38 protein-coding genes and 1 riboswitch are annotated in these 43,642 nt (G+C 62.2%); of the genes, 11 read left to right on the forward strand and 27 right to left on the reverse strand.

Annotation, left to right across the window (positions count from 1 at the left end):
• Positions 1 to 291 precede the first annotated feature (291 nt).
• Positions 292 to 858, reverse strand: a complete 567-nt coding sequence (mntP, locus tag IAE39_RS15020; RefSeq protein ID WP_201203678.1) for a manganese efflux pump MntP — start codon at positions 856 to 858, stop codon at positions 292 to 294.
• Position 859: 1 nt separating this feature from the next.
• A riboswitch (yybP-ykoY riboswitch) is annotated at positions 860 to 1,038 on the reverse strand.
• 110 nt (positions 1,039 to 1,148) lie between these two features.
• On the opposite strand from mntP, the gene IAE39_RS15025 reads away from it, so the two are divergent.
• Together IAE39_RS15025 and IAE39_RS15030 are read left to right on the forward strand one after the other, a co-directional pair.
• A complete protein-coding gene (locus IAE39_RS15025) occupies positions 1,149 to 2,039 on the forward strand; it encodes a universal stress protein (protein ID WP_201203680.1) in 891 nt (296 codons plus the stop codon).
• Between the two features lie 246 nt (positions 2,040 to 2,285).
• Positions 2,286 to 4,412 (forward strand): TonB-dependent siderophore receptor, encoded by a 2,127-nt coding sequence (locus IAE39_RS15030; RefSeq protein ID WP_201203682.1) that lies wholly within the window; start codon positions 2,286 to 2,288, stop codon positions 4,410 to 4,412.
• Between the two features lie 113 nt (positions 4,413 to 4,525).
• Here the strand turns inward: IAE39_RS15030 and IAE39_RS15035 are convergent, their stop codons facing one another.
• The 4 genes from IAE39_RS15035 to ptrR all read right to left on the reverse strand — a co-directional run bounded on the left by IAE39_RS15035 (position 4,526) and on the right by ptrR (position 7,480).
• The gene (locus IAE39_RS15035) at positions 4,526 to 5,047 is read right to left on the reverse strand and encodes an acyloxyacyl hydrolase (RefSeq protein ID WP_201203683.1); all 522 of its coding nucleotides are present in this window, start codon (positions 5,045 to 5,047) and stop codon (positions 4,526 to 4,528) included.
• Between the two features lie 195 nt (positions 5,048 to 5,242).
• Entirely contained in the window at positions 5,243 to 5,989 is a 747-nt protein-coding gene (locus IAE39_RS15040; RefSeq protein ID WP_201203689.1) for a phytanoyl-CoA dioxygenase family protein, read from the reverse strand.
• A gap of 54 nt (positions 5,990 to 6,043) precedes the next feature.
• A complete protein-coding gene (locus IAE39_RS15045) occupies positions 6,044 to 6,487 on the reverse strand; it encodes a carboxypeptidase regulatory-like domain-containing protein (RefSeq protein ID WP_201203690.1) in 444 nt (147 codons plus the stop codon).
• A 126-nt stretch (positions 6,488 to 6,613) separates the two neighbouring features.
• On the reverse strand, positions 6,614 to 7,480 hold the full coding sequence (ptrR, locus tag IAE39_RS15050) for a putrescine utilization regulator PtrR (RefSeq protein WP_201203691.1): 867 nt from the start codon (positions 7,478 to 7,480) through the stop codon (positions 6,614 to 6,616).
• Positions 7,481 to 7,587: 107 nt separating this feature from the next.
• On the opposite strand from ptrR, the gene IAE39_RS15055 reads away from it, so the two are divergent.
• Positions 7,588 to 8,973: an aldehyde dehydrogenase family protein gene (locus IAE39_RS15055; protein WP_201203693.1), complete on the forward strand. Its 1,386-nt coding sequence runs from the start codon at positions 7,588 to 7,590 to the stop codon at positions 8,971 to 8,973.
• Positions 8,974 to 9,111: 138 nt separating this feature from the next.
• Here IAE39_RS15055 and IAE39_RS15060 read toward each other — a convergent pair whose 3' ends face one another.
• Both IAE39_RS15060 and IAE39_RS15065 read right to left on the reverse strand, forming a co-directional pair.
• Entirely contained in the window at positions 9,112 to 11,022 is a 1,911-nt protein-coding gene (locus tag IAE39_RS15060; RefSeq protein WP_201203695.1) for an AAA family ATPase, read from the reverse strand.
• 189 nt (positions 11,023 to 11,211) lie between these two features.
• Positions 11,212 to 12,111, reverse strand: a complete 900-nt coding sequence (locus tag IAE39_RS15065; RefSeq protein ID WP_201203697.1) for a helix-turn-helix domain-containing protein — start codon at positions 12,109 to 12,111, stop codon at positions 11,212 to 11,214.
• Positions 12,112 to 12,263: 152 nt separating this feature from the next.
• Here IAE39_RS15065 and IAE39_RS15070 point away from each other — a divergent pair, with 152 nt between their 5' ends.
• The 3 genes from IAE39_RS15070 to IAE39_RS15080 all read left to right on the forward strand — a co-directional run bounded on the left by IAE39_RS15070 (position 12,264) and on the right by IAE39_RS15080 (position 16,192).
• Positions 12,264 to 13,622: a glutamine synthetase family protein gene (locus IAE39_RS15070; protein WP_201203699.1), complete on the forward strand. Its 1,359-nt coding sequence runs from the start codon at positions 12,264 to 12,266 to the stop codon at positions 13,620 to 13,622.
• A gap of 172 nt (positions 13,623 to 13,794) precedes the next feature.
• Positions 13,795 to 14,883, forward strand: a complete 1,089-nt coding sequence (locus IAE39_RS15075; protein WP_201203701.1) for a polyamine ABC transporter substrate-binding protein — start codon at positions 13,795 to 13,797, stop codon at positions 14,881 to 14,883.
• A gap of 13 nt (positions 14,884 to 14,896) precedes the next feature.
• The gene (locus tag IAE39_RS15080) at positions 14,897 to 16,192 is read left to right on the forward strand and encodes an NAD(P)/FAD-dependent oxidoreductase (RefSeq protein ID WP_201203703.1); all 1,296 of its coding nucleotides are present in this window, start codon (positions 14,897 to 14,899) and stop codon (positions 16,190 to 16,192) included.
• Positions 16,193 to 16,324: 132 nt separating this feature from the next.
• Here IAE39_RS15080 and IAE39_RS15085 read toward each other — a convergent pair whose 3' ends face one another.
• Positions 16,325 to 16,630, reverse strand: a complete 306-nt coding sequence (locus tag IAE39_RS15085) for a helix-turn-helix domain-containing protein (protein WP_201203705.1) — start codon at positions 16,628 to 16,630, stop codon at positions 16,325 to 16,327.
• On the reverse strand, positions 16,611 to 16,994 hold the full coding sequence (locus tag IAE39_RS15090) for a type II toxin-antitoxin system RelE/ParE family toxin (protein WP_201203707.1): 384 nt from the start codon (positions 16,992 to 16,994) through the stop codon (positions 16,611 to 16,613). The genes IAE39_RS15085 and IAE39_RS15090 overlap by 20 nt, the downstream gene beginning before the upstream one ends.
• Before the next feature lie 254 nt (positions 16,995 to 17,248).
• Between IAE39_RS15090 and IAE39_RS15095 the strand changes: the two genes are divergently transcribed.
• Positions 17,249 to 17,926 (forward strand): DUF3313 domain-containing protein, encoded by a 678-nt coding sequence (locus IAE39_RS15095; protein ID WP_201203709.1) that lies wholly within the window; start codon positions 17,249 to 17,251, stop codon positions 17,924 to 17,926.
• Positions 17,927 to 18,110: 184 nt separating this feature from the next.
• Here IAE39_RS15095 and IAE39_RS15100 read toward each other — a convergent pair whose 3' ends face one another.
• The gene (locus IAE39_RS15100) at positions 18,111 to 19,487 is read right to left on the reverse strand and encodes an L-serine ammonia-lyase (protein ID WP_201203711.1); all 1,377 of its coding nucleotides are present in this window, start codon (positions 19,485 to 19,487) and stop codon (positions 18,111 to 18,113) included.
• A 146-nt stretch (positions 19,488 to 19,633) separates the two neighbouring features.
• On the opposite strand from IAE39_RS15100, the gene IAE39_RS15105 reads away from it, so the two are divergent.
• On the forward strand, positions 19,634 to 20,575 hold the full coding sequence (locus IAE39_RS15105) for a LysR substrate-binding domain-containing protein (protein WP_201203713.1): 942 nt from the start codon (positions 19,634 to 19,636) through the stop codon (positions 20,573 to 20,575).
• 169 nt (positions 20,576 to 20,744) lie between these two features.
• Here the strand turns inward: IAE39_RS15105 and IAE39_RS15110 are convergent, their stop codons facing one another.
• The 11 genes from IAE39_RS15110 to IAE39_RS15160 all read right to left on the reverse strand — a co-directional run bounded on the left by IAE39_RS15110 (position 20,745) and on the right by IAE39_RS15160 (position 32,765).
• Positions 20,745 to 22,166, reverse strand: coding sequence for an undecaprenyl-phosphate glucose phosphotransferase (locus IAE39_RS15110; protein ID WP_201203718.1), 1,422 nt, complete (start codon positions 22,164 to 22,166; stop codon positions 20,745 to 20,747).
• A gap of 126 nt (positions 22,167 to 22,292) precedes the next feature.
• Positions 22,293 to 23,051, reverse strand: coding sequence for a WecB/TagA/CpsF family glycosyltransferase (locus IAE39_RS15115; RefSeq protein WP_201203720.1), 759 nt, complete (start codon positions 23,049 to 23,051; stop codon positions 22,293 to 22,295).
• Positions 23,051 to 24,238 carry a glycosyltransferase family 2 protein gene (locus IAE39_RS15120; protein ID WP_201203721.1) on the reverse strand — a complete coding sequence of 396 codons (1,188 nt, stop codon included), beginning with the start codon at positions 24,236 to 24,238 and terminating at the stop codon, positions 23,051 to 23,053. The genes IAE39_RS15115 and IAE39_RS15120 overlap by 1 nt, the downstream gene beginning before the upstream one ends.
• A complete protein-coding gene (locus IAE39_RS15125) occupies positions 24,235 to 25,437 on the reverse strand; it encodes a glycosyltransferase (protein WP_201203722.1) in 1,203 nt (400 codons plus the stop codon). The genes IAE39_RS15120 and IAE39_RS15125 overlap by 4 nt, the downstream gene beginning before the upstream one ends.
• A 49-nt stretch (positions 25,438 to 25,486) precedes the next feature.
• Positions 25,487 to 26,491 (reverse strand): VirK/YbjX family protein, encoded by a 1,005-nt coding sequence (locus IAE39_RS15130; protein WP_201203723.1) that lies wholly within the window; start codon positions 26,489 to 26,491, stop codon positions 25,487 to 25,489.
• Between the two features lie 9 nt (positions 26,492 to 26,500).
• Positions 26,501 to 27,478: a glycosyltransferase family 2 protein gene (locus IAE39_RS15135; RefSeq protein WP_201203724.1), complete on the reverse strand. Its 978-nt coding sequence runs from the start codon at positions 27,476 to 27,478 to the stop codon at positions 26,501 to 26,503.
• Between the two features lie 5 nt (positions 27,479 to 27,483).
• Positions 27,484 to 28,008 (reverse strand): serine O-acetyltransferase, encoded by a 525-nt coding sequence (locus IAE39_RS15140; RefSeq protein ID WP_201203725.1) that lies wholly within the window; start codon positions 28,006 to 28,008, stop codon positions 27,484 to 27,486.
• 8 nt (positions 28,009 to 28,016) lie between these two features.
• On the reverse strand, positions 28,017 to 28,970 hold the full coding sequence (locus IAE39_RS15145; protein WP_201203726.1) for a glycosyltransferase family 2 protein: 954 nt from the start codon (positions 28,968 to 28,970) through the stop codon (positions 28,017 to 28,019).
• On the reverse strand, positions 28,963 to 29,580 hold the full coding sequence (locus tag IAE39_RS15150) for an acyltransferase (protein ID WP_201203727.1): 618 nt from the start codon (positions 29,578 to 29,580) through the stop codon (positions 28,963 to 28,965). The genes IAE39_RS15145 and IAE39_RS15150 overlap by 8 nt, the downstream gene beginning before the upstream one ends.
• Positions 29,581 to 29,686: 106 nt before the next feature.
• Positions 29,687 to 31,153, reverse strand: a complete 1,467-nt coding sequence (locus tag IAE39_RS15155) for an FAD-dependent oxidoreductase (protein ID WP_201203729.1) — start codon at positions 31,151 to 31,153, stop codon at positions 29,687 to 29,689.
• Positions 31,154 to 31,388: 235 nt separating this feature from the next.
• The gene (locus tag IAE39_RS15160) at positions 31,389 to 32,765 is read right to left on the reverse strand and encodes an oligosaccharide flippase family protein (RefSeq protein WP_201203731.1); all 1,377 of its coding nucleotides are present in this window, start codon (positions 32,763 to 32,765) and stop codon (positions 31,389 to 31,391) included.
• 95 nt (positions 32,766 to 32,860) lie between these two features.
• Here IAE39_RS15160 and IAE39_RS15165 point away from each other — a divergent pair, with 95 nt between their 5' ends.
• From IAE39_RS15165 to galE, 3 genes are all read left to right on the forward strand, one after another.
• The gene (locus IAE39_RS15165) at positions 32,861 to 34,387 is read left to right on the forward strand and encodes an O-antigen ligase family protein (protein WP_201203733.1); all 1,527 of its coding nucleotides are present in this window, start codon (positions 32,861 to 32,863) and stop codon (positions 34,385 to 34,387) included.
• A gap of 5 nt (positions 34,388 to 34,392) precedes the next feature.
• Positions 34,393 to 36,993: a cellulase family glycosylhydrolase gene (locus IAE39_RS15170; RefSeq protein ID WP_201203735.1), complete on the forward strand. Its 2,601-nt coding sequence runs from the start codon at positions 34,393 to 34,395 to the stop codon at positions 36,991 to 36,993.
• A gap of 63 nt (positions 36,994 to 37,056) precedes the next feature.
• Positions 37,057 to 38,031, forward strand: coding sequence for a UDP-glucose 4-epimerase GalE (gene galE, locus IAE39_RS15175; protein WP_201203737.1), 975 nt, complete (start codon positions 37,057 to 37,059; stop codon positions 38,029 to 38,031).
• Positions 38,032 to 38,172: 141 nt separating this feature from the next.
• Here the strand turns inward: galE and IAE39_RS15180 are convergent, their stop codons facing one another.
• The 6 genes from IAE39_RS15180 to IAE39_RS15205 form a co-directional block, all read right to left on the reverse strand.
• Complete coding sequence (locus IAE39_RS15180) at positions 38,173 to 38,979, reverse strand: CpsD/CapB family tyrosine-protein kinase (protein ID WP_201203739.1); 807 nt, start codon at positions 38,977 to 38,979, stop codon at positions 38,173 to 38,175.
• Between the two features lie 11 nt (positions 38,980 to 38,990).
• On the reverse strand, positions 38,991 to 40,553 hold the full coding sequence (locus IAE39_RS15185; RefSeq protein ID WP_201203741.1) for a GumC family protein: 1,563 nt from the start codon (positions 40,551 to 40,553) through the stop codon (positions 38,991 to 38,993).
• Between the two features lie 19 nt (positions 40,554 to 40,572).
• A complete protein-coding gene (locus tag IAE39_RS15190) occupies positions 40,573 to 41,688 on the reverse strand; it encodes a hypothetical protein (protein ID WP_201203749.1) in 1,116 nt (371 codons plus the stop codon).
• Positions 41,689 to 41,712: 24 nt separating this feature from the next.
• The gene (locus tag IAE39_RS15195) at positions 41,713 to 42,270 is read right to left on the reverse strand and encodes a polysaccharide biosynthesis/export family protein (RefSeq protein ID WP_201203751.1); all 558 of its coding nucleotides are present in this window, start codon (positions 42,268 to 42,270) and stop codon (positions 41,713 to 41,715) included.
• Positions 42,271 to 42,523: 253 nt separating this feature from the next.
• Positions 42,524 to 42,700: an EPS-associated small membrane protein EppA gene (gene eppA / locus IAE39_RS15200; protein ID WP_162948974.1), complete on the reverse strand. Its 177-nt coding sequence runs from the start codon at positions 42,698 to 42,700 to the stop codon at positions 42,524 to 42,526.
• 261 nt (positions 42,701 to 42,961) lie between these two features.
• A complete protein-coding gene (locus IAE39_RS15205; RefSeq protein ID WP_201203753.1) occupies positions 42,962 to 43,504 on the reverse strand; it encodes a helix-turn-helix domain-containing protein in 543 nt (180 codons plus the stop codon).
• Positions 43,505 to 43,642 lie beyond the last annotated feature (138 nt).

Genomic DNA, 43,642 nt, shown 5'->3' on the forward strand with positions numbered 1-43,642 from the left:
GCCCTCAAGGCACTGTGGGAGCGGGTTTACCCGCGAAGAGGCCCTCAAGGCACTGTGGGAGCGGGTTTACCCGCGAAGAGGCCCTCAAGGCACTGTGGGAGCGGGTTTACCCGCGAAGAGGCCCTCAAGGCACTGTGGGAGCGGGTTTACCCGCGAAGAGGCCCTCAAGGCACTGTGGGAGCGGGTTTACCCGCGAAGAGGCCCTCAAGGCACTGTGGGAGCGGGTTTACCCGCGAAGAGGCCCTCAAGGCACTGTGGGAGCGGGTTTACCCGCGAAGAGGCCCTCAAGGCTTACACCGCAGTCAGGTGCTCATACAGAATGGTCGCACCCACCAGCATCAACACAATGCCGCCAATGATCTCGGCGCGCTTGCCCACCACCGAACCCAGGGCCCGGCCGAGCATGGTGCCAATGGTAACCATGGTCATGGTCGCCAGGCCGATCGCCGCGGCTGCCACCCAGATGTTCACATCGACGAACGCCAGGCCAATGCCCACCGCCAGGGCATCGATGCTGGTCGCTACTGCCGTTACCGCCAGAATCCAGAACGAGTGCTGGCTTTGCTTCTCTTCTTCCTCTTCATCAGGTTTAAGGCCGGCATGCACCATGTGTGCACCCAGCAACAACAGCAGGAAGAAAGCAATCCAGTGGTCCCACTGTTCGACATACTGGCTGGCCGCCTGGCCCAACAGCCAGCCGATGACCGGGGTGATGGCTTCGATCACGCCAAAGATCAGGCCGGTGCGCAGGGCTTCGGCCAAGCGCGGCTTGTGCAGGCTCGAGCCTTTGCCAATGGCAGCCGCGAACGCATCCGTGGACATGGCGAAGGCAAGGAAAACGATGGAAATGGGATTCAACGATCAGGCTCCGCCGGGCTATGAGTCAACGACAACTCCCTGCAGGCCCGGCTTGGCCACAGAAAGGTCGTTGGTCTCGCCAATCCGGCAGGATGCACAGGCCATGGCAAGTTGCCAAATATGTTGACCGGTGCGCCTTCGCTTGGGCGCGAAGGCAGGCTACTCCCCAAAGAGTGTGGCGATGATAACAGTACCAGGTGAAAAAAGCGTGAACGGTTTTGCCGGGCGCACATAGGGCTAGACTGAACAGAATCAGGTAACCGGGGGGCTGCCACACGTGGAGGTGTGAGATGAGCCAGTTCAAGCGCTTGTTCGTCATGCTCGGCCCGCAGATGCGCCATACGCCGGCGCTGCAACGCGCAGCCGCACTGGCGGAATCCAGTGGTGCGTTGCTGGATATCAACGTTTTCGTCGACGACGTCGACACCTTTGGCCTGATGAGCGATGGCCGCGAACGCGAACGGCTGCTCAGCGACAACCGCCAGTGGCTGGCGGACGAGGCCGAACAGCTGGGCAATGCCGGGCTGGACGTGTCCACCGAGCTGTTGCTCACGCGTGACCCGCTGGGCAGCGTGCTGGAGCGGGTGGAGCGGCTTGGCTGCGACCTGCTGGTGAAGGACGTGCAGCACGAACCGATACTCAAACGCCTGCTGGTCACGCCACTGGACTGGCAGTTGCTCAAGGACAGCCCGGTCGCCGTGCACCTGGTCAGCGACATCCGCCTGCCCCTGCCCCGGCAGATTGCCGCGGCAGTGGACCTGAACAGCCTTGGCGCAGGCGAGCACCTGGATGAGCAGGTAATTCACTGCGCCCATGCTTTGGCCCTGCAGTGCAACGCCGAGCTGCATCTGCTGCATGTGTGCGACGCCAGCAAGACCCACATTGCCGATTTCGGCGCTGGCACGGTGACCATGCCAGGTTTTGATGGCAGCGTGCGGACTGCGCAGCGGGCGGCGTTCAACCGGCTGGGCGACCACCACGAGATTCCGCTGGAGCGTCGGCATTTCATGGAAGGGGCGGCGATCAGGGCGATTGCCCAGTTCGTTGGGCATAGCCGGGCCGATGTGATCGTGATGGGTAGCCATCGGCATGATGCCATGCAGACGTTCCTGGGCGGGACCACGGCGCATGTGCTGGAGCATCCGTTGTGCAATGTGTTGGCGATCAAGGCTGCTCGTTGAGGGCTGGGTAGCTTGTGTCGCCCTATTCGCGGGTGAACCCGCTCCCACAGGTAGCTCTCAATGATTTGGCCTGTGATGTCCCTGTGGGAGCGGGTTCACCCGCGAAGAATCCAGCACAAATGGGCCGGCTTGGTATCTGGTACACCAGTACAACTTAAAAAGAATGCATTTGATAATGATTCGTAGTAGTTTCACGGCGCTTTCCCACCCTCCTCCTCAGCGCCTTACTCCAGGATCGTACCGTCGATGCGTCGAACGTTCGTTTCGCTTTGTGTGCTTCATGCTGTCTCCCCGCTGGCCTTCGCCGAGCCTGAACCGATCGGCGACCCTGCCCAGATCGAACTCCAGGCCCTGAGCATCACCGGCGCAGCCGACAGCGAACGCGCCGATGGCCCCGTCAATGGCTACAAGGCCAGCCGTTCGGCCAGCGCTACCCGCACCGACACTGCACTGCACGAAACGCCGCAGTCGATCAGCGTGGTACCCAAGGATGTGCTGCAAGACACGGGGGCCACGCGCCTGCAAGACGGCCTGGACTACGCGGGCGGCGTCGGCCGCGCCAACAACTTCGGTGGCCAGGGCCTGACCACCTTCACCGTGCGTGGCTTTACCACCGGCGAGTTCTACCGCAACGGCTTCCCGATCAACCGCGGCTACCCCAACGCCCCGGACGCCAACACGGTCGAGCGCCTGGAAGTGATCCGTGGCCCGGCCAGCAGCCTGTATGGCCGTGGTGACCCCGGTGGCACCTTCAACGTGGTCAGCAAGCAGCCGCTGCCAGAATCCAAGGTCACCCTCGGCAGCCAGTTCGATGACCAGGGCATGCACCGCGCCACCCTCGACGCTACCGGCCCGCTGAACCAGGACGGCTCGCTGGCCTACCGCCTGAATGTGCTCGGCGAAGGCGGTGACAGCTTCCGTGATGACGTGGAAAGCGAGCGTTACGACGTAGCACCCGTGGTCAGCTGGCAGGTCAACGACAGCACGAAAATCGTCTTCGAAGGCGATTTCATGCGCAACAACCACCCGCTGGACCGCGGCCTGACCCGCTTTGCCACACAGGCCGGCAGCGCCTCGCGCGACACCTATATCTGGGAAAAAGGCAGCGACAACCTGCTGCACAACGACAACAACATGGCCCAGCTGCGTTTCGAGCACCTGCTCAACGACAACTGGACGCTGGCGGGCGGGTTCCAGTTCCTGGATGGTTCGCTGAAAGGGAATGCCGTCGAAGCCGACGGCGCGCCGGCAGATGGCCGCACGCTGCAGCGCAACTTCAACTACCGCAAGCTGGAGTGGACCGACCGTGACTGGCAACTGAACCTGACCGGGCACTTCGATACCGGCAATTTCAGCCATACCTTGCTGACTGGCGTCGAGTACGAAAACTACGACTACAACTCGATCATCCAGCGCTCCTCGGCCCGCTACCCGATCGACATCTACAACCCGGTACTGGGCCAGCCGCGCCCGGCCCTGACCCGCACCACCACCTGGGACAAGGAAAACCTGCAGACCTGGGCGTTCTTCGTCCAGGACCAGGTGGCCCTGACCGAGCGTTTGAAGGCATTGGCGGGTGTGCGCTTCGAGCGTTTCGAGCATGACTATGACAACAAGCTGAACAATGCCGGTGATTTCAGCAAGGGCGAAAACGGCGTCACCCCGCGCTTTGGCCTGATCTACGACCTGACCGACACGGTTGCGGTCTACGCCAACACGGCGCGGTCGTTCAAGCCCAACACGGGTACGCCTGCCAGTGGCGGTGGCTTCGACCCGGAAAAGGGCAAGTCCTACGAACTGGGGGTCAAATGGGAAGCGCTCGACCGCCAGCTGAGCGTGGACGCGGCGATCTACCACATCGTGAAGGAGAACGTACTGACCAACGACCCGAACGACCCTACAGGCACCTTTAAGGTAGCGGCTGGCGAAGTACGCAGCCGGGGCCTGGATATCAACATCGCGGGCAATATCACGCCTGAGTGGCGGGTAATCGGTGGCTACGCCTATGTCGACGCCGAGGTCACCAAGGACAACCGCTTGCCGAGCGGTACCCGCCTGGCCAACATCCCGCGCAACAGTTTCAGCCTGCTCAACACATATGAGTTCCCGGACGGGTTTGCCAAGGGGCTGGGGCTAGGGCTTGGGGTGAAATACGTGGATGACCGCAATGGCCAGACCGAGGCTGTCACCTACAACATGGATCAGTACACCGTGGTTGACCTGCTGACGTTCTACCAGGTCAATGAGCACGTGCGCCTGAATCTGGATGTAAAGAACCTGTTCAACAAAACGTATGACGAAGGGGCGTTCAACTTCTACGCCTATCCGGGGGCACCGCGGACGGTGCAGGCCGGGGTTTCCTATACCTTCTGAATTGCCGGGGCCGCTGCGCGGCCCATCGCGACGCAAGGCCGCTCCTACAGGGGTATGCGATTCCCTGTAGGAGCGGCCTTGCGTCGCGATGGGCTGCACAGCAGCCCCGGGCTTCAGAAACCTTTGCTATAGAACAGCGAGTAAGACTCGATCCCGTCGTTAGGCTGCTTGATCCCGGCATTGGAGTAATGCATCGCACGGATCCCCACCTTCTGTTCCCCCGGCAACTTCAGGCCGAAACCGATACGGTCTTCAAAGTTGACCGACGAGCCCAGCCGCTGGTCGCCCACTTCAGTCTTGGAAAACGCCGCCAGGCCAATACCCGCTTCGATGTATGGGGTGTAGGTAAAGCCGCTGAACTCATAGGTAAACACCGGGCTGAACGACAGCGAGTGCGCACCACTGGCGTCGCCACCTTCCCAGTAGGTGTAACCCGCCTCCCAGTAACCGGTCACAAAACCGGTGTTGCTTTCCAGCCACTTCTTGTCCCAGTCGAACGACATGCCAAGACGGTAGGTCATGTCACCTTGACTCGTGGCGCCAACGGCAGCCGACACCTGCGCGGCCTGGGCCAGGTTCGCTCCGGCAAAGGCCAGCACTGCAGCGGCCAGCGTTGCTGCTAGACGGGTTTTCATCAACGACTCTCCTGATGGTCTACACGGCAAGCGGGGGCTTTGGCCCCTCGATGTTATAAGGTGAGCGGTGCATCCCCACCGGTCACACGAAGTAATAGTTTTTTGATTATTGTCCAGATAATCAGAAAGTTGAAAGTGAATTGCCACTATTGGCGAATTCATTGGGTAAAGATGTGCCTTGCCGTGCTCAGCGTGTCAGTCGTATTCCGCTTCTTCGTGTTCGCCCAGCAAGCGCCGTTGCCTGGGGGTGGCCTGCTCCAGTACCTGCGGGTTGAAATGCCAGTTCAAGTAAGGCGAGAACTTCTGCGCAACCATGCGCCGGCCATAATGCACTTGCAGCATGTCGCGCTCGCGGGCCTGGCTGCAGTTGGCCCCACCGCTGTGCCAGACATCACTGCGAAACACCAGCGCATCACCCGCCTTGCACAACACCGGCTGGGCTTCCCGGCCTTGCCAATGCTGTTCACCCGGCTTCGGCGGCCGTGCGGCACGGTGGCTACCGGGCACGATCCAGGTCGGCCCGATGCTGTGGTCAATGTCACTCAGGTACAGCTGCGCAGTGAGGATCTGAGCAGGTTGGGTAAAGTCACCCTGCGCACTGAGCCAGTCTGGCAGTTGCATGGGCAGGTGATCGAGGTGCAAGGCCATGCCCGGGTAACCGGGGTGGCTGCGCCACGCGGTTTGCCCGATCACATGGCAGTCGGCGCCCAGCGCCGCTTCAGCCAGTGCTATCAGCTGCGGCAGGTCGAGAAAAGGCAACCACAACGGGCTGCGGTTGAACACGCATTTGTAGTGCTCCAGCAGCCCTTGGTAGTCCCAGTGAATCGGTTGCAAGTCGTCGATGGCGCAACGCAACAAGGCGATACGCAGGGGTTCGAGCACACCGGGGAGCAATACATAACCCCGCTCGTCCAACATCTGCAGCTGGTGGTCCAGGTTCATGGTGGTGTGCTCCTGTCCGGCAGGAGCACATCCGTACTCCTGCCCCTTTACCCATCAACGCCAGTTCAGGTTCACCGTGGCGGGAGATTTGCCGTTCACGGTCACCATTTGCTGCACGGTCTGACCCTGGGCGTTGCCCGTGACCTTGTACTTGCCGGGAGGCAACTGCACATACAGCAGCGGCCCGGCATCCGTGACACTCAGCACGGGCTGGCCCTGGCCACCGTGGATGTCGACCGTGGCCCCGCTCTGGAACTTGCCTTCCGGGCCGGTCGAAAGTTCGACGTGCAGGTCATAACCCGTGGTCTTGCGCAATGCATTGGCTTCGTCCTGGCCTATACCGCCCTGCAGGTAGCGCACCCCGTTCTGCTCCTGCGGTTGCAACTGCACGGCCTGCATGTCGACGGGGGCATTGAGATCGGCGGCAGCTGCCAGGGTCCATGGCAGTGCCAAGGTGATCAACAAGGCAGCGCCAAGGGCATAGTGATGGTTACGCATGGTACGACCCTCCTTTAGAGGATGGCTTACCTATTATCTGATCCTCACGGCGAAGGGGTGTTCGTGCTGACGCGTGGTCATGTCGATGAAATTCGTTTCAGCCTTACACATTAGTGTTCTGAAACATCAGCTTGCGCGCCCTTCCTCAAGTAGTTTCACGAACATGCTCAAACTGCGCGATACCGTACCGCGGCGCCACACCAGCCAGGTTTTCAGATAACGGAAGTCCTCCGACATCGGCCAGGCATTGACCGTGCTGCACCCCGGCATGTTGTCGAGCATGCTGCGCGGCATCATTGCCAACCCGGCACCGGCACTGACGCAGGCCAGCATGCCGTGGTACGACTCCATTTCGTGAATCTTGCCCGGCACCGCCTGGTCCTGCACGAACCAGTTTTCAAAGTGATGGCGGTAGGAACAATTGGCGCGGAAGGCATAGATGCTTTCGCCGTTGACGTCCTGGGCGCGGGTTACCGGCGCGTGGTTGAGCGGCGCGATGACCATCATTTCTTCCTCGAACACCGGCATGCCTTCCAGCGTCGGATGCAGCACCGGGCCGTCGACGAACGCGGCCACCAGGCGGCCAGACAGCACCCCTTCGAGCATGGTCCCGGAAGGCCCGGTGGACAGGTCCAGGTCAACCTTGGGATAGCGCTGGTTATACGCGGCCAGCAAGGCCGGGATGCGCACCGCCGCCGTGCTTTCCAGCGAACCGAGGGCGAAGGTGCCCTGCGGGTCTTCGCCGGCCACGGTCAGCCGCGCCTCGTGCACCAGGTCGAGGATGCGCCGGGTGTATTCAAGAAAGTTCCAGCCCGCCGGCGACAGGCGCAGGCGGCTCTTCTCGCGAATGAACAGCTCCACACCCAGGTCTTCTTCCAGTTGCTTGATGCGCGTGGTCAGGTTCGACGGCACCCGATGGATGTGCTGTGCAGCGGCGCTGATGCTGCCCTGCTCTGCCACGGCCTTGAAGATCTCCAGTTGCACCAGGTCCACAGCCTTTCTCCAAACGTGAATGTTTCGCTCATTATTATTCAGTTTTCATTAAAGCCATAGCCCACTAGTCTGGCGTCACTGATTAACAACAACGAGAGTGCCCCGCCATGAGTGCGATCAGCAGCCTGACCCACGCCATCTCCCTCGACCCGTTCAGCGGCGAGCAGATTGGCGCCTACCCGTTCGACACCGACGCCGCACTGGAAGCGGCGCTGCAACGTGCCAAGGTTGGCTACCGCCAGTGGCGCCAAGTGTCGCTGGGTCAGCGCAGCGAGTACCTGCTCGCCTTGGCCAGCACCCTCGAAGCCAAGGCCGAAGCCTTTGCGCAAATGATCAGCCGCGAAATCGGCAAGCCGATCGCCCAGGCCCGTGGTGAAGTGGCCAAGTGCGTGGGCCTGTGCCGCTGGTACGCCGAACACGGCCCGGCGATGCTCGCTGCCGAGCCGACCCAGGTCGAAAAAGCCCGCATCGAATACCGCCCGCTGGGCCCGATCCTGGCGGTAATGCCGTGGAACTTCCCGGTCTGGCAGGTGCTGCGCGGCGCCGTGCCAGCGATTCTGGCGGGTAACACCTACGTGCTCAAGCACGCGCCCAACGTAATGGGCAGTGCTTACCTGATGGGCGAGCTGTTCAAGGACGCTGGCCTGCCTGAAGGTGTGTTCGAAGTGTTGAACGTGACCCCGGACGGCGTCACCCGTGCCATCAACGACCCGCGCATCGCCGCCGTGACCCTGACCGGCAGCGTGCGTGCCGGCATGGCGATTGGTGCCCAGGCCGGTGCCGCGCTGAAGAAATGCGTGCTGGAGCTGGGTGGTTCCGACCCGTTCATCGTACTGGCTGACGCCGATCTGGATGCGGCCGTGAAGGCGGCGGTCATCGGCCGTTACCAGAACACCGGCCAGGTCTGCGCCGCGGCCAAGCGCCTGATCGTGGAAGAAAGCATTGCCGAGGAATTTACCCGTAAGTTCGTCGAGGCCACGCGCCAGCTGAAAGTCGGCAACCCACTGGAAGACGACACCTACATCGGCCCGATGGCCCGTTACGACCTGCGCGACGAGCTGGATGGCCAGGTCCAGGCGACCCTCGCCGAAGGTGCCACCCTGCTGCTGGGCGGCAACAAGGTGGAAGGCGTGGCCAACTTCTACGCACCGACCGTGTTCGCCAACGTCACCCCGGACATGACCGCATTCAAGCAGGAGCTGTTCGGCCCGGTAGCCGCGATCATCACTGCACGTGACGCCGACCATGCGGTAGAGCTGGCCAACGACAGCGAATTCGGCCTGGCCTCGACCATCTACACCGCCGACTACGCGCTGGCTGAGCGCATGACTACGGCGCTGGATACCGGTGGCGTGTTCATCAACGGCTACTGCGCTTCCGACCCCCGTGTGGCGTTTGGTGGCGTGAAGAAGAGCGGTTTCGGGCGTGAACTGTCGCACTTTGGTGTGCGTGAGTTTACCAATGCCCAGACTGTGTGGCTGGATCGTAACTGATCACAAGCGCTGGGGCCGCTTCGCGGCCCTGTGGGAGCGGGTTCACCCGCGAAGCAGGCGACACGGTGCCTGGCACCGGCTGCGCCGGTGTTCGCGGGTGAACCCGCTCCCACAGGGCCGCGGAGCGCCCTCAAATTTTTAATCCCTGACCTGGTCCTTGACCCAGTCCAGCATCCCTCCCGGCACGATCAATTCATGCCGCGCCCGCGAACAGGCGGTATACAACCCCGCCAGCATCCGCGCCCGTTCATTGCGGTTACCCGCCACCTGCGGCGCCACCATCAGCTCCGGCGACACCAACACCCGGGCAAACTCCATGTTCTTCACATCCCGCACCCGCCCCAGGAACAGCTTGGGCGCCTTGTCCCAGCGGTAGCGGCTCTTGGCCTTGGCAAAGTGCTCCGGTGTATAGCCCTTGCGCAGCATGCTGGCCACGGCGAGAAACGCCTTGTCGTCACCCTTGTCCTGCTCCAGCGCCTGCCAGCTTGGGTAACGGAACAGCATCGGATGGCGTGCCCGGGTGCCGTAGCGGTACAGCTCGATGCAGTCCTCGACAAACAGTTCGAAGTCCTTGCGGGCGCTTTTCAGCAAGATGAACGGCACGCCTTGGTGGGTCAGGCGCTGGAACCAGCCAAACAGGCCCCATTCGTCATCGACGATCAGCGCCGTTGGCTGCTCCGGCACCGCCACCGCATCGAAGAAGCTGACCCGGGTGTAATGCTCGGCGCTGCCACTGAAGGCTGCCTGGATCGCCGCCGGGTGGGCCTGGATCAGCGGGTTGAGCACATTGTCCATCGCCGGCCCGGCGCGCAACGAGTGATCGATGCAGCGCTGGCGGATGAAGCTGCCATGGTGCGGGCTGAGGCCGTTGAGGTTCTGCAGTTCGTCCCCAAGGGCAATGATCGACTGGGGGCTGCGGTCGAGCACGGCTAGCATGGGGGCCGACAGCTCGTGGGCCTCGTCGACGATGACGTGGGTGTAACGGTTGTCGATCACATAGTCGGTCAGCGACAGCAGCTTGACCCGGTGGTAGTCGCGAACCGGCAGCTGGATTTCCCGCGCTGAGGGGCGAATCAGCTCTTGCCAGTACAGCCGCGCCTTCTCCAGCAGCACTTCCTGGTCCAGCGGCGACATACCGGGCCCGGCCCATGGCAGGTGATGCAGCTGCAGCTGGGCGTCGGCACTGTAGCAAAACGTACGTACGGCGCGGATGCACAAGGCAACCACATCGCGGGCGGCAAGCGGGCCGATGTCGGGGATGGCCAGCCAGCGCACCACCTGCGCCTCCTGCGGGCGCCATGACCGCTTGGTGCGGTACGGGTCGCGCAGGCGCCAGCCGTTGCTGGTGAGGTCGCGGTTGAGCAGCTCGTCTGCCAGCTGGCCGAAGGTCAGCGCAGTGTAGTCAGCCGCGTCCTTGACCCGCGCCTGCAGCGCACGCAACTGGCCTTCGGTCAGGGCCAGCAGCAAGGTGCGCTGTGGTTCCAGCAGGCGGGCGAACTGGTGAATCAGGAAGGTCTTGCCAGTACCGGCAAAGCCCTGCACGGCCACCGATTCGTCGATGCCACTGAGGAATTCGCGCAGCAGGCGGTTCTGTTGATCACTGAGCATCAGGTCGCTGGCCAGCGACGGCAGGTACACCGGGTGCAGGGGTGTGGCCCGCTGGCGATAGCGTTCGGCGAACTGGAAATTCCACTGGCCTTCGGCATCCAGCAGTTCGTCAGCCTGGTATTCCACTTCATCGCTGAGCAAGGCGATGCCGTTCTCGCCAAGCGTGCCCAGGCCCATGGCAAAGGCTTCATGGTCGAAATGCTGCGCTACCTGGCCCTGGAAGCGCCCGGGCGCAGCGATTTCCACTTCATTGGCGATGCGCACGATTTCAGCGAAACGGCGCTCTTGTGCGTCGGCCGAGGCGGTTGCGGGCTGGCGTGGCAGGTTTTGCACGAACAGTACGGCAGCAGCTTCGAGGAGGCTGGTGGTGCTGAAGAAGTCGGTGGTGGGCGTGCTGGCGAGGCGGTCGGCCTGGTCGCTGGGCAAAGGCAGGTAGAACATCGGCACCTCGGGTGGAAACAGGGTGGCACGATAGCAATTTTCGGCGTTGGGTGCTGGAATTCAGTGTTGCCTGGGCTGGCCTCTTCGCGGGTGAACCCGCTCCCACAGGAGACTTCACAATCTGAGCCTGGAGTAATCCTGTGGGAGCGGGTTTACCCCGCGAAGAGGCCAGTAGCAGCCCCCCCAACCTCACCCCCTGCCCCGCTTCAAGGTCTCGCTGGGAAACTCCTTGAACAACTGCCGATAACTCTCTGAAAACCTTCCCAAATGCCAGAACGACCAGCGCATCGCCACCTCGGCCACAGTCACCCCGCCACCGCGCAACAGATCACGCCGCGCGCCGTTCAACCGGCGCAACCGCAGCCAGTGCGCCGGCGGCATGCCTGTAAATGCCTTGAACGCCTGCTGCAACTGGCGCAGGGAAACCCCGGCCACTGCTGCCAGCTCCACCAGGTTCAGCGTTTCTTCGGGGCAGTCGGCCGCCCACTCACTGACCCGGCGCATGATTGCCCGTTCCTCGTCGCGCCGCCCCAGGGCCACGCCCTGCAAGCGCTGGCAGGCGTTGTCGAGAATGAACAGGCAGTCTTCCAGCAGTTGCTCAGCCAGGGCTTGCCCCTGTAACGGGCAATCGGCCTCGCCCAAGCGCGTCAAGGTGGCGCTCAGCCAACTGCCGAACAGGGCATTCTGCCCGCTGCCCAGCGGCACCATGAACAAACCGTCGAGCCGTTGCGGGTCCAGGCCATGGCTGGCGAGAAAGGCCTGGTCGAACACCACGGCCACTTCCTGATAGTTCTCCGGGGTGATCCAGATGTTGCGGCTTTGCTCATTGAGCAGATACAGGCTGTTTTCGCTCTGGTCGAAGCAGAACGCCAGCGAACCGCTGGGCGCGCGGAAGAACTGCTCGACGCGGGTATTGAGCCGTTCCTCGTAAACCTCCACGCCATCGAGCCCCAGGCAGCGCAACTGGCCGCTGAAGTGCCCTGGCGACATTTGCCGGTATTGCTGCTGCCAACCGGGGGTGGCGCGGACTTGCTCGGTCACATCCGAGGTGTGGAAAGCTTGAACCTGCAAGGCATTGGGCGTTGTCACGCTGGGTCCTGGTTGCACTCTTTTGGTGCATTGATTACTGAAGAAAGTGGATAGATGGCTTTACGGGCCTGAGGCCAAGATAGTCTCCAGCGCGTCACCTGGGAAGTCACCGGCACCTGCCGCGCACACAAAAACCCAACCAAGAGGTCTGTATGAACGCCCCCTTCGATCAGCTGTCCACCTGGCTGAAAGAACACCGGATCACCGAAGTCGAATGCGTGATCAGCGACCTGACCGGCATTGCCCGCGGCAAGATCGCACCGACCGCCAAGTTCCTCCACGAGCGTGGCATGCGCCTGCCCGAAAGCGTGCTGCTGCAAACGGTCACCGGCGACTACGTTGACGACGACATCTACTACAACCTGCTCGACGCCGCCGACATCGACATGGTCTGCCGCCCCGACCCCACCGCTGTGTACCAGATCCCATGGGCGATCGAGCCGACCGCGATCGTGATCCACGACACCTTCGACAAGCAAGGCAACCCCATCGAGCTGTCGCCGCGCAACGTGTTGAAGAAAGTGCTCAAGCTTTATGCCGACAAAGGCTGGCAGCCGATTGTCGCGCCTGAGATGGAGTTCTACCTGACCAAGCGCTGCGAAGACCCGGACTTGCCACTGCAAGTGCCACTGGGGCGTTCGGGCCGTGCCGAAAGCGGTCGCCAGTCGTTCTCGATCGATGCCGCCAACGAATTCGACCCGTTGTTCGAGGACGTCTACGACTGGTGCGAAATCCAGGGGCTGGACCTGGATACACTGATCCACGAAGACGGCCCGGCGCAGATGGAGATCAACTTCCGCCACGGCGACGCGCTGGACCTGGCCGACCAGATCACCGTGTTCAAGCGCACCATGCGTGAGGCGGCGCTCAAGCACAACGTGGCGGCCACGTTCATGGCCAAGCCGATCACCGACGAGCCGGGCAGTGCCATGCACCTGCACCAGAGCGTGGTCGACATCGCCACCGGCAAGCCGATCTTCGCCAACGCAGACGGCAGCATGAGCCAGCTGTTCCTGCACCATATCGGCGGCTTGCAGAAGTACATCCCCAAGCTGTTGCCGATGTTTGCACCCAACGTCAACTCGTTCCGCCGCTTCCTGCCGGACACCTCGGCACCGGTCAACGTCGAGTGGGGTGAAGAAAACCGCACTGCCGGCCTGCGCGTGCCCACCTCCGGCCCCGAGGCGATGCGCGTGGAGAACCGCCTGCCGGGCGCCGATGCCAACCCGTACCTGGCCATCGCCGCCAGCTTGCTGTGCGGTTACCTGGGCATGGTCGAGCAGATAGACCCCAGCGCACCGGTGCAGGGCCGTGCCTACGAACGGCGCAACCTGCGCCTGCCGATCACCATCGAAGATGCGCTGCAGCACATGGAAGACTGCGAGACCGTGCAGCAGTACCTGGGCAAGCAGTTCGTCCAGGGCTACGTGGCGGTCAAGCGCGCCGAGCACGAGAACTACAAGCGGGTAATCAGTTCGTGGGAGCGAGAGTTCCTGATGCTGAGCGTCTGACTGTTCGCAGTACCTGTGTAAATACCTCTGTGGGAGCGGCTTTAGCCGCGAAGCGTGAAGCGCGGTGCATGGCACCGGCTTCGCCGGTGTTCGCGGGTAAACCCGCTCCTACAAGGAACGCATCGCGCTCCGAAACACCGAATTCGAAGAACAAGACCAACGAGGTGTCCCCATGCGTCATCTGCAAGCCCTGATCCCCGCTGCATTCACCCTGCTGTTCGCCACCACAAGCCACGCCAGCCCCACGGTCAGCGTTTACAACTGGACCGACTACATCGGTGACACCACCCTGGCCGACTTCCAGGCCAGCAGCGGCATCAAGGTGGTGTATGACGTGTTCGACTCCAACGAAACCCTCGAAGGCAAGCTGCTGGCCGGGCGCACCGGCTATGACGTGGTGGTGCCCTCCAACCACTTCCTCGCCCGCCAGGCCCAGGCCGGGGCCTTCCTGCCGCTGGACCGCAGCAAGCTGCCGAACTGGCAGCACCTGGACCCCAAGCTGCTAAAGCAGCTTGAACAGAACGACCCCGGCAACCAGTACGCCGTGCCCTACCTGTGGGGCACCAATGGCATCGGCTACAACGTCGACAAGGTCAAGGCGGCACTGGGCGTGGACCATATCGATTCATGGGCCGTGCTGTTCGAGCCGGAAAACCTGAAAAAGCTCAAGCAGTGCGGCGTAGCATTCATGGACTCGCCCGACGAACTGTTCCCCGCCGTACTCAACTACCTGGGCATGGACCCGCGCAGCGAAAAACCGGCCGACTATGCCAAGGCCGAAGCCCGCTTGCTTGAACTGCGCCCGTACATCACCTATTTCCACTCCTCCAAGTACGTCTCCGACCTGGCCAACGGCGATGTCTGCGTAGCGTTCGGCTACTCCGGCGACGTGTTCCAGGCGGCCAATCGTGCCGTGGAAGCGAAGAACGGCGTGAAGATTGCCTATAGCATTCCCAAGGAAGGCAGCAACCTGTGGTTCGATTTGCTGGCCATCCCCAAGGACGCCAGCAACCCCGAGCAAGCCCTGGCCTTTATCAACTACCTGCTCGACCCCAAGGTGATCGCAAACGTCAGCGCCACGGTCGGCTATGCCAACGCCAACCCGGACGCCAAGGCCTACATGGATGCATCGCTGGTGAACAACCCCGAGATCTACCCTCCCCAGGCGGTGCTGGACAAGCTGTACATCTCCAGCACCCCGAGCCCGAAGATCATGCGTGTCATGACCCGTTCCTGGAGCAAGATCAAGTCCAACCGCTGAGTCGAGAACGCCCATGTCTTTCAATACCCAACACGCCGCCTCGTACTACGCCGCCACGGCGCGCGATGCGGCACCTTACCCCAGCCTGGACACTGAACTCAGCGCAGACGTATGCGTGGTCGGTGGCGGGCTGACCGGGGTCAACACCGCCCTGGAGCTGGCCGAGCGCGGCCTGTCGGTAGTGCTGCTGGAAGGCCGGCGCATCGGCTGGGGTGCCAGTGGGCGCAATGGCGGCCAGCTGATTCGCGGCATCGGCCATGATGTCAGCGGCTTTGCCCGGCATGTCGGCCAGGATGGCGTGCGCTACCTGAAACAGGCCGGTATCGACTCGGTGGAGCTGGTGGCCGAGCGCATCGCCCGCTACGGCATTGCCTGCGACCTGCGTTGGGGCTTCTGCGAGCTCGCCAACACCCCTGCCCAGTTCGCCGCCTTCAAGGATGAACAGGATGACCTGGCAACGCTCGGCTATCGCCCTGAAACGCGCCTGGTTGGCGCTGGGCAGCTGCACGAGATTGTCGCCAGCGACCAGTATGCTGGCGGCCTGGTCGACATGGGCTCGGGCCACCTGCACCCGCTTGACCTGGTGCAAGGCGAAGCGCGTGCAGCCCACAGCCTGGGCGTACGCATCTTCGAGCAAAGCCCGGTACTGCGCATCGAACACGGCCCCAGCGTGACCCTGCACACGGCACGCGGCAAGGTCCGCGCAAGCAGCCTGGTACTGGGCTGCAACGCTCACCTCGACGAACTGGAACCGCGCCTGAGCGGCAAGGTGCTGCCAGCCGGCAGCTACGTGGTGGCCACCGAGCCCTTGCCCGAAGCGCTGGCCAGCCGCCTGATCCCGCAGAACATGGCGCTGTGCGACCAGAAAGTCGGCCTGGACTACTACCGCCTCACCGCCGAGCGCCGCCTGCTGTTTGGCGGCGCCTGCCACTATTCCGGGCGCGACCCCAAGGACATCGCCGCCTACATGCGGCCCAAGGTGCTGAAGGTGTTCCCGCAACTGGCCAAAGTGCGCATCGACTACCAGTGGGGCGGCATGATCGGCATCACCGCCAACCGCTTCCCCCAAGTCGGGCGCCTGAGCCAGCACCCTAATGTGTATTACGCCCAGGGGTATTCCGGGCATGGCCTGAACGTGACGCACTGGACGGCAAAACTGCTGGCCGAAAGCATCGCCCTTGGCCACAGCCACGGCCTGGATGTGTTCAGTGCCGTACCGCACCTGACCTTCCCCGGTGGCAAGGCACTGCGCTCGCCACTGCTGGCGCTGGGGATGCTGTGGTACCGGTTGCGGGAAGCGTTGGGTTAACAGGCCGATAATGCTTTGAGCGGGCTCCTGTGGGCCCGAGCCCGCCCAAATTCGCGCAACCAACAAGATGCTTTAGGTATTGCTGATAAAACCATGATTTTTATATATTTTTAGCCAAATCAAACAAACTACTTAAAGAAGAACGTTCAAGCCTTTGCTTTGTATGACGTTCAGGAGTTTCAAAGCAGGCCCGGAAGGGCTTGTTTCGCCCTGCTCCCACTTGCGCACGGTCGATGCACTGGTGTGCAAATGCATCGCAAAGACTGGTTGGCTAAAGTTGAGCGTTTCACGCAAGCGGCGGATGTCCAGCGCACTGAAATCTCGCACTGGTGCTGGACACAGTGCTTCATAATCCCGAAGCGTGACCTTGCTGATCGCACCGGCCTGATGCAGGGCTACAAGGTCCTCACGTAACGATTCAATCAATTTGCTGCTCACAGCAGACCTCCATAAGCACACCCGCTTGCAACGCCCGGCTGAGCGCCAACGGTGATAAATCCAGAAATACCTTGCCCGCAAACCGTAATGCTTTCTGTTCTTCGTGGGTGATATTTGCCTTGTCGCTTTTGGCAAAGCCATGCAGGAACACGCATCGATTGCCAATACGGACAGACAGCAGGGTTCGATAGCCGCCGCGTTTGCCTGCCTCATAGGCTGCCACCCGCTTTTTGAACAATTCACCGCCAAGGCTTGCGTCGACCAAGCCTCTACACATCTCATCCACTGCTTTGCAAAGCATTTCGTCACCGAGCCGGTGAGCGATTTGCCAACGCGCGAAGTCCTTGCGCTTGAAAATTTCCATTTCACAACCCTAAACATACCCGTAACGGGCATAGTTTTCCAGCATGGAGCGCAGATGGAAAACCAGCAAGATCCCACGGTGCTGTAGGATTTTTCGACTGAAGACCGCGCTCCGCCAGGCAGATATACGCAGACGAACCTCTGCCGGCTAGTTAGGAGGGCGATTCATGATCACGGATTGAACTCACTTACTGGCCAACTGTCGCGCACCTGCTAGCGTTGTTGAGGCCAATCCATCATGGATGCCTCTTGATCATGAAATCATTGCCTCGCATTACCCTGTTGTGCGCCGCGCTGCTTGCCGTGGCCGCCTGCTCCAGCAATCGCGTGGACCCCCAGGATTATTCCGGCTTCCTCAAAGACTACAGCCGCCTGCAGGAAGCCAAGAGCCCGTCGGGTGACCCGGTAATGCGCTGGATCGACCCCAAGGTCAACATCAACCAGTACAGCCAGGTGTTCATCGAGCCCAGCCAGTTCTACCCCAAGCCGCAGCCGACAGCGGTCATCTCGCAGCAGACGCTGGGGGAAATCACCCGTTACTTCAATGAAGCCCTGCGCCGTGAAATCGGCAGCGTAATGCCCCTGGCCCAGGGCCCTGGTCCGGGTGTGATCGTGGTGCGCCCGGCCATTACAGCGGTGTCGACCAGCAACGAGGGCCTAAAGCCTTATGAGGTGATCCCCATCGCGCTGATTGCGGCAGGCGTGAACACCGCCACGGGTGGCCGTGACCAGGAAGTGGATGTGGGGGTGGAAGCGGCCTTCCTTGATGGTGCCAACCAGAAGGTGCTGGCCCAGGTGGTGCGTAAAGGCACCGGCCAGGAGCTGGAAAACGATACCCAGAAGCTGACCTTGAACGACGTCAAGCCGGTGCTCGATGGCTGGGCCAAGGACATGCGCGCAAGCTTTGTGGCGGCGAAGCAGAAAGGCCGCTGATTGGCTGGTCTGCATCACTTTCAAGGCGGGCACAGAACCTGTAGGAGCGGCCTTGCGTCGCGATGGGCTGCAAAGCAGCCCCGGCAATTTGTGCATCTGTGCGCAAACCCTGGGGCTGCTTTGCAGCCCATCGCGACGCAAGGCCGCTCCTACAGAAAGCAACCGTATTCACTGGAGCATTGGCTTAACACTCGACAAACGCAACCGCCAAACCGCCGCGCGAGGTTTCCTTGTAGTTGGCATGCATGTCCGCCCCGGTATCACGCATGGTGCGGATTACCCGGTCGAGCGAGATGAAGTGCTCGCCGTCCCCTCGCAACGCCATCTGCACAGCATTGATCGCCTTCACCGCGGCAATCGCATTGCGCTCGATGCACGGCACCTGCACCAGGCCGCCCACCGGGTCGCAGGTCAGCCCAAGGTTGTGCTCCAGCGCAATTTCGGCGGCATTCTCCAGTTGCGGCGGCGTAGCGCCCAGCACTTGAGCCAGGCCGGCAGCGGCCATTGAACACGCCGAGCCCACTTCACCCTGGCAGCCCACCTCGGCCCCGGAAATAGAGGCGTTTTTCTTGCACAGGATGCCGACCGCCGCAGCCGCCAGCAGGAAGTCCACGACATCGGCATCACAAACGGTTGGGTTGAACTTCATGTAGTAATGCAGCACAGCCGGAATGATGCCCGCCGCGCCATTGGTGGGCGCGGTGACCATACGCCCGCCCGCGGCGTTCTCTTCGTTGACGGCCAGGGCGAACAGGTTGACCCATTCCATTGCACTGAGGGTCGAGCCAATCACATTGGGCTTGCCCAGTTCCTGCAGGCTGCGGTGCAGCTTTGCCGCACGGCGCTTGACGTGCAACCCGCCAGGCAGGATGCCCTCGTTGCGCAGGCCGTTATCAACGCAGTCACGCATCGCTGCCCAGATGCGCAGCAAACCTTCACGCACCTCGGCCTCCGGGCGCCAGGCACATTCGTTGGCCATCATCAACTGCGCCACACTCAGGCCATGGGCCTTGCACAAACTCAGCAACTGGGCGCCGCTGTCAAACTCGTAGGGCAGTACCACCCCGTTCACGGCACTGGCGGGTGCATCGATCTCCGCTTGTTCGACAATGAAACCGCCACCTACCGAGTAATAGGTCTGGCACAGCAGGCTGCCCTGCCCGTCCATGGCTTCCAGGCTCATGGCATTGGGGTGGTACGGCAGGTTTTCGTCGAGCAGCAGCATGTCACGGGCATACTCGAACGCCAGCGGGTGGCTGCCATCGAGCATCAGGCAGTGCTCCTGCAGCACCTGGCCAATACGCGACTCGATGGTGGCCGGGTCGATACGGTCCGGCCATTGGCCCATGAGGCCAAGCAGGCAGGCACGGTCGGTGGCATGGCCAACCCCGGTGGCGGACAGCGAGCCATACAGCCGCACTTCGACACGCGTCACCTGCGCCAGCAGGCCCTGGTCACGCAGGGCCTGGGCGAAGGTCGCCGCCGCCCGCATCGGGCCGACGGTGTGGGAGCTGGACGGGCCGATGCCGATTTTGAAAAGGTCGAAAACACTGATAGCCATACTAATGCCTGACCGTACCCTGATCTGTATCCAACGTACGGTTATCTGGGGAAATTGAGCGTTGTTGCCATTTTGCGCGATACTGACGCCCTGGCTCACGAATAACCAACGAAACTTCCTAAGCAAGGCTTTAGTGGTACTAAACGTTGAGACGACAACTCAACGGGCAGATGTTCGTCTGGCTGCATGTATTCGCCTGTGCGGCCCGGCACCTGTCCTTTACCCGCTGCGCCGAAGAGCTGCACATTACCCCGGGCGCGGTCAGCCAGCAGATGCGCCAGCTGGAGGAACGCCTGGGCTACCGGCTGTTCCTGCGCCGGGCGCGCGGTGTGGAACTGAGCGCCGAGGGGCAACGCCTGGCCCAGACGGTGGCAGAGGCCTACGGCAGCATCGAGGCCGAGCTGCTGCGCCTGGACGCGGGTGAAATCCGTGGCACCTTGCGGGTGCGCTCGATCCCCTCGTTCCTGGCCAAGTGGCTCACGCCGCGCCTGCCGCGCTTTCAGCAACGCTACCCGGACATCGAGCTGCGCCTGGTCGCCGAAGACAGTGCCCAGGCGTTGACCCCTGGCGACTTCGACCTGGCGATTGACCTGAACGATGGCAGCTACCCTGGCATGCTTTCCACGCCGCTGCTGGACGAGCAGATCTTTCCGGTGTGCTCACCCACCCTGCTGCGCGGTCGCCCACCGCTGCACGGGCCGGCCGACCTGGCACACTACCCGCTGCTGCACGACATCACCGCCTGGCGTGGCAGTTCGGAATATGCCGAGTGGGAGTTTTACCTGGAGGGTATCGGCGCCAACGGGCTGGATGTACGCCGTGGGCACACCTTCAACCGTAACCACCTGACCATCGAGGCGGCGATTGCCGGGATTGGGGTGGCGATTGCCCGGCGCACGCTGCTCAATGATGAACTGGAGCGAGGCGCGTTGATCGTGCCTTTTGGCGTGCCGATCGCCAACCACAAGCGCTACGTGGTGCATTACCCGCCGGGTGGCCTGAACCAGCCGGGGGCGCGGGCGGTGCATGACTGGCTGGTGGAGGAAGCGCGCGGGTTCAGGGAGTTGCATCCGTTGAACAAGGACTAACTCGACCTCTGTAATCGAATGCGAACACTGTGGGAGCGGGTTCACCCGCGAATACGATGGTGATTCAACCGGCGCATTCGTGGGTAAACCCGCTCCCACAAGGCACCGGCTGCGCCGGTGTTCGCGGCTAAAGCCGCTCCTACAGGGACCGTGGCGCGCTTTCGAACTGTTAATACGCCTGCTTGCCGGTAAACGCATTCAGCGTGCGCACCAGGATCACGAAGTCCAGCCACAACGACCAGTTGTTGATGTACTCGATGTCCGAGTCGACCCGCTGGATCATCTGCTCGATGTCCTTGGTTTCGCCCCGGAACCCGCGCACCTGCGCCAGGCCGGTCATGCCCGGCTTGATGTTGTGGCGGGCAAAGTAGTCAACGATGTCCTGCGAATACAAGGTGTCATGCTGCAAGGCATGCGGCCGCGGCCCGACCAGCGACATTTCCCCGGTCAGCACATTGAACAACTGTGGCAGCTCATCCAGGCTGGTGCGCCGGATAAAGGCGCCGACCCGGGTCAGCCGTGGGTCATTCTTCTGCGCCTGCACCACTACGCCCTGCTCCGGTTGGTGCACATGCATGCTGCGAAACTTCCAGATACGGAACGACTCGCCGGTCCAGCCGGTACGTTCCTGGCGGAAGAACACCGGGCCGCGGCTGTCAATCTTGATGGCCAGGGCAACCGCCAGCAGCACCGGTGATGCACACAGCAGAATCAGCGCTGCCAGCACCCGGTCCTCAAGGTTTTTCAGGAACAGGCTCATGCCCGTCAGTGGCGTTTCCGACAAGGTCAGCACCGGGATGCCGGCAATTTCCCGCACGCTGTGGTTGATCAGGCGCAACGAGAAGATATCCGGTACCCAGTTCACCGCAATGCACTTGTCGAGCAGCTTGAAGTAAACGTCGTTGATCACTTCGGAACCACCCAGTGGCGTCACCAGGTACACCGTTCGGATGCCATGCCGGGCCACCAGTTCGTCAAGGTCTTCGATAGTGCCAAGCACCGGCAGGCGTTGCTTGCCCTCGGCATTCTCGCGTGCTGCCTCTTCGGCTTGGCCGATCTGCACGCAACCGAGCACCCGCTCGCCAAACCAGGGGTTGTTGCTGATTTTCAGGTACAGGAAATTGGCCAGGTCACCATTGCCAATGATCAGCGCGTTGTCCAGGCGCGCATGGGCAGTAAAGCGTTTTTGCAGTTCACGCACGGCAAAATGCAGGAACAACTGGGCCACGTAGCCAATGACGAACAGCTGCACCATCAACAGCCGTGAATAGGTTTCGCTCTGCTTGGTCAGGAACGCCATGACCACCAGGAAGCAGAACGTCGCCGACCAGGCCTTGAACAGGCGGAAGGCCTTGATCGACAGCCCGACGTTGGTACGGTAGATCGCGTAGTGATCATAGATGACCGCCAGTGCGCCAATCAGCAACAGCAGCATGATCACGTAGTCGGAGGTGATGTGGCCGAACTGGTCGTAGATCAGGTACCAGGCAATACCGGTCACGGCAATACCATCAAGGCCTGCCTGGATGGCGTTACTGACACTGCTTCTTCTCTGGAGTAAGGAACGACTGCTTCTGGGTTCGAAAACCATTTCAGACCTCATCAATTGGAGCGTAGCAAGTGCCTTCCATCAAAACAGCTAAGCCATTGATCTCACTGTAGCAGCCACCTGCCACCGGTGTGCCCGGATTAAGCGCTGCCACCGCTTTTGGCCGATTCACACGGTGCGCCTGGCCGAAACCGCCGCACGCCGATACAACAGGGTGCGTATCAGGAAAAGCGGGTTGCCCACCACATAGCGCATGAACAAGCGCCTGGGTTCGCGCAGCAGCCGGTACAGCCACTCGCCGCCGATACGCCGCAGCCATTTGGGGGCGCGGCTGACCTTGCCACCAAGAAAATCCAGGATCGCCCCGCCGCACACGATCAAACAGGGCCCGCCCAGGGCTGCCAGCTCTGCCGCCAGCGCTTCCTGCTTGGGCATGCCCATGCCCAACACGATCAGCTCGGGTTGCTGCTCACGGGCCAGTTGCAGATAGGTTGCACTGTTGGCAAAGCCATCGTGAACCGACACCGGCACCACGCCGAACGCGTCGGCACAGCGCTGCACCGCCTGGTTCAAGTGAGGCTGCCGGGTGCCCCAGAACGCGACCCTGCGCCCACGGTAGGCGTGCATGAGCCTTGGGATGAAGTCGGTGCCGTTCATGTTCAGCCCAGGCTCCAGGCTCAGGCACCGGTAAAGGATCGCCATGCCTGAGCCGTCACGCAGCAACACGTCGGCCGCCGACAGTGCCTGGCAGTACGCACCATCGCGCACCACCAGGTTCATTGCATGGGCATTGACGAAGCCCAGCACGCAGACCGCCTGCGGCGCGGCCAGGCGCACGAGCAGTTGCTGTGCAGCCGCGTCGTCGGCGACCACGTCAAGCTGCTCGATCACACGCGCCCAGCGTTGCTGCCATAGCCACTTGGCCATCAGTCGTCATCCCGTTTTGAGCGTACCCATTCAACCTGGCGCCTGATCAGGAAGCTCAGGTACAGAGGGACTTTCCTTGCCGCGTAGAACGGCGCGTACAGCAGTACCGAAAACGGTATCAGCTCACGGCAGAAACGCGCCCAGGCCAACACCACGGCCAGGCCCAACAGGGCCAGCCCGGCAAGGGCGAGCCACGCGGGCGCCGCCAGGCCAAAGCACAGGTACGCCAGCCACGTCACCAGGTTTAGCCCCAGCAAGGTCAGTACCAGCAATGCCAAGGGTGATACCACCAGGTCCAGGGTCATGGCCGCCAGGGCACCATTGCGCTGGGTAATGGCGGCCAGCGCGCGCTTGGGCCCATCGCCCAGCATCAAGCCCAGATGCCCATGCTCCCAACGGGTACGCTGGCTGTTGAGGCCTTGCTGGCTGAGTGGAAACTGGCTGGTCACCAGTGCCTCAGGGCAGAACAGCGGTGGTTTGCCCTGCTGGCAAAGGTCCAGGCCCAGTTTCACATCCTCGACCAAGTGACCGTTGGCCAGATTGATCAGGCTGAGGTCGTGCCAACCAAATGCCATACCAGCCCCCATCAGCTGGCACGGCAAGCCCAGCCGCGCCCAGCCGCGGGGCCGTACCAGGTTCTTGACGCGCCATGCGAATTCGGCGACCTGCACTTTCAGCCCAGCCCCGTCCGGTGCGCGCATCAGGTACAGCGACTGCACCGGGCGAGCGCTATCACGGCAACGCCGTGCCAGGATGTCGATTGCCCCCTCACCTACCTGGCAATCGGCATCCACCACAATCACCACCTCCGGCGGCTGGTGGCTCAGGTGACGCACGCCAAAGTCCAATGCATAACCTTTGCCGCGCCGTTGTGCATCGTGGCGCTCGACCACTTCGGCACCGGCCTCACGCCCCAGTTGTGCCGTGTTGTCGGAACAGTTGTCGGCCACCACCAGCAAGCGGTCACCCTCACGCAATTGCGGGGTAATACTCGCCAGGGTTGCCTGAATGATCGACGCCTCATCGTGGGCCGGCACCAGCACCGCAACCCGGGGCCGGGCAGCACTGCCCGGAAGCTGCACCCGTGCCGGCAGGCAGGCCAGCAGTACCTGCAGCGTAAACACCAACACCGGCACCAGCACGACGACCGTCAGCAGGCCCAGTAACCAACCCAATACACTTATCATGCGAATGCCTTGATATAGCCGGCCAACCTGGCCGCCTCGGTGTCTATGTCATGCCGTTGCAGTACGCGCTGGTAGGCCGCCTCGCCCATGCGCTGCAGTACCTCGGCAGGCTGCGCCAGGCAATCGGCCATGGCCGCCGCCAGCTCGTCCACCGCACCGGCAGGGAACAGCCAGCCATTTTCGCCTGGCCGCACCAGCTCGGGGATACCTGCCACATAGGTGGTCAGTACTGGCCGGCGCAAGGCCATCGCCTCCATGATCACCACCGGCAGGCCCTCGGCGAAGCTGGGCAATACCAGCGCGCGGGCGGCAAGGATTTCCTCGCGTACCTGCGCGCTGCTGATCCAGCCGGTGATATGCACCTGCTGCTGCAGACCGTAACGGGCAATCAAGGCCTCGATCTGCCCGCGCATTTCGCCATCACCCACCAGCACCAGCTCGAACTCGATCGACTGGGCCGCAAGCGTGCGCGCCGCCTCCAGCAGCAGCAGCTGGCCTTTCTGTTCGCACAGGCGCCCCACGCACACCAGGCGTGGCAGCGACGGTACAGTGACCGCCGCCACCTCATGGAAACCGCGCTCCAGGCCGCAATGCACCACCTTCACCTTGGCCCAGTGCTCGTGCGCCACCCAGCGGTACAGCTGGCTGCGCCCGTAAGAACTTACCGCCGCAACAAAGGCGGCGCGCCGCACCTTCTCCCCCATGTGCAAGAACTGCGGTTTGTCGAACTCTTCCGGCCCGTGCACGGTAAAGCTGTAGGCCGGCCCGCCGAGGACGTTGGCCAGCATCACCACTTCGGTAGAGTTGGTGCCAAAATGCGCGTGCACGTGTTTCGCCTCCCCTGCCTGCAACCACTGCAGCACCTGGCAGGCCTCGGCCAGGTAGACCAGGTGGTAGGGCCAGGCGCGGTCAGCCCGCAGGCCAAGGCGCAGGGCCAGCCACGCTGCCTGGCCAAAACGCCGCGGCTGCGCGCGCAGCACCTGCCACATCGGCCCCAGCAGCCCCTTCAGCCCGCCTTGCAGTACATAGCGGGTCTTGTCCCGTTCAGTCACGTCCTCGGCGTCTTGCACCTCGGCGTCCCACCCGCGCAGTGCCATACGTTGCACTTCTACCCCCTGGCGCTCCAGCGCCAGGATTTCGCGTCGGATGAAACTGTGGCTGACCTTCGGGTACTGATTGATGAAGTAAGCAATGCGCATATGAATCCAGATCCAAGCCCGCTTTATGACCCACCTTGCGTGGCAACCTTCACTTCAGGCTGTCGACCACGGGCGGTGTGCCTACTGCCGATGCACTCGCAGCAAATGCATCCCCCTGTTTTCCTTGTAGTCCAAGGTTGTGACTGGCGCCTGGCAATGCTGCCTGCAAAGCGGTAAAAACATCGTCGAGCAATGCCTGGCGGCGCCGGTACATTGCCCGTTTCTTCGCCGGAATGTCGGCATCTGCCCGTTGTGCCGGGGCCAATGGAATACTGAAAAAGTCCTCGCGGTTCGATGCCGTGGCGCCATGTTCCTGCCAGATGACGTCGTAGTTGGCCGCCAGATCCTGGCCCTTGTCGTGGCCAAAATACGGGTGGCGGTGATGCCGACAGGCATCGCTTACGGCGTACAGCTGTGTCACGCCCAGGGTCCTGGCCAGGCACTTCAACGCTTCCAGCAGCAGGCTACGCGGGCGCAAGCCCTCGAAATCCTTGGTCAGGTCACGGTAGATGGCCAGTGAGGTTTCGCTGTCGACGCCTTTATGGATGCCCTGCACCGCACCGATGAACAGGTTCAGCCCGGCCTCGCTACGGCACAGGGTGAAGGCCAGGGAGGCCACGCGCAGGTCGCCCTGGAACAGGTTCAGCACCAGCTCGCCTTCGCGCTTGAACCAGATCGGCCGGTCCAGCACCAGGCTGCAGCCCGGTGAATGGCTGGACAGGTCGCACAGCGTCAGGCTTTCATCGCGCCCTAACAGCAACAGCATGGGGAACTGCCTGGCCACCAGCTCAAAGTGCGACGCCACCACGTCAAGGCGTTGCGGCGCCGCCCAGCACTGGCTGATGTAGGGCCATTGCACGACACCGATGCAGTCCACGCCCAGCCGCTGCAGGCCTGGCTGGCCCAGCGCCGCCGTCATGCGTTGCATGAAGCTGCCCAACTGCGGCCAATGCCTGGCCATTTGCCGGGTCAACTTGTATTTGTTGTTCAACGCCCGCAACGAGTAGCCCGGTTGCAAGGTAAACACGCTTTTCACGAGGGTGCCGAGCATCATGGGTTTCTCTCACTTGTACTCGATCAAAGCCGATTTGCCGGCCGCCAGGCGGTGGCGCAGGAATTTCAGCTGGCCGAGCATTTCCGGGAACTTGCCCAGCACCAGAAACACCGCCTGCAGCCAGTTCTCACGCACGGTCTTACTGCCACGGCGCGCCAGGCGCACGGCCTGCAGTGGGTAGATCAACAGCAGCAGCAGGCCCCAGCCCCCCAGCAGCAGGCAGGCCAGAACGATCACCAAAGGTATGCCCAGGCCCCACAACCAGGCCCGGCGCGATTCGCGCAGCCAATGCCGCTCCGGCGGATGGCCATGCAGATAAGCGCCCTCGGCGTAGGCATGCCCGGCGCGCAGGCTGCGCCGCCACCATTGGCTGAAGCGGGTCATGGCGGCATCATGCAAGGTCATTTCGGCAGCCAGGCGCCAGATTTTCCAGCCCTGGGCGCGCAAGCGCACACACAGTTCCGGCTCTTCACCGGCGATCAGGTCGGGGCGAAAGCCGCTCACTGCGGCAAACGCGTCGGCCCGCATCAGGGCGTCGCCGCCACACGCCTTGGCTTCACCGATGGGGGTGTCCCATTCCAGGTCGCACAACAAGTTGTACACCGAGCGCTGCGGGAAACGTTCACGGCGTCGGCCACACACCACTGCCACTGCCGGGTGCCCGGCCAGAAACGCCTGTGCTGTGGCCAGCCAGCCGGCATCCACTTCGCAGTCACCATCGACGAACTGCACCCACTGCATCGCTGGCAACAGCCGCTGCAAGGCGGCGAAACCTTCGTTGCGGGCACGGGCCGCAGTGAACGGGATGCCCATGTCCAGCGCCAGCACTTCCACGCCCAGCGCTGCGGCCAGTTGCTGCGAGCCGTCCGTGGAGCCCGAGTCGACATACACGACCTTGTCGGCCCCCTGCGCCAACGAACGCAGGCAGCGCTCAAGGCGCTGGCCCTCGTTGCGGCCGATCACCACCACGCCAGTCAGCGTCGCCATAAGCCTCACTCGACCGGCGCCGGGGCAACCGGTTGCCGGGCCTTGATGATCGCCGGCACCCCTACCGCCAGTGAATTATCCGGCACATCCACCAGCACCACGGCATTGGCACCAATGACCACGTTGTTACCGATGCGAATGCTGCCCAATACCTTGGCCCCGGTGCCGATATCGACGTTGTTGCCGAACACCGGCGCAATCGGCTCGTCGACATTCTTCAGGCCCACTACCACGCCGTTGCGAATGCGGCAGTCATCGCCAAAGCGGGCATAGCCGCTGACCACGATGCCGCCAAAATGGTCGATGACAAAGTTGCGGCCGATCACTGCCTCGCATGGCAATTCCACACCAGTAATGATCTGCACGAACTTGAACAGCACCTTGTAGATGAACGAACACAGCTTGCGCAGCAACGCCGGGCGCACGCCATAGCGCCAACGGCCAAAGCGGTATACCAGCAGCACCCAGAAGCCCTGGGCGCCCCAGTCACCCCCATGGGCCCGCAGGTCGGCACGAATATTCTCGAACATGGCTCCCCCTACCTTGTCGGTTGGCTGGCGTACCGGGTCTTGAACAGCAGCGACCAGGTTGCCTGGCAATGACGCCAGCAGGCCTGTATTGCGCCCCAGCCGCGTCGCTTCAACAGTGCCTTGAGTGCCAGCACCAGGTCGCCCAAGGTGACCAGCAGCATGTGCAGGGCAAGCCCCGCCCGCCCGTGGTGCTTACGGAAATACAGCAACTCGCTTTCGATCTGGTAGGACGAGATCTGCCGGCTGGCCGCCTCCAGTTCGGCCACCGACTTGGAGCTTTCACCGCCAATGTGCACCACCGTGGTGTGCGGGTAGAACACCACCTTCCAACCCGCCGCCTTCACCCGTTTGCAGTGGTCGACTTCCTCGTAATAAAGGAAGAAGCGCGGGTCGAACAGGCCCACCTGGTCGAGCACTTCGCGGCGTACCAGGTAGAAGCAGCCGGGCAGCCAGTCGCATTCGCGCACCGAAGCGTGGTCCCAGTTCATTTCATCGACCATCTTCACACCCGGGAAAAAGCGCCCCAGGCCAGTACGCCCGACAAACACGTTGAGCGGCGTGGGGAAGTAACGGCAACTGGGTTGCAAGTCACCGTCACGGCCCTCCAGGCGCACGCCCAGCACCCCGCAGTCCGGGTGGGCGTCCATGTAATCGACGGTTTTTTGCAGGGAGTCGGCGGCCACGAAGGCGTCGGTATTGAGCAATAAGGCGTACTTGCCTTTCAGGTGCGCCAGCAACTGGTTGTTGGCCCGGCCAAAACCGACGTTCTGCCGGTTGCTCAGCAGCAAGGCTTCCGGGCAAACCTGGGCCATGCGCTGCACCGAATCGTCGGCCGAGGCATTGTCCACCACCAGGTAGCTGGCCAGGCGCTCGCTGTCAGCCCGGCGCAAGGCATCGAACATCGGCTGCAACAAGCCCGCGGTGTTGAAGTTGACCACCATCACATCCACGGGTTTAGCCATTGTTGCTGTCCCCGAAGAAGTACTGTCGCCGTTGTGCCATCAGCATCGGCTCCACCTCGGGGTCATAGGCGCCGTTGCGTTGCTTGACGATGTCGATCCACGGGTAGGCCTCGCAGCGGGCCTCCACCCGCTGGATCAACTGCTCGGTGGTGCAGATGAACGTTGCCGGGTTACCGCCATACACTGTGCCAGGCGGCACATCCTTGGTAACCACCGCGCCGGCAGCCACGATCGATTCCGGGCCGATGGTTACCCGGGGCATGACGATCGCGCCATGGCCGATGAAGCAGTTGTCCTTGATGTCGATGAAACCGACCGAGTCAAGGTGCTTGCCGTAGCGGTGCTCGATCAGCAGTACCACACCGTCATGGCCGATCAGCGTGCAGTCGGACAACCCCACACTGTTGCCGATGCGCACCAGCGACGGGTCGGTGATGTTGCAGCCCTGGTTGACGTAGAAGTTGCTGCCCACCGAATGGAAGCCGCCCCAGCGGGCCAGGTAGGCGCCCCACTCCAGACCGGACGGGTTGCACAATTTCTTGTACAGCGAGCTTGCCTTGCCGGTTGTGTGCACGTAATGCGTCACTGCCCTGCGTATCCATCCCTTCATACTGCCTGGCCTCACGTTCAAAACGATCTGGACTGTCCCTGAGCTGTATGCGGTCTCGTTCTTCTTGGTGCTGACCGCAGCACGCCCAACCCGTAAACAACTTGCATCACGCCGCAGCGCCGTTGGCTGCTCTCATCTTGCTATCGAGGTGGTCGGCCAACCGCACGGCAAACTGCAACAGCGGCATGGTCGGGTTGGACGCACCGCCCTTGGCGAAAATACTGCTGCCGGCGACATACAGGTTTTCGGTGCCGAAAACCTTGCAGTCGGCATCGACAACGCCAAACTCCGGCGAGGCGGCCATGCGCGTGGTGCCCATATGGTGGGCATGTGGCGCCATTTTCAGCGGTACGCTGGTGTCGTAGACAAACTCGTTGAGCTTGACGAAGCCCAGGTCCATGTCGGCGAACTGCTTGGCCAGCTCGCTGCCGATGCACTTGATGGTGTGCCGGTCATCGGCGCTTAGCGCCCAATTGACATTGACCTTGGCCACGCCCAGCGCATCCTTCTCGTCCAGCAGCGAAATGCGGCTGTGCAGATTGGGAAACTGCTCGATCATGGTGCTGATCACGCCGTCACCGGGGCAACTGAACTTGGCGACGAATTCAATCTTGTGGGCAAAGCCCATGTCGCACGCCATGTTCTCCAGAAAATACTTGACCTCGGCAGTGCGGCCGTAGGTTTGCACATCGGCCAGCAAGGCGGCGGTGACATTGCCTTTACCGGCCTTGTACTCGTTGATGAAGGCATCGGTGGTGTAGTACTGGCGCGGCTCCGGGTCCAGCCCGGACTTGAGGATGAAGGTGCCCAGGTCGATGTTCAGGTGCTCCATGAAACACCCGCCAACCAGCCCCTCCTTGTTCACCACCCCTGCCGCTACCAGGCTCTGGCTGTTGAGCAGTTGCCGGGCATTCTCGATGGCGCCCGTGGCCAGGATGAAGTTGCGTGCCACCAGGCGCTGACGATTGCGCTGGTAGTCGGACAGCACCACGGCAACCAGGTGGCCGCTGGCCTTGTCGTACTCCAGGTCGACACAATTGCAGTTGATGAATACGTCCAGGCCTTTGGTCTGCTCCAGTGCCGTGGCGTATTTTTGCGCAAAGCGCGTCGGCGTGCTGAGCAGGAAGCGGTCGGCCTCGAAGTCGCCGCCATCCAGCCCGGCGTTCATGGCCCGAAAATCCGAACCCGGCGGCAGGTCGACGATGTCCATGGCCGCCGGCAGGTAGCCCTCGATCTCCGAATAGGGGATCGGCCAGCCAGGCAAGCCGCCTGGCGGGGCCATGGCAAAGTCGGAGGGCGTGAAGGGGCGGCAGCGGCCCGCCCAGTGATTGGAAGTACCCCCCAGGTAGCGCAGGCGGGTTTCCTCGGCGTACAGCTCCAGGCCCGTGGAGGCGCAGGCGTACAAGCCTTGCGAATGCGCCGCATACTCGCGCCCGCCGCCTTCGGCGAGCAGCACGTTCCAGCCAGCGGCAGCCAGGCGCAGGCCCAGGGTAATACCCGCCGGGCCTGCACCGATGATGCAGAAGTCGTAGTTGTCACGCAGCGCCTTGTGCTGCTCGTAGTCCTGGATCATGCGGGTTCGTTCCGCAAGTAACGCGAAGGCACTACCCAGCCGTTGATCATCACGAACCCGGTTTTTTCCGCAGGCTTGCCGGCAAAGGCTGGCGAGGCGCCGAACACTGCGCCGCCCACGCCGAGCAAGACACAACTCTGGAGAAAGCCTCTACGACCCAACTGCGCAGTACAAAAAGTGAGCTTCCCCATGTTCCCGTGACCTGTACCCTTGATAGTTACACCAGCGCACTGCCCTACAGCCAGTTGAAAAAGGCCGTCAGCAGCGCCCCGCACAGTGCCCCGACCAGCAGCATCGGCAGCACCACCAGCTCACGTTTGAGGCTGAAGATACCCAGCTTGCAGTTCACATACACAACCAGCACCAGGGTTGGCAAGGCGTGCAAGGCAACCCCCCAGATCGCCCACTCCACACCACCAATCGCCAGCAGCAGCGGCAACAGCCCCCAAAGCGAGACCAGGCGGATGATATTGTCCATGGCCTGGTATTTGGTCAGACCCAGCGCAATCCACACCTGATGTGCCAAGGTATAGCGCAATACGAGGAATGACAGTGAAAGAATTGCTAGCATCGGGCCAGCTTCCTGATAGCGATCGTCGTACATCCAGCCGATCAGCAGCGGGCTGGCGGTCAGGAAGCCGCCACAAATGAACAGCACCAGCAGGTCCACCAGCAGGCGAAAGCGGTGATACAGCGCTTTAAGGCGCTCCTTGTCATCAGCCCGCGCCGCCTCGCTGAAGGCCGGTAGCGCCACGGCCCCGATAATTTTCGTCAGCGCAGTCTGTACCGCACCAAGAATCAGCACGGCGATCGAATACACCCCCAACTGCGCCGCCGACATACTGGCGCCAAACCAGATGCGGTCACCGTACATGGCCAGTACGCCGACCATCGACGACAGCAGAATCCAGCGGCCGAACACGATCAGCTCGGTCAGCGCCGTGCGGTCCCAGCGCAGGTGGTTGCTCGGCCCCTCCAGGGCGGTATGCCCCAGCACCGTCCAGGCTACCGCCGAAACCAGCCCGGCAATGACCAGCGACCAGATCGAATGGGTCATCAAGCCCAGCACCAGCATCACCACCAGGCCGGCGGCCTGTGACGCCAGGTCGACCAGCACCACGCGCTTCTGTTGGAAAGTGCGTACGGCCACATCTATCTTGGTGGACTGGAAGCCCCAGATGAGCGCTGACAGCCCGGTCACCGCCAGCACCATCGGCAACACCGGTGCGGCATAGGTGGAGTCCGCCGGCCACAGCTCTTCGTACTGGGCCACCCAGGCCGCCAGGGCCAGCAGCAGGGTCAGGACGAACAGCAGGAAGCCACGGATGATCTGCACGGTCCAGGCGGTATTGAGAAAGTCCGGGTCGTCACCGCGGTGGCTCTGGATGATGTTCTGGCGCAGGCCGACATCGGATAACAGGTGCAGGAGTACCGAAACCGTGGTAGCGATGACCATCACCCCGAACATTTCCGGCAGCAGCAGGCGGGCCATGATCAGATTGCCGCCAAGGCGCATCACCTGCGACGCCACCTGCGAGACCAGGTTCCATGACCCGGCTCTCAAGGCCCGCTGGCGCAGGCTCGCGGCGGCTGACACATCAATCGACGGCATGAATTCAATCTCTGACTGATTAGCTAAAAGTCACTATAGTTTCAATTAGCCACGATGCTAGCCGTTGCCCACCGAAGGAAAGGTGTACATAGCCGATGCCTGAACATTTTCGTGCGTTGATCGTCATCCTGTTTTTGGCGAGTGTGGTGTTCCTGCTGGCGCGGCGACCTGCCACCGACCTTATTCCGCTTGGCGACTACAAACGCCGGCGCAACTTGTGGTTCCTGCTTACCGTGCTGGCCTTCGTCTCGCACAGCTTCTGGCTGTACCTGGGCGCCGGCGCGGTGATCCTGTTGCTTGCCGGGCGCCGCGAGCACAACCCGATGGCGCTGTTCTACATGCTGCTGTTCCTGATCCCGCCGGCAACGGTGCAGGTGCCCGGCTTTGGCGTGGTCAATTACCTGGTCGACCTCAACCACATCCGCCTGCTGACCCTGTGCGTGCTGCTCCCGGCCGCGCTGGAACTGCGCCGGCAAGGCGATACCCTGCGCTTTGGCCGCACCTGGGCCGACCGCTTGCTGGCTGCAGGCCTGGTGCTGATGAGCGTGCTGTACCTGCGCGAGACCACCCTCACCGATACCCTGCGCCAGGCGCTGTACCTGTATGTTGACGTGTTCCTGCCTTATTACGTGGCCAGCCGCGGCCTGCGCCAGGTCAGCGACTTCAAGGACGCCATGCTGGCGTTCGTGCTCGCCTGCTTCGTCATGGCGCTGATCGCCGTGGCCGAATATGTGCGCCACTGGCTGCTGTACAGCGCCCTGATCGACGCCATGGGCGTGCAATGGAGCATGTCCGGCTACCTGAGCCGGGGCGGCGCGTTGCGTGCCAGTGTCACCACCGGCCAGGCCATTGCCCTGGGCTACGTGATGAGCGTGGCCATCGGCCTGTTCCTGTTTGTGCAGGGTTACGTGCAGCGGCCGCTGCACAAGGCCATGGGCGCCCTGCTGCTGGCGGCCGGGCTTTTCGCCCCGCTGTCACGCGGGCCGTGGATCGGTGCACTGGTCATCGTGGTGGTGTTCATCGCCCTGGGCAAAGGCGCGGTCAAGCGCCTGGCGCTGCTGGGCGCAGCCGGCATGCTGGCACTGCCCTTACTGACCGTGGTGCCGGGCGGCGACAAGGTGCTGGACCTGCTGCCCTACATCGGCAATATCGAAAAAGAGAACATCACCTACCGCGAGCGACTGATGGACAACTCGTGGATCGTCATCCAGCGCAACCCGCTGTTTGGTTCGTTCGACTTCCGCAACACCCCGGAAATGCAGTCGATGATCCAGGGCGAAGGCATCATCGACATCGTCAACACCTACATCAACCTGGCACTGCGCGTCGGCCTGGTCGGGCTTGGCCTGTTCGTGGCGTTCTTTGCCGTGGTGCTGCACGGTATCCGCAAGGCCATGCGCAGCTTTGCCGACAAGGACGACGAGCGACGACAACTGGGCCGCGTGCTGCTGGCCACCCTGATCGGCATCCTGGTGATCATTTTCACCGTCAGCAGCATCACCTTCATCCCGGTGGTGTATTGGTCAATCGCCGGGCTGGGCGTGGCCTATATCCAGATGGTGCGCCGGCTGCATGACAGCCAGGCCATGGAACTGGCCGAACCCGACCTTCAACCCAGGTAATGTCAATGAATGTGCTCGCCCTGCGTCATTTCGTGCGTCTTTCGGCCATTGCCGGCCTGGCCTTGTTGCCCTTGAGCGGTTGGGCTTCAGACTGGCAGGTCAGTGTCGATGAGCACAATGGCCTGCCCACCGTGACGCGCGGCGGCGGGCCGGTGATGAAAGCCAAGTTCGACTTCTGGGCTGCCAACTGGAGCTGGACCGGCTTCTATGCCGACTTCAAGGTCAACGGCCCTTACCAGTACACGCTGCGGGGCCAGAACAAGGAGCTGGACTTCGACCTGGCCGCCGATATCCGCAAGGAGCAGGCGCAAACCCTGAGCTGGGCGTTCGACCTCGACGCCCACAGCCGCCAGGCCGGGGTGATGGGGGGCGGCATGGTATTCCAGTTCGACCCTGCGCAAATCGCCGGGGCCATGGGCGCCCCGCAGTTGCTGCCCGACAACCGCGGCTGGACGTGGGGCAACGCCGACCAGGGCCGGCGCATCGAGATGCGCTTCGATCCGCCACTGGCCAAGGTCTATTTCGAGCGTGGCAACCCGTCCGAGCTGCGGGCATTCCTCTATAAGGACCCTATCAGCGCCGGCAAGCAACAGCTCAAGGCAGTGCTCAACGTGACTGGCGACATCGAGCTGGGTCCTACCGCCACCGAGCGCTTCGGCCTGGCCGACACCGCCACCTGGCCTGATGACCAGCTGGACTGGCGCACCTCCCCGGTGGACCTGTCGTTTCTCAACGCAGCAGAAAAGCCTGCCGGCAAGCGCGGCTTCGTCAAGGCGGTCGGCGACCAGCTGATGTTCGCCGACAACACCCCGGTACGCTTCTGGGGCACCAACCTGTCTGCCTATTCGCTGTTCAAAAGCCCCGACGAAGAAATCCGCCAGCAGGCCAAACGCCTGTCGGCCCTTGGCTTCAACCTGGTGCGCCTGCACCACCACGATTCGCCCTGGGTCAGCCCCAACGTGTTTGGCGACGGCACCCTGGTGCGCGATACCCAGCAGCTCAGCGCCGAATCGCTGCGCAAGCTGGACCTGTGGATCAAGGCACTCAAGGACGAAGGCATCTACATCTGGCTGGACATGCACGTGCAGCGTGCGCTTACGCCCAACGACAACATTGACGACTTCGATGAGTTGCCCAAGGACAAGGATCGCGTCGACCTGAAAGGCTACGCCTACGTCAACAGCAGCATCCAGAAGGCCATGCAGCGCTTTGCCGAGCAGTACCTGACCCATGTGAACGAATACACCGGCCTGGCCTACAAGGACGACCCGGCCATTGCCGCCGTACTGATCACCAACGAAAATGACCTGACCCAGCACTACGGCAATGCCCTGATGCCGAACAAGGACGTGCCACACCACAGCGAACGCTACATGGCAGCCGCCAAGGCCTTCGCCAAGCAATATGACCTGCCCGCCGACCTTACATGGCGCGCCTGGGAGCACGGGCCATCGAAGCTGTTCCTCAACGAACTGGAACAGCGCTTCAATGCCGACATGATCGCCCACCTGCGCAGCGTGGGCGTAAAAGTGCCGATCGCCACCACCAGCACCTGGGGCGGCAATGGGCTGAGCGCGCTGCCGGCGCTGAGCGTGGGTGATGTCATCGACGCCCACAGCTATGGCGACATCGGCCAGCTGGAAAAGAACCCGCTGACCAGTGACGGCATGATCGACTGGATCGGCGCTGCCCAGGTGGTTGGCAAACCGCTGACGGTCACCGAGTGGAACGCCGAACCCTTCCCTTTGCCCGACCGCCACTCACTGCCTCTGTATGTAGCCGGTACCGCCAGCCACCAGGGCTGGGACGCCCTGATGCAATACGCCTACAGCCAGCAGGCGTTCAACCCGGGTTGGCGCACGGCAGACAACTGGCATGCCTATAACGACCCGGCGATGCTCGCCACCCTGCCCGCTGCTGCCCTGCTCTACCGCCGCGCCGACGTAAAGCCGGCGACCACCGACTACGTGTTCGCACCGGCACCGGCCACCCTGTACAACCAGGAAATCACCCCGCGCAACTCCGCGCTGCTGCGTACGGCCATGGAAAAGGGCCGCCTGCAGATTGCCCTGCCACCAACACCGGAGCTGCCGTGGCTGAAACCTGCAGCCATCCCGGCCAACGCGCAAGTCATGCACGACCCCGGGCAATCGCTGTTGCCCGCCGATGCGAGCGAGGCTGTGACCGACACCGGTGAGCTGAGGCGCAACTGGCAACAAGGCATCTACACCATCGACACACCGTTGACCCAGGCCGCCACCGGCTGGCTGGGTGGCCGCTCGATCAGCCTGGGGGCTATCCAGGTGCAAAGCAAAACGCCGTACGCCAGCGTCGTGGTGCAGAGCCTGGACGGCAAGCCACTGGGGCAGTCGCGCGAGTTGCTGCTGTCGCTGGGCACCCGGGCCGTTCCCAAGGCCGATGACAAGACGCCGTTCAATGTCGAGCCGCTGGAAGGCCGCCTGACCCTCAACGCGCCCGCCGGCCTGAAGCTGTTCGCCCGTGATGCGCAGGCGCAGTTGAAGCCTCTGCCGGTGGCCTACAAGGACGGGCAGTACACCATCACCTTCGATGGCCACTACATGTCCAACTGGCTGTTCTTGAAATAGGGCATATGGCCATCTACGCTCGATTCACTGCGTCGGTTAAACAGCAGGTCACAGGAGGTGCGGATGAAATGCCTGGTTGTCGGTGGCGCAGGCTACATTGGCTCACACATGGTCAAGCACCTGCTTGGCGCAGGCCATGAGGTGGTAGTAGCTGACCTCGTTTCGCCAGGCCCGGGCATCCAGTGGGCCAAGCTCGACATTGCCGACGAAGCCGCACTGGATGTGCTGTTTGGCGTTTGCCGCTTCGATGCGGTGTTCCACTTCGCCTCGTTCATCCAGGTGGGTGAGTCGGTCAGCGCACCCGGCAAGTATTACCAGAACAACGTCGCCGCCACCCTTTCACTGCTGCAGGCCATGGTCAATGCCGGCATCAGGCACTTGGTGTTTTCATCCAGTGCTGCGGTGTATGGCAACCCGCAGTATGTGCCCATCGATGAAGCGCATGCCAAAGGGCCGATCAACCCTTACGGGCTGAGCAAGTGGATGGTCGAGCAGATCCTCGAAGACTTTGACCGGGCGTATGGCTTGAAGTCGGTGTGCCTGCGCTACTTCAATGCGGCAGGTGCCGACCCGGAAGGCCAGTTGGGCGAGCGCCACGAGCCGGAAACCCACCTGATCCCGCTGATCCTGCAGGCCGCTTCTGGCCGGCGTGACGCCGTTACGGTGTTTGGCCGCGACTACGATACCCCGGACGGCACCTGCATTCGCGATTACGTGCATGTGTCGGACCTGGCGGCGGCCCATGCGTTGGCGGTGGATTACCTACTTGCCGGGGGTGAGCGCACTGCGTTCAACCTGGGCAATGGCCTGGGCTTTTCGGTGCAGCAGGTGATCGACACGGCCCGGGCAGTGACCGGGCGGCAGATCAATACGCTAGACGCAGACCGCCGCGCTGGCGACCCGCCACGGCTGGTGGCGGATGCGGGCAAGGCGATGCAGGTGCTGGGCTGGCGGCCGGAGTTTGCTTCACTGGAGCAGATTGTGCGGCATGCGTGGCAGTGGGAGTTGCAGTACCCCTGGGCCAGGTGTCAGGGCTAATAACCGGGGGCGCTTTGCGCCCCTGTGGGAGCGGGTTTACCCGCGAAGAGGGCGGCGCGGTGAATGGCACCGGCTCTGCCGGTGTTTCGCGGGTGAACCCGCCCCCACAGGGGGCGCGACACCTGCCATCAGGCAATTGACTTAATAATAAGTCCGCGGCTGCTCGTCAGCCTTGTTCAACACCGTGCCGATCAGGTTCACCGTTGCCAGGTGATGCAGGCAATCTTCGATTTCCTTCTTGGTGTTCATGCCATTGGCCACCACCAGCAACACACAATCGAACTTGGGTATCACGGTAATCGCATCGTCCGAGCTGAGCAACGGCGGCAGGTCGAAAATGCAGATGCGCGACTCGTAGCGGTTGCGCAAGTCGCCAATCAGGTTGTTCACCTTGGGCGACGACAACATCTCGGTCGACAACGGCACGGGCACCCGCGTCGGCAGCACCACGAAACGCGGCAAGGTCGGGTTGACCAGGCAATCCTGCAGCTCGGCCTTGTCATTCAGGAACTCGTTCAGCGCCTGCTCCATGGGCAGGCCCAGGGTGCTGCCGACCTTGGGCCGGCGCAGGTCGAAGTCCACCAGCAACGCCGTCTTGGTGGTGTGGTGGGCAATGCTCATGGCCAGGTTCACCGCCAGCACCGTCTTGCCGGCCTCAGGCGTAGGCGAAGTGATCGCCAGCGTGCGCCAACCGTTCTCGTCCATCAGCCTGAGCACCTGCGTGCGCAGCAGGTCGATCGGCCCGTTCATGTTCGAGTTTTTGTTGTAGGCCACGATCCGGTGGCGCTCCAGGTGGTCCGCACGCAGCGGCACCACCTTGGTGTTGACGTAATCGAACTGCCCCGGCACTTCCGCCAGCGCCGTGCCGGGTGCGGGAGACAGTGCCTGGGGGGTACCCGGGGTCACTTGGTGAATATTGTTGCCAGCCGCCGCATTGGTCCTGTCCATTACTGCTTTCCCTATGCAAACCGAGATATGACCTTGAACAACAGCACATCCAGTGGCATGTAGAACACGTGCACCAGCACTATCATGATAGCCGCCAGTGCCAGCGCCGCCAGAATGAGGCGGTTACGCCAGCGCTTGCGCCTGGCCACGTCGGCCCGGGTGTCGATATACGGCAATGCCACCAGCACCCGTTTGCCCAGCAGGCTTTCCAGGGCGCCAACGCCACGCACACGCTGGTTGAGCATTTCCAGCAGCATCACCAGCGCACCGCCACCGGCCGGTGCCAGCACCAGGCCCAGCGCCGCGATTTTCTTGCGGTTGGGCTTGATCGGCTTTTCAGCCAGCAACGGTGGCTCCAGCAGCACAAAGCGCTCGGCCTTGTTCTCCTGCTCCAGGCTTTCGGTAATTTTGGCGCCCATTTCCTTGGCGCGGATTTCTTCGTACTTCTTGCGCGCGTTGTCGTGGTCACGCATCAAGGTCACCAGGCCACGCTCCACCTGCGGCGCTTCGAGAATTTCGGCCTCGTAGCCTTCCATCTTCTTGGTCAGCTCGCGCTTCTGCTCGGCCAGCGACGTGATGCGCTCCTGGGCAGCGCTCATCTTGGCCCGCACACGGGCCACGTCGAGGCTGACCGTGGAAGCTGTCGCCGTGCGACCACCACTGGCCTCCAGCGCCTGGATCTTGCGCTTGACCGCGACCACATCCGGGTGGGCTTCCTTGTAACGGGTCAGCAACCGGGCGTACTCGGCCTTCAGGCTGGGCAGGTCCTGGGCCTGGTCGGCACTGGCTGGTCGGGTGCCTTCGGTCGCCTTGGTCGCCAGGCCGGCATTGGCCGCGGACAGTTCCAGCTCCAAGTAGCGCAACTCTTCCTGGGCAGCCTTGTAGTCGCGGTCGACCTCGCGGAACTCCAGCTCCGAGCGCGACAGCATGTTCATGCGCAGGGTCTGGTGCTCGGGCAAGGCATTGGCATGGGCTTGCTTGAAATCGGCCAGCTGGTTTTCCAGGCTGGCCAGCTCGGCGCCCAGTTTGTTGGCTTCCTGAGTAAGGAATTCGGTGGTTTCGTTGGCCCGCTCGGTACGCTGCTTGAGGTTTTCGTTGAGGAACAGCGTCACCAGTTCGTCGGCGACTTCCTTGGCCACTTGCGCCTGCTTGTGCTCGAACGACACGTTGAACGCCACGGTCGCTTCGCCACGGCCACGCACAAAGGTGGTGAGGGTTTCGACCACGATGGCATTGCGCATCTGGTCGATCTTGTCGCTTTCGCTAAGGCGCTTGTCCGCGAACAGGTCGTACTTGCCGATGATGCGCAGCAGGTTCTCGCGGGTCATGACCCGCTGGCGAATCACCTCGATGCGCTCATCGGCAAAACTGGTGTTGTTGGTCGACACCAGCTCGGGGGAAATCTGCTGCGACTCCACCAGGATGGTGCCGGTCGACTGATAGATCGGCGGCACCATCAATGCGACCGCCACGGTCGCGGCAAGAATGACTGCGGCACTCACCCCCAACACCAGGGCTCTGTCCTTGATTATGGCGATGTAATCTCTGAGGGATAGCTCGTAGTCAGACTTCATGGGGCCACCTGGCTGAAGTTCAGATGTCGGGGTACCTGTACGTCAATGTCAAACCCACAATCGTTGCAGTTGCATCAGGTACATGGTCCTGCTGGCGTTCCTTGTACATCAGCGACAAGCGCAAGTCCCAGTACGGCGAAAACTCGCGGCTGGCCCATACACTGTAAGTCTGCAGCGTGTTGGGCGACTGCCCCTTGCTGTCTTGCCAGGCAGCGTCGGCACCGACCCGGGTCAGTTCGGTGACCGCGTAACTCCACACACCGCGCACCTGGTCCAGCTCGGCGAAGCCACCTTCGGCGCTGGCCACCGTGCTACGTTCCGCGGTAAAGCTGGCATCGGCACGGGTACCGGTGTACAGCAATGCCACCCCGCCCTCCCCACGCCGGCCGCCTTCGTCGCCAGACACTTTGTTGACGCCAATGTGCGCATCTGCGCTCAAGCCTTCGGCGAGCTGGTACTTGATACCGACTGCCGGGCTATAGCTGTTGGAGGCGACCGCAGTCTGGTCCTGCTCGGGCTCATAGCGTCGGGCACCGAAGCGGCTGTACACGTCTGCCCGCTCGCTCCAGTTGTAGGTCCAGGTAAATACGTTGGCCAGTTCCTCGTAACCCGTCAGCGAACTGATGTCATAACGGGCCCGGTTGTACGTGGTCTCGTTACTCAAGGTACTGCGTTCGGTAACCGCCTGGCTCCAGTTGCCGGTCAGGGTGTAAAGCTTTTGCGTGCCGTCGGTGGTGATCACACCGGTATCCAGCACCGTCCCCGACAACGTCGAGCTTTCGTTGTAGCGTGCCACCAGGCCGAAACGCCCCCGCTCGGTGGTGCGCTGCCAGCCCAGGCTGATATCGGGGTCTTCACGGTCATCGACCACATCGGTGTCGGACGAGCGCAACACATTCACGCCCAGCCCCAACCTCAATTCGTCGCGGTCGAAGGTGCCGATCAAGGTGTAATCGGGCGCGATGATCGTGCGCGTTATGCCCTTCTCCCCCGACGTCAGCAACAACGGGTTGCTGTCGTACTCGACGGATGTCGGTACCACCACCGTTGACTGCCAGTTTGCCGCCAGGACCGCGTCCGTGAACGGCAAGACCATGATTGCCGTTGCAATGCTAGTTGTTCTAAGAAGAGGCATTAAATGTTCTTATTAAAGGCAAGATCAAGGAACGACCAGCGTGTCGCCAGCCTGAAGTTGAATGTTGGTGGACATATCGCGCCCAGACACCAGGTCCTTATATCGCACGGGCAGGATCTTTTGGGAAGCGCCTGCACCGCGGACTACCTTGATTTCGCTTTCGTCGGCAAACTTGTCCAGGCCACCCGACATGCTCAGGGCCTGCAACACGGCGGTCGGCCCGGCCATTTGCACGGGCCCTGGCTTGATCACTTTGCCTTGCACATAGACGAGGTTGCCGGCGATGCTCTTGACGACAACGCTCACATTAGGGTCGGGAAGGAATTTTTCCAGTTTGGCGGCAACTTGCTTTTCGACTGCCGTTACATCCAGCCCGGCAACATTGATGCGCCCGGCCAGGGGGAAGGTGATACTGCCATCGGGCAGTACGGTGGCTTCTTGACGCAGGCTGTCTTCCTGCCACACCGAAACCATCACCACATCACCGGGGCTGAGCAGGTAGGCAGCGCTATTCTGGTCGGCGTTACCGGCAGTGGACCACACTGTCAGCATGCAGAATGCGGCAAACATTGAACGCAGCATGAGGGTCCCTCCGGCCAAATGGCCCGACAAAGAGCACTGAATGAGAACAACGCACCAACTCTCGCTCCGCTTCGCGACGTACCACTGCCGCGATGGCCTCGACCTTCCTGGAGGCCCTTACCTTGACGCTGTGCAGCCTGGGCTGCGGTGCCCGTGAACGTTGCCTTTCACAGGCTAATGGCAATATAGCAACGGCTGGGAAATTGACAAGCCGATGGCGCCCGGCGCAAAGCGCGAAACGCCAGCGCCGCCTTCAGATCTTTCTTCTATTGGCCACAGCCACAAAGCCGACTACTGCAAAGGCAAAGAACCAGCCGGCCGTTGAAACAGGAATGATACTGTTCTGATTTATATACGAATCAGCCGCGCGTGCCGCCCCACTTAGCAGCACCAACAGGAACATCGATTTGATGATCAGAGCCGTGCGCATACGCCCCCTCCTTAGAACAGGAAAATCAAATAGTTATTGGTGTGGTGGTGCGGGAATTGTGTCGCTGTTGAACTGAGCTTATGGGCACAATGACACTACGTCAATGATCCGACACCATAATAAAATTCAATGGGTGATGGGGCGATTCGTCAAAATATCGGCATGCAGAATATGCACTGCAGGAGGGTGTTGCTGGCTGTAGCGTTTCACCGCTGAGAAAGCCTGCGGGGGAGATGGAGCCGCTTTACGGCTCCGGGCGCTTCATTCGTCGCCGTGGTGCACCACGACCAGCAGCTGTGCAGGCCGCTCTCCTACCGAGCGCAGCCTGTGCGGGGTCTGGGCATTGAAATGCAGGGCATCGCCTTGCTCCAGCAGCACCCGCTCGTTCATGAAATCCACTTCCACCTGGCCGGCATGCACGAACAGGAATTCCTCACCCTGGTGCTCCTTGAAGGTGGGGTCACTGAACTCGGACGGTGGCTGGATCAGGAACGGCAACAGGCTGCGCTGGCCGACCTGGCTGGTCAGGGCGGCATAGCCCGGGCCCTGCCCGTCCCCGACCAGGGCCTGACGCTCGCCATGGCGCACCAGGCTATAGCGGCTCTGGCCGGCCTGCTCTTCGGCAAACAGTTCTTCGACATTCACGTTCAAGGCCCGCGCCAGTTTCAGGGCGGCGGCAATCGAGGGCGTGTTGAGGCCGCGTTCGACCTTGGACAGGTAGCTTTTGGTCATGCCGGTCTTTTCGGCCAGCATTTCCAGGGTCATCCCCAGTTTCTTACGCAGCAGTTTCAATCGGATAGACATGTGACGCGGGTTTCCCAGGCGAAGGCAGCCTGGCCATGATACGTGGACCCGCGAGGAAATGCTGAGTGGTTGCCATACACGGAGTAAGTGTAGGAGCGGGGGGGGGGGGGGGGGGGGGGGGGGGGGGGGGGGGGGGGG

It is taken from the genome of Pseudomonas sp. S37 (assembly GCF_016658545.1).
In the GTDB taxonomy this organism is placed as follows: domain Bacteria; phylum Pseudomonadota; class Gammaproteobacteria; order Pseudomonadales; family Pseudomonadaceae; genus Aquipseudomonas.

What these genes read in the sequence shown, in the direction of transcription:
- IAE39_RS15180 (WP_201203739.1), bottom strand. Translation starts at nt 38,979, where the DNA reads ATGGACAGGACCAATGCGGCGGCTGGCAACAATATTCACCAAGTGACC.
- IAE39_RS15205 (WP_201203753.1), bottom strand. Translation starts at nt 43,504, where the DNA reads ATGTCTATCCGATTGAAACTGCTGCGTAAGAAACTGGGGATGACCCTG.
- IAE39_RS15025 (WP_201203680.1), top strand. Translation starts at nt 1,149, where the DNA reads ATGAGCCAGTTCAAGCGCTTGTTCGTCATGCTCGGCCCGCAGATGCGC.
- IAE39_RS15130 (WP_201203723.1), bottom strand. Translation starts at nt 26,491, where the DNA reads ATGATGCTCGGCACCCTCGTGAAAAGCGTGTTTACCTTGCAACCGGGC.
- IAE39_RS15060 (WP_201203695.1), bottom strand. Translation starts at nt 11,022, where the DNA reads ATGTTCTACCTGCCTTTGCCCAGCGACCAGGCCGACCGCCTCGCCAGC.
- IAE39_RS15155 (WP_201203729.1), bottom strand. Translation starts at nt 31,153, where the DNA reads ATGATCCAGGACTACGAGCAGCACAAGGCGCTGCGTGACAACTACGAC.
- IAE39_RS15110 (WP_201203718.1), bottom strand. Translation starts at nt 22,166, where the DNA reads ATGGTTTTCGAACCCAGAAGCAGTCGTTCCTTACTCCAGAGAAGAAGC.
- IAE39_RS15040 (WP_201203689.1), bottom strand. Translation starts at nt 5,989, where the DNA reads ATGAACCTGGACCACCAGCTGCAGATGTTGGACGAGCGGGGTTATGTA.
- IAE39_RS15055 (WP_201203693.1), top strand. Translation starts at nt 7,588, where the DNA reads ATGAGTGCGATCAGCAGCCTGACCCACGCCATCTCCCTCGACCCGTTC.
- IAE39_RS15030 (WP_201203682.1), top strand. Translation starts at nt 2,286, where the DNA reads ATGCGTCGAACGTTCGTTTCGCTTTGTGTGCTTCATGCTGTCTCCCCG.
- IAE39_RS15120 (WP_201203721.1), bottom strand. Translation starts at nt 24,238, where the DNA reads ATGATAAGTGTATTGGGTTGGTTACTGGGCCTGCTGACGGTCGTCGTG.
- IAE39_RS15090 (WP_201203707.1), bottom strand. Translation starts at nt 16,994, where the DNA reads ATGGAAATTTTCAAGCGCAAGGACTTCGCGCGTTGGCAAATCGCTCAC.
- IAE39_RS15075 (WP_201203701.1), top strand. Translation starts at nt 13,795, where the DNA reads ATGCGTCATCTGCAAGCCCTGATCCCCGCTGCATTCACCCTGCTGTTC.
- IAE39_RS15095 (WP_201203709.1), top strand. Translation starts at nt 17,249, where the DNA reads ATGAAATCATTGCCTCGCATTACCCTGTTGTGCGCCGCGCTGCTTGCC.
- IAE39_RS15145 (WP_201203726.1), bottom strand. Translation starts at nt 28,970, where the DNA reads ATGGCTAAACCCGTGGATGTGATGGTGGTCAACTTCAACACCGCGGGC.
- IAE39_RS15080 (WP_201203703.1), top strand. Translation starts at nt 14,897, where the DNA reads ATGTCTTTCAATACCCAACACGCCGCCTCGTACTACGCCGCCACGGCG.
- IAE39_RS15115 (WP_201203720.1), bottom strand. Translation starts at nt 23,051, where the DNA reads ATGGCCAAGTGGCTATGGCAGCAACGCTGGGCGCGTGTGATCGAGCAG.
- IAE39_RS15125 (WP_201203722.1), bottom strand. Translation starts at nt 25,437, where the DNA reads ATGCGCATTGCTTACTTCATCAATCAGTACCCGAAGGTCAGCCACAGT.
- IAE39_RS15190 (WP_201203749.1), bottom strand. Translation starts at nt 41,688, where the DNA reads ATGCCTCTTCTTAGAACAACTAGCATTGCAACGGCAATCATGGTCTTG.
- IAE39_RS15140 (WP_201203725.1), bottom strand. Translation starts at nt 28,008, where the DNA reads ATGTTCGAGAATATTCGTGCCGACCTGCGGGCCCATGGGGGTGACTGG.
- IAE39_RS15165 (WP_201203733.1), top strand. Translation starts at nt 32,861, where the DNA reads ATGCCTGAACATTTTCGTGCGTTGATCGTCATCCTGTTTTTGGCGAGT.
- galE (WP_201203737.1), top strand. Translation starts at nt 37,057, where the DNA reads ATGAAATGCCTGGTTGTCGGTGGCGCAGGCTACATTGGCTCACACATG.
- IAE39_RS15160 (WP_201203731.1), bottom strand. Translation starts at nt 32,765, where the DNA reads ATGCCGTCGATTGATGTGTCAGCCGCCGCGAGCCTGCGCCAGCGGGCC.
- IAE39_RS15195 (WP_201203751.1), bottom strand. Translation starts at nt 42,270, where the DNA reads ATGCTGCGTTCAATGTTTGCCGCATTCTGCATGCTGACAGTGTGGTCC.
- IAE39_RS15170 (WP_201203735.1), top strand. Translation starts at nt 34,393, where the DNA reads ATGAATGTGCTCGCCCTGCGTCATTTCGTGCGTCTTTCGGCCATTGCC.
- IAE39_RS15150 (WP_201203727.1), bottom strand. Translation starts at nt 29,580, where the DNA reads ATGAAGGGATGGATACGCAGGGCAGTGACGCATTACGTGCACACAACC.
- IAE39_RS15135 (WP_201203724.1), bottom strand. Translation starts at nt 27,478, where the DNA reads ATGGCGACGCTGACTGGCGTGGTGGTGATCGGCCGCAACGAGGGCCAG.
- IAE39_RS15045 (WP_201203690.1), bottom strand. Translation starts at nt 6,487, where the DNA reads ATGCGTAACCATCACTATGCCCTTGGCGCTGCCTTGTTGATCACCTTG.
- IAE39_RS15035 (WP_201203683.1), bottom strand. Translation starts at nt 5,047, where the DNA reads ATGAAAACCCGTCTAGCAGCAACGCTGGCCGCTGCAGTGCTGGCCTTT.
- IAE39_RS15100 (WP_201203711.1), bottom strand. Translation starts at nt 19,487, where the DNA reads ATGGCTATCAGTGTTTTCGACCTTTTCAAAATCGGCATCGGCCCGTCC.
- eppA (WP_162948974.1), bottom strand. Translation starts at nt 42,700, where the DNA reads ATGCGCACGGCTCTGATCATCAAATCGATGTTCCTGTTGGTGCTGCTA.
- IAE39_RS15070 (WP_201203699.1), top strand. Translation starts at nt 12,264, where the DNA reads ATGAACGCCCCCTTCGATCAGCTGTCCACCTGGCTGAAAGAACACCGG.
- IAE39_RS15185 (WP_201203741.1), bottom strand. Translation starts at nt 40,553, where the DNA reads ATGAAGTCTGACTACGAGCTATCCCTCAGAGATTACATCGCCATAATC.